General features: G+C 64.8%; 45 protein-coding genes, 1 tRNA gene and 1 pseudogene. 27 read left to right on the top strand and 20 right to left on the bottom strand.

Annotated elements, in window-relative coordinates; genetic code table 11:
- The coding region (locus tag ISS20_RS06555) for an EAL domain-containing protein (protein ID WP_291434904.1) at window positions 1-2,815 on the top strand (2,815 nt) is incomplete at its 5' end.
- 45 nt (window positions 2,816-2,860) lie between these two features.
- Here ISS20_RS06555 and ISS20_RS06550 read toward each other — a convergent pair.
- The 3 genes from ISS20_RS06550 to ISS20_RS06540 form a co-directional block, all read right to left on the bottom strand.
- Window positions 2,861-3,499 (bottom strand): YitT family protein, encoded by a 639-nt coding sequence (locus ISS20_RS06550; RefSeq protein ID WP_291434902.1) that lies wholly within the window; start codon window positions 3,497-3,499, stop codon window positions 2,861-2,863.
- 142 nt (window positions 3,500-3,641) lie between these two features.
- On the bottom strand, window positions 3,642-4,559 hold the full coding sequence (locus ISS20_RS06545; RefSeq protein WP_291434900.1) for a DUF3703 domain-containing protein: 918 nt from the start codon (window positions 4,557-4,559) through the stop codon (window positions 3,642-3,644).
- 9 nt (window positions 4,560-4,568) lie between these two features.
- Window positions 4,569-5,231 (bottom strand): cation diffusion facilitator family transporter, encoded by a 663-nt coding sequence (locus ISS20_RS06540; protein ID WP_291434898.1) that lies wholly within the window; start codon window positions 5,229-5,231, stop codon window positions 4,569-4,571.
- Between the two features lie 73 nt (window positions 5,232-5,304).
- Here ISS20_RS06540 and ISS20_RS06535 point away from each other — a divergent pair, with 73 nt between their 5' ends.
- From ISS20_RS06535 to ISS20_RS06520, 4 genes are all read left to right on the top strand, one after another.
- On the top strand, window positions 5,305-5,769 hold the full coding sequence (locus tag ISS20_RS06535; RefSeq protein ID WP_291434896.1) for a Cd(II)/Pb(II)-responsive transcriptional regulator: 465 nt from the start codon (window positions 5,305-5,307) through the stop codon (window positions 5,767-5,769).
- Between the two features lie 157 nt (window positions 5,770-5,926).
- Entirely contained in the window at window positions 5,927-6,727 is an 801-nt protein-coding gene (locus ISS20_RS06530; protein ID WP_291434894.1) for an ABC transporter permease, read from the top strand.
- Between the two features lie 40 nt (window positions 6,728-6,767).
- Entirely contained in the window at window positions 6,768-7,793 is a 1,026-nt protein-coding gene (locus ISS20_RS06525) for an MlaD family protein (protein ID WP_291434892.1), read from the top strand.
- The gene (locus ISS20_RS06520) at window positions 7,790-8,479 is read left to right on the top strand and encodes a hypothetical protein (RefSeq protein WP_366827746.1); all 690 of its coding nucleotides are present in this window, start codon (window positions 7,790-7,792) and stop codon (window positions 8,477-8,479) included. The genes ISS20_RS06525 and ISS20_RS06520 overlap by 4 nt, the downstream gene beginning before the upstream one ends.
- 137 nt (window positions 8,480-8,616) lie before the next feature.
- Here ISS20_RS06520 and ISS20_RS06515 read toward each other — a convergent pair whose 3' ends face one another.
- The 6 genes from ISS20_RS06515 to ISS20_RS06490 form a co-directional block, all read right to left on the bottom strand.
- Window positions 8,617-8,994, bottom strand: a complete 378-nt coding sequence (locus ISS20_RS06515) for a hypothetical protein (RefSeq protein WP_291434890.1) — start codon at window positions 8,992-8,994, stop codon at window positions 8,617-8,619.
- Between the two features lie 147 nt (window positions 8,995-9,141).
- Window positions 9,142-9,327 carry a hypothetical protein gene (locus ISS20_RS06510; protein WP_056064060.1) on the bottom strand — a complete coding sequence of 62 codons (186 nt, stop codon included), beginning with the start codon at window positions 9,325-9,327 and terminating at the stop codon, window positions 9,142-9,144.
- A 303-nt stretch (window positions 9,328-9,630) separates the two neighbouring features.
- Entirely contained in the window at window positions 9,631-10,410 is a 780-nt protein-coding gene (locus tag ISS20_RS06505) for an alpha/beta hydrolase (RefSeq protein WP_291434887.1), read from the bottom strand.
- A gap of 1,464 nt (window positions 10,411-11,874) precedes the next feature.
- Window positions 11,875-11,964, bottom strand: a tRNA-Ser gene (locus ISS20_RS06500).
- A gap of 85 nt (window positions 11,965-12,049) precedes the next feature.
- A complete protein-coding gene (locus tag ISS20_RS06495) occupies window positions 12,050-12,967 on the bottom strand; it encodes a stomatin-like protein (RefSeq protein WP_291434885.1) in 918 nt (305 codons plus the stop codon).
- A gap of 41 nt (window positions 12,968-13,008) precedes the next feature.
- A complete protein-coding gene (locus ISS20_RS06490) occupies window positions 13,009-13,434 on the bottom strand; it encodes an NfeD family protein (protein WP_291434883.1) in 426 nt (141 codons plus the stop codon).
- A 146-nt stretch (window positions 13,435-13,580) separates the two neighbouring features.
- On the opposite strand from ISS20_RS06490, the gene ISS20_RS06485 reads away from it, so the two are divergent.
- Window positions 13,581-15,947 (top strand): arginine/lysine/ornithine decarboxylase, encoded by a 2,367-nt coding sequence (locus ISS20_RS06485; RefSeq protein ID WP_291434882.1) that lies wholly within the window; start codon window positions 13,581-13,583, stop codon window positions 15,945-15,947.
- A 180-nt stretch (window positions 15,948-16,127) separates the two neighbouring features.
- Complete coding sequence (locus ISS20_RS06480; RefSeq protein WP_291434880.1) at window positions 16,128-16,688, top strand: fasciclin domain-containing protein; 561 nt, start codon at window positions 16,128-16,130, stop codon at window positions 16,686-16,688.
- An 89-nt stretch (window positions 16,689-16,777) separates the two neighbouring features.
- Here the strand turns inward: ISS20_RS06480 and ISS20_RS06475 are convergent, their stop codons facing one another.
- Together ISS20_RS06475 and fabI are read right to left on the bottom strand one after the other, a co-directional pair.
- Entirely contained in the window at window positions 16,778-17,641 is an 864-nt protein-coding gene (locus ISS20_RS06475; protein WP_291434878.1) for a DNA ligase, read from the bottom strand.
- Between the two features lie 102 nt (window positions 17,642-17,743).
- The gene (gene fabI, locus ISS20_RS06470; protein ID WP_056064037.1) at window positions 17,744-18,544 is read right to left on the bottom strand and encodes an enoyl-ACP reductase FabI; all 801 of its coding nucleotides are present in this window, start codon (window positions 18,542-18,544) and stop codon (window positions 17,744-17,746) included.
- A 104-nt stretch (window positions 18,545-18,648) separates the two neighbouring features.
- Between fabI and ISS20_RS06465 the strand changes: the two genes are divergently transcribed.
- From ISS20_RS06465 to ISS20_RS06450, 4 genes are read left to right on the top strand one after another with little or no spacing between them, the layout of a single operon-like run.
- Window positions 18,649-20,475: an extracellular solute-binding protein gene (locus ISS20_RS06465; RefSeq protein ID WP_291434875.1), complete on the top strand. Its 1,827-nt coding sequence runs from the start codon at window positions 18,649-18,651 to the stop codon at window positions 20,473-20,475.
- An 18-nt stretch (window positions 20,476-20,493) separates the two neighbouring features.
- Window positions 20,494-21,525, top strand: coding sequence for an ABC transporter permease subunit (locus tag ISS20_RS06460; protein WP_291434873.1), 1,032 nt, complete (start codon window positions 20,494-20,496; stop codon window positions 21,523-21,525).
- Between the two features lie 22 nt (window positions 21,526-21,547).
- On the top strand, window positions 21,548-22,594 hold the full coding sequence (locus tag ISS20_RS06455) for an ABC transporter permease (protein ID WP_291434871.1): 1,047 nt from the start codon (window positions 21,548-21,550) through the stop codon (window positions 22,592-22,594).
- A 2-nt stretch (window positions 22,595-22,596) separates the two neighbouring features.
- Complete coding sequence (locus tag ISS20_RS06450; RefSeq protein WP_291434869.1) at window positions 22,597-24,231, top strand: ABC transporter ATP-binding protein; 1,635 nt, start codon at window positions 22,597-22,599, stop codon at window positions 24,229-24,231.
- Window positions 24,232-24,361: 130 nt separating this feature from the next.
- Here the strand turns inward: ISS20_RS06450 and ISS20_RS06445 are convergent, their stop codons facing one another.
- Window positions 24,362-24,961 carry a lipocalin family protein gene (locus tag ISS20_RS06445; RefSeq protein WP_291434867.1) on the bottom strand — a complete coding sequence of 200 codons (600 nt, stop codon included), beginning with the start codon at window positions 24,959-24,961 and terminating at the stop codon, window positions 24,362-24,364.
- Window positions 24,962-25,486: 525 nt separating this feature from the next.
- Here ISS20_RS06445 and ISS20_RS06440 point away from each other — a divergent pair.
- The gene (locus ISS20_RS06440) at window positions 25,487-25,912 is read left to right on the top strand and encodes a hypothetical protein (protein WP_291434865.1); all 426 of its coding nucleotides are present in this window, start codon (window positions 25,487-25,489) and stop codon (window positions 25,910-25,912) included.
- 63 nt (window positions 25,913-25,975) lie between these two features.
- Here ISS20_RS06440 and ISS20_RS06435 read toward each other — a convergent pair whose 3' ends face one another.
- The 3 genes and pseudogenes from ISS20_RS06435 to ISS20_RS06425 form a co-directional block, all read right to left on the bottom strand.
- Window positions 25,976-26,326: a FlxA-like family protein gene (locus tag ISS20_RS06435; protein ID WP_291434864.1), complete on the bottom strand. Its 351-nt coding sequence runs from the start codon at window positions 26,324-26,326 to the stop codon at window positions 25,976-25,978.
- A gap of 76 nt (window positions 26,327-26,402) precedes the next feature.
- Window positions 26,403-26,642 (bottom strand): annotated as a pseudogene (locus ISS20_RS06430) (LysR substrate-binding domain-containing protein); the annotation flags it as partial.
- A gap of 106 nt (window positions 26,643-26,748) precedes the next feature.
- Entirely contained in the window at window positions 26,749-27,642 is an 894-nt protein-coding gene (locus tag ISS20_RS06425) for a LysR family transcriptional regulator (protein ID WP_291434862.1), read from the bottom strand.
- Window positions 27,643-27,766: 124 nt separating this feature from the next.
- Here ISS20_RS06425 and ISS20_RS06420 point away from each other — a divergent pair, with 124 nt between their 5' ends.
- From ISS20_RS06420 to ISS20_RS06410, 3 genes are read left to right on the top strand one after another with little or no spacing between them, the layout of a single operon-like run.
- Window positions 27,767-28,633, top strand: coding sequence for an MBL fold metallo-hydrolase (locus ISS20_RS06420; protein WP_291434859.1), 867 nt, complete (start codon window positions 27,767-27,769; stop codon window positions 28,631-28,633).
- Window positions 28,634-28,682: 49 nt separating this feature from the next.
- Window positions 28,683-28,955, top strand: coding sequence for a hypothetical protein (locus tag ISS20_RS06415; protein ID WP_291434858.1), 273 nt, complete (start codon window positions 28,683-28,685; stop codon window positions 28,953-28,955).
- Window positions 28,956-28,958: 3 nt separating this feature from the next.
- Entirely contained in the window at window positions 28,959-29,615 is a 657-nt protein-coding gene (locus tag ISS20_RS06410; protein ID WP_291434857.1) for a DsbA family protein, read from the top strand.
- 64 nt (window positions 29,616-29,679) lie between these two features.
- On the opposite strand, the gene ISS20_RS06405 is transcribed toward ISS20_RS06410, so the two are convergent.
- The 4 genes from ISS20_RS06405 to ISS20_RS06390 form a co-directional block, all read right to left on the bottom strand.
- Window positions 29,680-30,249, bottom strand: a complete 570-nt coding sequence (locus ISS20_RS06405; RefSeq protein ID WP_291434855.1) for an ATP-binding protein — start codon at window positions 30,247-30,249, stop codon at window positions 29,680-29,682.
- 201 nt (window positions 30,250-30,450) lie between these two features.
- Window positions 30,451-30,612, bottom strand: a complete 162-nt coding sequence (locus ISS20_RS06400) for a hypothetical protein (RefSeq protein ID WP_366827738.1) — start codon at window positions 30,610-30,612, stop codon at window positions 30,451-30,453.
- A 134-nt stretch (window positions 30,613-30,746) separates the two neighbouring features.
- The gene (locus tag ISS20_RS06395) at window positions 30,747-31,103 is read right to left on the bottom strand and encodes a hypothetical protein (RefSeq protein WP_291434853.1); all 357 of its coding nucleotides are present in this window, start codon (window positions 31,101-31,103) and stop codon (window positions 30,747-30,749) included.
- Window positions 31,104-31,387: 284 nt separating this feature from the next.
- The gene (locus ISS20_RS06390) at window positions 31,388-32,875 is read right to left on the bottom strand and encodes a PLP-dependent aminotransferase family protein (RefSeq protein WP_291434852.1); all 1,488 of its coding nucleotides are present in this window, start codon (window positions 32,873-32,875) and stop codon (window positions 31,388-31,390) included.
- A 170-nt stretch (window positions 32,876-33,045) separates the two neighbouring features.
- On the opposite strand from ISS20_RS06390, the gene ISS20_RS06385 reads away from it, so the two are divergent.
- The 12 genes from ISS20_RS06385 to ISS20_RS06330 all read left to right on the top strand — a co-directional run bounded on the left by ISS20_RS06385 (window position 33,046) and on the right by ISS20_RS06330 (window position 49,803).
- Entirely contained in the window at window positions 33,046-33,858 is an 813-nt protein-coding gene (locus ISS20_RS06385; RefSeq protein ID WP_291434850.1) for a c-type cytochrome, read from the top strand.
- A 14-nt stretch (window positions 33,859-33,872) separates the two neighbouring features.
- The gene (locus ISS20_RS06380; RefSeq protein ID WP_291434848.1) at window positions 33,873-35,153 is read left to right on the top strand and encodes a cytochrome c; all 1,281 of its coding nucleotides are present in this window, start codon (window positions 33,873-33,875) and stop codon (window positions 35,151-35,153) included.
- A 59-nt stretch (window positions 35,154-35,212) separates the two neighbouring features.
- Complete coding sequence (locus ISS20_RS06375; RefSeq protein ID WP_291434846.1) at window positions 35,213-35,614, top strand: thioredoxin family protein; 402 nt, start codon at window positions 35,213-35,215, stop codon at window positions 35,612-35,614.
- Between the two features lie 201 nt (window positions 35,615-35,815).
- Window positions 35,816-39,181 carry a DEAD/DEAH box helicase gene (locus ISS20_RS06370; RefSeq protein WP_291434908.1) on the top strand — a complete coding sequence of 1,122 codons (3,366 nt, stop codon included), beginning with the start codon at window positions 35,816-35,818 and terminating at the stop codon, window positions 39,179-39,181.
- Between the two features lie 289 nt (window positions 39,182-39,470).
- The gene (rimP, locus tag ISS20_RS06365; protein WP_056063893.1) at window positions 39,471-40,067 is read left to right on the top strand and encodes a ribosome maturation factor RimP; all 597 of its coding nucleotides are present in this window, start codon (window positions 39,471-39,473) and stop codon (window positions 40,065-40,067) included.
- 80 nt (window positions 40,068-40,147) lie between these two features.
- Complete coding sequence (gene nusA, locus ISS20_RS06360) at window positions 40,148-41,632, top strand: transcription termination factor NusA (protein ID WP_056063891.1); 1,485 nt, start codon at window positions 40,148-40,150, stop codon at window positions 41,630-41,632.
- 24 nt (window positions 41,633-41,656) lie between these two features.
- On the top strand, window positions 41,657-44,530 hold the full coding sequence (gene infB, locus ISS20_RS06355) for a translation initiation factor IF-2 (protein WP_291434841.1): 2,874 nt from the start codon (window positions 41,657-41,659) through the stop codon (window positions 44,528-44,530).
- 18 nt (window positions 44,531-44,548) lie between these two features.
- Window positions 44,549-44,920 carry a 30S ribosome-binding factor RbfA gene (gene rbfA, locus ISS20_RS06350; protein WP_008904004.1) on the top strand — a complete coding sequence of 124 codons (372 nt, stop codon included), beginning with the start codon at window positions 44,549-44,551 and terminating at the stop codon, window positions 44,918-44,920.
- Window positions 44,921-44,923: 3 nt separating this feature from the next.
- A complete protein-coding gene (truB, locus tag ISS20_RS06345) occupies window positions 44,924-45,925 on the top strand; it encodes a tRNA pseudouridine(55) synthase TruB (RefSeq protein ID WP_291434833.1) in 1,002 nt (333 codons plus the stop codon).
- Window positions 45,922-47,745 carry a translational GTPase TypA gene (gene typA / locus ISS20_RS06340; RefSeq protein ID WP_291434831.1) on the top strand — a complete coding sequence of 608 codons (1,824 nt, stop codon included), beginning with the start codon at window positions 45,922-45,924 and terminating at the stop codon, window positions 47,743-47,745. The genes truB and typA overlap by 4 nt, the downstream gene beginning before the upstream one ends.
- Before the next feature lie 91 nt (window positions 47,746-47,836).
- On the top strand, window positions 47,837-48,712 hold the full coding sequence (locus tag ISS20_RS06335) for a DMT family transporter (protein ID WP_291434906.1): 876 nt from the start codon (window positions 47,837-47,839) through the stop codon (window positions 48,710-48,712).
- Window positions 48,709-49,803, top strand: coding sequence for an enoyl-CoA hydratase/isomerase family protein (locus ISS20_RS06330; protein WP_291434829.1), 1,095 nt, complete (start codon window positions 48,709-48,711; stop codon window positions 49,801-49,803). Before ISS20_RS06335 ends, ISS20_RS06330 begins: the two co-directional genes overlap by 4 nt.
- A 55-nt stretch (window positions 49,804-49,858) precedes the next feature.
- Here the strand turns inward: ISS20_RS06330 and ISS20_RS06325 are convergent.
- Window positions 49,859-50,564 (bottom strand): anti-sigma factor (locus ISS20_RS06325; protein WP_291434827.1); only part of this gene is annotated, 706 nt, incomplete at its 5' end.

The raw sequence follows: 50,564 nt of genomic DNA, 5'->3' as shown, positions 1-50,564 counted from the left end.
TGGCACCCCTGAGCTGGTGGTGCTCCAGCCACTCATCGAGGCGGGCGGAAAACCCGTGGCCACCATGAGCCTGGCCGTGCCGCTGGACAACTTGTACGCCGCGGCCAATCGCCGCATGTGGACCGAGATGGCGTTCTTGCTGGGTGGCCTGGTGCTGTCCTTTGCCGTGGCGCAGGTGGGGGTGCGACGCGGTGTGATGCGGCCCCTGCGGCGCCTGCTGCACGCCACGGACGAACTGGCCGAGGGGCGCTATGTGTCGCGCGTGCCCGCCACGGGCCTGCAGGAGCTGACCGAGCTGGGCCGCCGCTTTGACCGCATGGCGCTGACCCGCCAGAAAGCCGAGGCCGAACTGCGCCAGAGCGAAGAAAACCTGGCCATCACGCTGCACTCCATCGGCGATGGCGTGATCGCCACCGACGCGCAGGGCCGAATCACCCGCATGAACGCGGTGGCCGAGCGCCTGACGGGCTGGCCCCTGGCGCAGGCCATGGGGCAGCCCTTGCCCGAGGTGTTTCGCATCGTCAACACCGGCACCCGCGAGCCGCAGGTAGACCCGGTGCAGCTGGTGATGGACCGTGGCCAGGTGGTGGCGTTGAGCAACCACACCACCCTGCTGGCCCGGCACGGTGCCGAGTACCACATCGCCGACAGCGCCGCCCCCATTCGCAACGCGCAGGGACAGATCGTGGGCGTGGTACTGGTGTTCAGCGACGTCAGCGAGTCCTACCGGGTGCGTCGCAAGCTGGAGGACAACGAGGCGCGCTTTCGCACCCTCACGGCGCTGTCGTCCGACTGGTACTGGGAGCAGGACGCGCAGTTTCGCCTCACGCATGTCGAGGGTCGGGCCGATGACCGGCTGGTGCAGGAGGCCGCGCTGCACATGGGCAAGACGCGCTGGGAGCTGGCAGCACCGGGCATGAGCGACGCGCTGTGGGAAGAACACCGCGCGCTGCTGGAGCGCCACCAGGAGTTCCGCGACTTCGAGTTCGAGCGCCGCGACCAGCAGGGCTGCTCGTACTGGGTGTCCATCAGCGGCACGCCCGTGTTTGACGACGACGGTGTGTTTTGCGGCTACCGGGGCGTGGGCAAGGACATCTCGGCCCGCAAGCGCGACGAGAACGAGCTGCGCATTGCGGCCATTGCGTTCGAGTCCCAAGAGGGCATGATCGTCACCGACGCGGACACGCTCATCCTGCGCACCAACCGCGCGTTCAGCCGCATCACCGGCTACAGCGCCGATGAGGTGGTGGGCCGCCGCACCAGCCTGCTGGCCTCGGGCCACCACGACAAGGCGTTTTTTGATGCCATGTGGGCCAGCCTGGCCAGCACCGGCGAGTGGAAGGGCGAGCTGTGGAACCGCTGCAAGAGCGGCGAGGTGAACCTGCACTTCATGGCCATCACCGCTGTGACAGACCAGCACGGGGTGCTGACGCACTATGTGGCCACGCTCAGCGACATCACCCAGCGCGCGGCGGCGGCGCGCGAGATCGAGCACCTGGCGTTCTACGACCCGCTCACCCATCTGCCCAACCGCCGCCTGATGATGGACCGGCTGCAACAGGCCTTTGCCACCAGCGCGCGCTCAGGGCTGCAAGGGGCACTGCTTTGCCTGGACCTGGACCACTTCAAGAACCTCAACGATACCCTGGGCCACGACATGGGCGATGTGCTGCTGCAGCAGGTGGCCCAGCGGCTGACAGCCTGCGTGCGTGAAGGCGACACCGTGGCAAGGCTGGGCGGTGACGAGTTTCTGGTGCTGCTGGAAGACCTGGGTGCCCTCGCCACCGACGCGGCCGAGCAGGCGCAGACGGTGGGCGAAAAGATTCTGGCCGCGCTCAACCAGCCCTACCAGCTCGCATCGCACCATGTGCACAGCACCACCAGCGTGGGCGCGGTGTTGTTCAGTGGCCAGAGCCAGACGGTGGAAGACGTGGTCAAGCACGCCGACCTGGCCATGTACGCCGCCAAGACGGCAGGGCGCAACGGCATCCGCTTTTTTGACCCCCGCATGCAGGCCGCATTGACCGCCCGCGCTGCGCTGGAGAACGACCTGCGCGCTGCGCTGGACCAAGGCCAGTTCACACTGCACTACCAGGTGCAGGTGGGCTGCGGCACCCACGTGGTGGGGGCCGAGGTGCTGATCCGCTGGAACCACCCGGCGCGCGGCATGGTGCCACCGTTCGAGTTCATCCCGCTGGCCGAAGAGACCGGACTCATCCTGCCCATTGGCCTGTGGGTGCTGCAGACTGCATGTGCGCAGCTGTGTCGCTGGCAGGAGCACCCCGCTACGGCCGACCTGCAACTGGCGGTGAACGTGAGCGCGCGCCAGTTCCGACAGGCCGACTTCGTGGAGCAGGTGGTGGCCGTGCTGCGCCAGACCGGCGCGCGGCCCGACCGCCTGAAGCTGGAGCTGACCGAGAGCCTGGCGCTGGACAACGTGGACGACACCATCGCCAAGATGAACGCGTTGCGAGCGCTGGGCCTGCGCTTTTCGATGGACGACTTTGGCACCGGCCAGTCGTCGCTGTCGTACCTGACACGGCTGCCGCTGGACCAGCTCAAGATCGACCAGAGCTTTGTGCGCAACATCGGCATTCAGCACACCGATGCGCTCATCGTGCAGACCATCATCGGCATGGCCCAGAGCCTGGGCATCGACGTGATTGCCGAGGGGGTCGAGACCGAGGCGCAGCGCGCGTTTCTGGAGCGCCACGGCTGCACGCTGTGGCAGGGCTACCTGTTCAGCCGCCCGGTGCCCATCGAGGCGCTGGAGCACCGGCTGCACAGCGGGCTGGGCTGGCAGGTTTCCACGTAGACGGGGTGCGTCTCTGCAGGGCGCTCAATCGCCTGCGGCCCGGGACTACACCGCCATGTAGCGGCCTGGCCGGTGGTTCATGGCCAGCACCAGGTTGAGTGCCACGGCGCCAGCAATGGACCAGGCCACGCGCAGGGGCTCCACCGTCCACAGGGCCAGCAGCACGATGCAGCAGTCCACAGCCATCTGCACCTTGCCAGCGCGCCAGCCGTAGCGGTCTTGCAGGTACAGCGCCGCAATGCCCACGCCGCCCAGGCTGCAGCGGTGGCGGAACAGCACCAGAAACCCGGTGCCCGTGATCAGCCCGCCCGCAATGGCGGCATACAGCGGCTGCAACTGCGCAAACTGTAGGAACTGCGACTGCAGCTCGGTCAGCAGCGACAAGAGCAGCACCGCGATGAAGGTCTTGACGGTGAAGGCGCGGCCCAGCTTGCGCAGTGCCAGCCAGTAAAACGGCAGGTTGAGCACAAAGAAAATCTTGCCAAAACCGATGCCCGTGGCGTAGTGCAGCAAGAATGCCAACCCCGCCGTGCCGCCCGTGAGCAACCCCGCGCTGGTGAAAAACGCCACCCCCACCGAGATCAGCAACACCCCGGTGAAGATGGCTACGGCATCTTCCGTCAGGCTGTGGGGCACGGCCAGGGGGGCAGGCGCTGCGGAGGCGGCAGGGGAGCGGGATGACATGGGCAAAGTGCAGGGGAGTGAAGGCTGTGCGTGCGGCCCCCAAAGGGCAACCGGGTGCGCACGAGCGGTGAATTGGACCATGCAAGCCCCATGCCGGGCTTGTCGTGCATCAAATTCCTGGTGGCAGGCGGCCAAGCGCAAGTCAGCCGATTGCTCTTGAATTGATAGCTGCCTGCGCATGTAAATCATGCGCTACCGCCATTTTTTGCCAAATGTTGAGCGGCGGCAGGCTGGCCGCCGCCAGCGCCTCGTTGATCAAGCGCGTGATGTGCGGCTGCGGTGCCATGGGCGCCAGCGCACTCACCCGCGCCCGGCCCGTATTGCCTATGGGCAGCCGTGCCAGCAAGTGCCCCAGCGGCACCAACGCCAGCCGCTGCACCTGCCCGCCGGCCTCGCGCAGGTCGCGCAACTGCAGGGCGTAGCGCAGCATGACCCTGTGTGACCGCCAATGCAGGGACAGCGTGCTCTGCCCCAGCACGTGAGCGGCCTCCAGCCAGCGCCAGCGGGTGGCTGGCGGCGCACCCGCGTCGCGGTCAAACGCGGCTAGCAGGTGGTCGAACGCGCGTTGCTGGCGCAAGGGGTCGGCCATGGGGGCTGCAGCGCGGCGTGCGGCCAGCTGGCACCAGCGCCGTTGCCGGTGCCGGTAGAACACCTGGGCAAACGCCCCGCTCAGGGGCGTCATCAGCCAGGGCAGGTGGCGCGCGACCACGTCGATGTCGTCGGTGTAAAGCGTGTGGCCGTCGGGCAGTGGCTGCAGCGTGATGCGGTGGTCCCAGCGCCGCATCAGCGCGCCCTCGCCGTTGTCGCGCAGCGTGGGCCAGCCACCGGCCTGGGCAGATGGCTCGATGGAGATGCGCACGGTTTGCGAACCCATGGGCAACAGCCCCAGCAGCCGCATCTGCAACTGCAGGTCGCCGGGGGACCAGTGAGCGGGCCACGGTGTGCCACAGGTGGGGCGGAACAGCACCAGCGGCGCCGCAATGTGGCGAAACACCGCTGTGCTTTGAAGCTGTGCGGCCACCCATTCAGGGGGTGCATTCAAAGGGGTGGACAGGCGCACGCGCACGGTTCAGCACCCGTGCGTTGCAGGGGCGACTGCCGTGCTGGCCAGCTCCTGCCGCGCGTGGCGGATCACGCTCCAGCCGCCGCTGATGGCCAGGCCTGCCATGACGGCCGCCACCACCAGGTCGGGCCAGGCCGTGCCCGTGCCCAGCACCCCCAGCGCGGCGGCCATCACGGCCAGATTGCCCAGCGCATCGTTGCGCGTGCACAGCCACACGCCGCGCATGTTGGCATCGCCTTCGCGCCAGGCGTAGAGCAGGGCGGCCACGCCCAGGTTGGCCGCCAGCGCCAGCAGACCCACGCCGCCCATGGTGAAGGGCTCCGGCGGGACCCCTTGCCACACCCCCCAGGCCACCCGGCCGATCACGAACACGCCAAACGCCAGCATGCTGGCGCCCTTGACCAGCGCGGCACGGGCCCGCCAGGTCAGCGCCATGGCCAGCACCCACAGCGACAGGCCGTAGTTGGCGGCGTCACCCAGAAAGTCGATGGCGTCGGCCAGCAGCGATGCCGACCCCGACTGGGTGCCCGCGCCCAGCTCCACCAAAAACATGGCGGCGTTGACGATGAGCGCAATCCACAGGATGCGGCGGTAGCGTGGGTCGGCGCTGGCCGGGGCGTCGTGGCTGTGGCCGGTGGTCCCGTGGTCGTGATGGCAATGGGCAGACATGGTTTCTTCTCCTGGCAGTTTTGGAAAGCGATGGCATCATTGGAAACCTTGAAGTCACTTGAAGGTCAAGCCCGTGGACCAAGACGCTGCACAGTTCCGTATCGGCGAGGCTGCCCAGCAGTCCGGCGTGTCGGCCGCCAACATCCGGTACTACGAAAAAGAGGGGCTGCTGCCGCCTGGTGCGCGCGGCGACAACAGCTATCGCCTGTACAGCAGGGCGGACGTGCACCAGCTGCGGTTTATCCGCCTGTGCCGCGCCATGGACATGTCGCTGGACGAGGTCAGGACCTTGCTGGCGCTGGACTGGGACAGCAAGACGGACTGCCATGCCGCCTGCGACACGCTGGATGCACACCTGGTGCATGTGCGCACCCGTCTGGCCGAGCTGCAGGCGCTGGAGGCCGACCTGCAGGCGCTGCGCAGCCGTTGCGATGGCGCGGACGCCACCTGCCACATCATCGAAGCGCTGCATGCGCGGGCTGACGCGCAGCCCGTGGGCGCTGCTGCCCCTCCCAGCCAGGGCAAGCGCCATGTGTGAGCAGTTGTTGTGCGGTGTGGCTGCGTGTGTGCTGTTCGCTATTTAATTGATAGCTGCTTGGGCATATGCTTGTAGCGCTACCGCCCGAAAATGGCCCAAATATCTCCAGAAGCCTGCCATGGGCTGCCCTGGCGCAGGCCCCCGCTATGATCCGCCCATGATCTCGCGCCTTCCCGGCCTCTCCCTGTCCGAACGTGTGTGGAACACGGCGCGGCGCTGGGCGGTGGCCTGGTGGCGCATCCTGTATCTGGGCGCGGTGGTGCTGGTGCTGGTGTTGTCGCCGTCCAGCTACGGCAGGGGCACCCGCCGCGCCCTGGCCCGGCACCTGTATCTGGACACGGCGCCGGTGCTGCTGGGCTTTACGGTGCTGGCGGCGCTCATCAGCCTGGTGCTCACGCGCATCGTGGTGGTCACGGCGCTGAGCTACGGGCTGTCGCGCTATGCGCTGGAGATGGTGATCCGCGTGCTGGTGCTGGAGCTCATCCCGCTCACGGCCGCCTTGTTTGTGGCCATGCGCTGCACCATTCCTAACGGCTCGCAACTGGCGCACCTGCGGCTCACGGGCCGGTTCGAGGCGCTGCGCCGCCAGGGGGCCGACCCGGTGCGCATCGAACTGCTGCCCCGCGTGATTGCAGGGGTGTTTGCCTGCGTCACGCTGGCAGCGCTGAGCTGTGTGGTGGCGCTGGTGTTGGCATACCTGGGGGTGTATGGCTTCAACATGGCCGGGCTGCCCAGCTACACGCGCATGTTTGGCCAAGTGTTTTCGCCCAGCGTGACCATGGTGTTTGTGCTCAAGACCCTGTTCTTCAGCTTGGCCGTGGCGCTGATTCCCATGGCTGCTGGCCTCTATGACAGCGGTGAGCGCACCCAGCCCGATTCGGAACTGGGCGGCCTGGCCCGCATGTTTGCGGTGCTGCTGCTGATCGAAGTGGCCTCGCTCATGGGCAACTACTACTGACGGCCCGCGCCTGTCGCACCCACCCGCATAAACCCACGACATGAACGACCATCCTCCTCCCCCATCGCATGGCTCCGCTGCGCCCCTCGCCGGGGCGGACACGCCCCCGGTGGAGACACTGCGCCCGGTGGCCTATCTGGAACTCAAGGCTGCGGCGCTGCTGCTGTTCACCCTGGCACTCATCGTGGGTTCGGGCCTGTACCTGCTGTATGCGCGGGGTGCTTTTGAGCCCACGCAGACGCTGGTGCTGACGGCCGATGACTCCGAAGGCGTGGTGGTGGGCATGGACATGACCTTCTCGGGCTTTCCCATTGGCCGCGTGCGGCGCATCGAGCTGGCCGAATCGGGCAATGCCCGCATCCTGGTGGACGTGCCCCGCAAGGACGCGCACTGGCTGCGCGAGTCCAGCGTGTTCACGCTGGTGCGCGGTCTGGTGGGGGGCACCAACATCCGGGCGTACTCCGGCATCCTGACCGACCCTGCACTGCCCGATGGCGCGGTGCGGCCGGTGTTGCGCGGGGATGCCACGGCGGAGATCCCGCAGCTCATGGCCACCGCGCGCGAGCTGCTGACCAACCTGAACGCCCTGACGTCGCCCGACGCCGCGCTGGGCAACACCCTGACCAACGTCAAGGCCCTCACGGAGCGCCTGAACGGGCCGGGCGGCGCCCTGGGCGTGCTGATGGGCAACGAAGCCGATGCGAAGAAAATTGTGGCCACGCTGGAGCGCACCAACGCGCTGCTGGCGCGCCTGGACGGCATGGCCGCCCGCGCCGACAAACAGGTGTTTGGCAGCGCGGGCAACAAGGACGCGCTGGTGCCTGAGGTGCGCGCCACCGTGGCCCAGCTCAATGGTTTGTTGTCCGACACCCGCACCAGCCTCAAGAAGGTGGATGCTGTGCTGGTGGAGGCCCAGGCCATTGGCGCCAATGCCCGCGAAGCTACCACCGATCTGGGCGCGCTGCGCGCCGAGGTGGAAAGCAACCTGCGCAAGGTAGAAAGCCTGGTCAACGAGATCAACCGCAAATGGCCCTTTGCACGTGATACGGAGCTGAAGCTGCCATGAACCCATCTGCTCCCTATCGTTCGCGGGTCATGTTCCGCCTTTTGGCTATCGGCTGTGCCGTTGTGTTGGCTGCGTGCTCCAGCCATCCTCCGGTGCCCGACTGGCAGATGAATGCCCAGGGCGCGTCCCAGAAGGCCATCGATGCCTACCTGTCTGGCAATGCGCGCGTGGAAAAGCTCGAATGGGACCGCGCCCGCGCCGAAGTCGCCCGCACGGGCCGCCCCGATCTGCTGGCGCGCCTGGAACTGATGCGCTGTGCGGCCCAGGTGGCGAGTCTGGTCACCGAGCCGTGTGAACGCTTTGAGGCATTGCGGACCGATGCCGCAGCGCCCGAACAGGCCTATGCCGACTATCTGGCGGGCCGCGTACAAGCCGGACAGGTGGCTCTATTGCCAACGGCGCAGCGTGCGGTCGCCACGGCAGGCAACGCTGCCGCCTTGGCAGGCATTGCCGACCCACTTTCGCGGCTGGTGGCGGCGGGCGTGCTGTTGCAGGCGGGGCGTGCCAGCCCTGCCGTGATCGCCATGGCCACCGATACCGCGTCGGCGCAAGGCTGGCGCAGGCCGCTGATGGCTTGGTTGCTGCTACAGGTGCAAAGGGCAGAGGCTGCTGGGGACACTGCGGCAGCCGATGCGTTGCGCCGTCGCGTGGGGGTGGTGGAGCAGTCGGGGTTTACGTCTCGATAGCGTTGGCCGCCACGCTAGGGAGGAGGCAGGTAACGAGCGGTGGCGGGGGCAAAAAGCTGCCCCAGTTGCTTCAGCAACCGCTGCTCAAGCCATTGACCAGGCCGCCAGAAGCTGCATTGCCGCTGCTGGTGGCGTCGTCAGCGCAGGCGAGCCTGCAACTGGGTCTCGATGTCGTCTCGCTCCATGGCGAACTGCTGGGGGCTGATTTCGTTGGACTCCAGCTTGCGGGCCACAGACAGCAGCAGCACGGTGTTTTCGAGACGTGTGTCTTGTTGCAGCGAGGGGGGCAGGGCGGTCAGGCGGTCAAAGCTTTGCTTGTACAGCTCGCTCCAGCTCATGGCCCCTGCTTGGGCCTGGGCCTTGGCACCGTCGTACCAGCGCGAGAACTCGTCCAGGGCGTTGTCGCGGGGGCTGGAACAGCCCACCACGGTGGCCAGCAACACCATCGAGCCCCAGAATTTTGGGAAGCGAATCAAGGAAAAACGGTTTGCAGAGATGCGAAAACGTGTGGTCACGATCGTCCTCCATTCCAGAATGCCACCGAAAACACCCGGTGTGCAGCGTCGAATGGTACTCCGATGCTATGCTTTTTGCTACTGTGTTGCTGTTTGGACGCACACGCGCAGCAGCTCAGCACCAGCCGCGTCGGCAGTTGTCACGGATCAGTGGTCCAGAAAGCTGGTGGACAAAATCTGGTCGAGCCCGGTAAGCCCGTGCGACATCGAATCCACAGACTGCACGGCCACGTCCGGCATCAGCAAAGACACCGCTGCCAGCACTGCCAGCACCACGGTTCCGATGAACGCTATCAACGCGCGCGCTCCCGGCGGTAAAGAATGGCGTTTCATGGTGAAGTCCTTTTCAGCAAAAAGGGTGAGGGGCCGCAATGACCTCCCAGCGCAACCTCAATGGCTGCTGGCTAGGATTTCAGCAAAGTGCCGCAGTTCCGCGTGTAAGACAAGTGCGATACCAAGGGCCTATGGGTAACTGTTACGGCCTGTTGCCTTTACAAACCTCCCAGAAACATTCCGCTCCTTGCACGCGGTGGGGGCGTTTCAGGGCCTGCAGTTCGAGGCGGATGGAGCGCCAAGCTGACGAGCTGCAGAGGGCTCCTGTGGAGCCTTCAAGCGGTCATCGCGGCAGGGAATGGCTCAGGGCGCGGGCGCCTGAATCCATGCGGTGATCTGGGCAATGGCTTCCTGCTCCATGCCAATGAAGCCGTGCCAGTGCTGTCCTGCGCACTCGTCTCCCACAGGGTGAGAGCCGCCATCCACCACCATCAGTTTTTTGACGGGCGCCCGTGTCAGCCCTCTCAGAATGGCGGGCGTGTCGCTGGCCTGGCAATGTTTGCAGCCGTCCCTGGCATGGTGGTAAACCAGCACCGGGATATGTATGGCCTGCAGGTCTTGAGTGGGCACTGCACCCGGTGTGCTCCTGCGCACCACGCTGGAGGTCAGTACCAGCCCCGCAATCGCCGGGTCTTTGACATGAACGGCCATCGCTGTCGCAGACACTGTCCCGCGGCTGGTGCCCACAACCCATACGGGCAAGTCGCTCAGGCGCTTCAAAAAATCGAGTACCTTGGCGACATCGATCATGTGTGCCTTGCCCGTGCGCTCATTCCAGCCCAGCTCCATGTCGCTGGGCCGCCCGAAGATCGCCACGTTGTAGCCGCGCGCAATGAAATGCGGGGCAGAGCGGACCAGAAAGTTGCCGCCTGTGGGGCTGCCGTCCTCTACCTTTCCGAATCCACCAGCGCCGCCCGGAAAAAGAAGCACAGTGGCCTTGGCATTCGGAGCAGACTCCCAGAACAGGGAGTTGGTCACTCCGTCGCGGGTGGGCACCTTGAACAGCGTCCCTTGAGCCCACGCTGGCGCCATCACAGCCGCGAGGCTCCACAAGATGCCAACGAACTTCCAACGCATCAGCATTCGCAGATCTCCGGGGATTTCACCCATGATGCGCCGAGCGGGGCGCCCAGTCGGCGATGTTCAGCCCAAAGCGCCGTGGCACTGTGTGCATCAAGCCACCTGCCCTGCGAAGGCTGCAAAAAGCTGGTCGCGCTCTTCGTCTGACTGCGGGCGCATGACCGGCTTGCCGCGAAATCTGCCATTGCTCGGGCGGGCGCTTCGAATGTGAGTGTCACAACGAAGCAGGAAGGCGAAGAGGCTAAAGCGGTCGGGAAGTTCTTCGGCGACAACTATGCAGACATACAAAAGTCTGGCTTCACTGCGCAGAACACAGTCAATCGCTACAACCGTCTTTCGCAACTGCTGGACGGGGTGGATAACGAGCGTAGAGCTACCGGACGGACGAATTCTCCAGAATGTTCCCTTGGACATAACGCAGGCGGAGCTGCTAGCCAAACTCAAGGCAAACGGTATCGACATTTCTCGCTTGGCTGGTACGTCTGGGCCCAGCTGGGAACCGCTTTGGCGCACTCATTGGAATATGGGTGAGCCCTACAGCACCGAGGTATCCGGCTACACCCAACGCATTGCCGATGGCTTCAGTTTGACGCGGCAAAGCCAAGAGACTGCCGCTAGCCAACTTTGGCAGGCGAGACTTCGCCATTGGAAAGAGTCGTTTCAAGTGCTCGTTGTCGGTTTGCTGCTCGGCTGGGCTCTCACCGCTCTCATAGGCTGGATTGCCCGTGGCTTTCTGGGCATACCACGCGGCAAAGACCATCGCCCTGCATAGAGCGACCTTCGAAAGGTATTCGACATGATGAGAAAGGCTGCGCTTCTTCTTGCGGCGATGTGCTCGTTGACCGCCTGCGGCTTGGGGGGGAATTACGCGAGCGAGGTCGGTTGGCGTGAGGGTGGCAAGGCGCGTTGGAACATCTCCGGGGACTTCTCGTCCCTCGATGCATGTCGCACCGCCGCTATCTCCGAATACAACAGCATCAATGCTCGAAACCCCGGACAGGCTTTTTCGTGGGCCTGTTTGAAGAAAAATTCAGACGGCAGCTACGAAAGCCGACACCGCTAGGAGTTCAGAAGCCAAACCCGGTGAAATCCCAGCGGGTTGGAGGGTCTTTTACCGGGAGGCCGCAGCGCTGATGTGCACTGGCCGTGCAGGCTGGCAACTTCTGTGGCGCAAAGCTAAGAATCTTCAGATGGATTCGACAGCCTCCGCCGAGTTCTCCTATGGGAGAGGCCAGATTACAGGCCTACACCCATCGTCTAGCCCATCAATCGATTCCCCCGCGCTGCTGGGTGTTTAGGGTGGGGATTTTTTTAGATGACCCGTGCCAACCGGCGACCTGATGCTTTTTAGGGCTGCAGCGTGGATGTTGGCTTCACACCGCTTCAAGAGTTCGCACCTAAACTGAGGGGTTTATTGATGGGTGTGAAAGCAAAACGGGCCCAGAGGGCCCGTATTTACTGTATCAATGGCGGAGAGGGCGGGATTCGAACCCGCGGTGGGGATTAGCCCACACACGCTTTCCAGGCGTGCGACTTAAACCGCTCATCCACCTCTCCGAAGCCCTCGATTATAGCCACAGGATTGGGGGCGTTCTGGCCACAGGTCGGTATCGCCTGAAAATTTCCATCGGCCGACGCGCTGTCAGCCCGCCTTTTGGGATGTCTGCACCATCTTCATCGCCGACCCTATCAGCGCCGACACCTCGGTCATATTGCTGGGCACGATGAGGGTGGTAGTGGAGTCCGACGCCACCTGGCTGTAGGCGTCCACGGCCTTTTCAGCCACCTTGAGCTGCACGGCCTGTTCGCCGCCGGGCTGGCGGATGGCGGCGGCCACGCGTTCGATGGCCTGGGCATTGGCTTCGGCCACGGCCTTGATGGATTCGGCCTCGCCCTGGGCCTTGTTGATCACGGCCTGCTTTTCGCCTTCAGAGCGGGCGATGAAGGCCTCGCGCTCGCCGGTGGCGATGTTGATCTGTTCCTGGCGGCGGCCCTCGGAGGCAGCGATCAGTGCGCGCTTTTCCCGCTCTGCAGTGATCTGGGCCTGCATGGCGTGAAGGATTTCCTTTGGCGGGGTGAGGTCCTTGATTTCATAGCGCAGTACCTTCACTCCCCAGTTCAGTGCGGCTTCGTCGATGGCCTGCACCACCTGCGCATTGATGATGTCGCGCTCTTCAAAGGTCTTGTCGAGTTCGAGCTTGCCGATGACCGAGCGCAGCGAGGTCTGCGCCAGTTGGGTCACGGCCATGATGTAGTTGCTCGACCCATAGCTGGCGCGCATGGGGTCGGTGACCTGAAAGTACAGGATGCCGTCTACTTGCAGCTGGGTGTTGTCGCGGGTGATGCAGACCTGGCTGGGTACATCGAGCGGGATTTCCTTGAGGCTGTGCTTGTAGGCGACCTTGTCCACAAAGGGGATCAGAAAGTTCAGCCCCGGGGTCAGCGTGCCTGCATATTTGCCCAGGCGCTCCTTGACCCAGGCATTTTGCTGGGGCACGACCTTGACCGAGCGGGCGATGAAGATCACGGCAATGATCAGGATGACGATGGCAATTTCCATGGGAAGCCTTTCTTTGGTGATCGACAGGGAGTCTGTGTTGGTTACAGCGGGTCCACCAGCAGGCGGTTGCCCACCAGCTCTGCCACGCGGTGCATGCCGGTAGAGGGGGTGACACCAGGGCGGTGGATGGCCGTCCATTGGGCGCCCCGATACTTCACAGTGGTGGTGCCGTCCGGGTTCCAGCTTTCAATGTGGATGGTTTCGCCCACATCCATGTTCACGCTGCGGTCCGCACGCGCAGACGGGTCGCCAGGGCGCTTTTTTCTCATCAGGTAGCAGGTCACTACCGCGCCGCCGCCCACGATGGCTGCTGACACTATTTGCAGCGCGGATGCCAGTCCCAGGTGGGCCGCCAGGGCGGCAGCCATCAGCCCCAGGGCCACCATCAGCAAGTAGAAAGTGCCGGTGAGCAGTTCTGCCACGACCACGGCCCCTGCCGCCAGCCACCAGATGGTGGATGCCTCCATGGTGAACCTCCTTGTGTGGTTGTATTTAGTGCACCACATTCTGGGTCAAAAGGATGGCAGTTCAAAGGCGCGTCAACGTTATTCCTTACACTTCGCGCCTATTTCGATTTTTGGCCGGGCAGGCCACGGCTCCTTGGAGGCTGCGCATGAAGTTTCGCTTTCCCATCATCATCATCGATGAAGACTATCGTTCCGAGAACACCTCGGGGCTTGGCATTCGTGCGCTCGCGCAGGCCATTGAGGCCGAGGGCTTCGAAGTGGTGGGGGTCACCAGTTATGGTGATCTCTCGCAGTTTGCGCAGCAGCAAAGCCGCGCCAGTGCGTTCATCTTGTCCATCGACGATGAAGAATTCTCCGAGGGCGAGGGGCTCGATCCCATCGTGCTGAGCCTGCGCAACTTCATTGGCGAGGTGCGCCGCAAGAACACCGAAGTGCCCATTTATGTGCACGGCGAGACCAAGACCAGCCGCCACCTGCCCAACGACATCCTGCGCGAGCTGCATGGCTTCATCCACATGTTCGAGGACACCCCCGAATTTGTGGCGCGCCACATCATCCGCGAGGCCAAGAGCTATCTGGAGAGCGTGCAGCCCCCATTCTTCAAGGCCCTGCTGGACTATGCCGAAGACGGCTCGTACAGCTGGCATTGCCCCGGCCACTCCGGCGGCGTGGCGTTCCTGAAGAGCCCTGTGGGCCAGATGTACCACCAGTTTTATGGTGAGAACATGCTGCGCGCCGACGTGTGCAACGCGGTGGAAGAACTGGGCCAGCTGCTGGACCACAACGGTGCCATCGGCGAGAGCGAACGCAACGCCGCGCGCATCTTCAACGCCGACCACTGCTTCTTTGTGACCAACGGCACATCCACATCGAACAAGATGGTGTGGCACCACACCGTGGCCCCTGGCGATGTGGTGGTGGTGGACCGCAACTGCCACAAGTCCATCCTGCACAGCATCATCATGACGGGCGCCATCCCCGTGTTCATGAAGCCCACGCGCAACCACTTTGGCATCATCGGCCCCATCCCGCAAAGCGAGTTTGAGCCCAAGGCCATCGAGGCCAAGATCAAGGCCAACCCGCTGCTCAAGGGCGTGGATGCCAAGAAGGTCAAGCCCCGCGTGCTCACACTCACGCAGTCCACTTACGACGGCGTGCTTTACAACACCGAGACCATCAAGGGCATGCTCGATGGCTATGTGGACAACCTGCACTTTGACGAGGCCTGGCTGCCGCACGCGGCGTTCCACCCGTTCTATGGCAGCTACCACGCCATGGGCAAAAAGCGCACACGCCCCAAGCACTCGGTGACGTACGCCACACAGTCCATCCACAAGCTGCTGGCCGGTATCAGCCAGGCATCGCATGTGCTGGTGCAGGACTCGCAGACCACCAAGCTCGACCGCCACCTGTTCAATGAGGCGTACCTGATGCACACCAGCACCAGCCCTCAGTACAGCATCATCGCCAGCTGCGATGTGGCCGCCGCGATGATGGAGCCGCCCGGTGGCACGGCGTTGGTGGAGGAGAGCATTCTGGAGGCACTGGACTTTCGCCGTGCCATGCGCCAGGTGGAGGAAGAGTTCGGCAAGAACGACTGGTGGTTCAAGGTCTGGGGCCCTGAAAAGCTCACCGACGAGGGCATCGGCCGTGCGGAAGACTGGATCATCCGCAGCGACAGCAAGAGCAAGAAGGGCAGCAAGTGGCACGGCTTCGGCCAGCTGGCCGACGGCTTCAACATGCTGGACCCGATCAAGTCCACCATCGTCACGCCGGGCCTGAGCCTGGACGGCAAGTTCGACAAGACCGGCATCCCCGCGTCGATCGTGACCAAGTACCTCGCCGAGCACGGCGTGGTGGTGGAGAAGACGGGCCTGTACAGCTTCTTCATCATGTTCACCATTGGCATCACCAAGGGTCGCTGGAACACGCTGCTCACCGCGCTGCAACAGTTCAAGGACGATTACGAGAAGAACCAGCCCATGTGGCGCATCCTTCCCGAGTTCTGCCAGCAGCACAAGCGCTACGAGCGCATGGGCCTCAAGGACCTGTGCCAGCACGTGCACGAGATGTACGCCAAGTACGACATCGCACGCCTGACCACCGAGATGTACCTGTCGGACCTCACGCCCGCCATGAAACCCTCGGACGCGTATGCGCACATCGCGCATCGCACCACCGAGCGCGTGGAGATCGACCATCTGGAAGGCCGCATCACCGTGGGCTTGGTCACGCCGTACCCACCGGGCATTCCGCTGCTGATCCCGGGCGAGGTCTTCAACAAGAAGATCGTGGACTACCTCAAGTTCGCCCGCGAATTCGCCAAGCTGTGCCCGGGCTTTGAGACCGATATCCATGGCTTGGTGGAAGTGGAAGACGAGAACGGCCAGGTGCGCTACTACGCCGACTGTGTGGCAGAGCAAGGTAAGCCCGGCAAGAACCCCAAGCCGCTGGCGACTGCCAAGAACCTGGTGCAAGTGGGCGACGACGGACCCTACGGACGCAACGTGTAAACATTGTCTTTGCGCTGGTGTTTGGGTGCACCAGCTCTCCAGAAATCGCTCCCCGGCATGGCTGGCGGAGCGATTTTTTTGTGCATTTGAATCCGCTGTTGTGGTGCTTCCGTATTGACTGTCAGCCGCGTGGTTTTCATGCGGTGACGACTGTCTTCACACACCTCTCAGGAGATTCTCATGACCCTTCGATTCAACGCCCGCCTTGCCACCATCGCCCTCACTGCTGCCATGGCCGCTGCCGCAATGCCTGCCATGGCGCAGGTCATGGTGGGCGGTGCGCCCATGCTGGCCAGCAAGGACATCATCGACAATGCCGTGAACTCCAAGGACCACACCACTTTGGTGGCTGCGGTCAAGGCTGCAGGCCTCGTAGAGACGCTCAAGGGCCCCGGTCCGTTCACCGTGTTTGCGCCCACCAATGCGGCATTTGCCGCCCTGCCAGCAGGCACGGTCGACACGCTGCTCAAGCCTGAGAGCAAGCCCACCCTGACCAAGGTGCTCACCTACCACGTGGTGGCGGGCAAGTACGACGCCGCTGTGTTGTCCAAGATGATTGCAGACGGCAAAGGCATGGCCAGCCTCAAGACGGTGGCGGGCGGCACGCTCACCGCCAAGGCCAGCGGCAATGCCGTCATGGTGACGGACGAAAAGGGCGGTACGGCCACGGTGACGATTGCCGACGTGTACCAGTCCAACGGCGTGATCCACGTGGTGGACAAGGTCCTGTTGCCTAACTGATTGCGCAACTGACGGGAGGGGCTGCCCGCCCGCTGTGCATGGCCACCGCATCGCAGGGCCGGGATCGGCCAGGGGTTGCTGTGGCCCTGTCAGCGGACCGGCGGCATGTCCTCTCGCACCCGCACGAAACTCGCGAAGCGCGGCACTCCGCTGTCGTGGGTGCCCCGAAAGCGGTAGGTCACCCAGCTGCCCACGGGCGGCGGATGGTCGCGCTCGGCGTCGGTCAACCCTGCGCCCAGCCGGAACCGCTGGCCCGAAGGCATCTCCACCACCAGTGCACCCAGCCGCCCGGCGTGGCGGCCTTGGCCGGGCAGATGTGCCACCACGCGAGCTTCGGTGTCTTCGTGGGTCTTGACCTTGATGAGATCGTCGCTGCGTCCTGCGCGGTACATCGATGCGCCACGGTGCAGCATCAGTCCTTCGCCACCCGCACGCACGGTGCGCAGCAGCAACTTCTGGAGTGCGGCGTCACTCGCCACACGCTGTTGTGGCACCGCCTGCACCCACGCCTGGTCCAGCGCCTCGACAAGCTTGTTCAGTGCAGGAAGGCGCTGGTCAAACGTGCCGCCATGGGCGGGCAGGTCAAACACCATGAAGCGCATCTCGCGCCAGGCGGCGTCGTCCGGCTGCTGCTGGCGCACGGTGGACTGGGCGTGGCTGAATCGTCCGCGCCCCGCCCACAACTCACCGTCCATGGGCGTATCGGGCCAGCCAGCGATGAACCACGCCGGGGCGACCACTGTCTCGCCACCCCGCGTGCGCAGGGTGTGGCCGTCCCAATAGCCGCGCACGCCATCGTATTTTTCGCTCACCCAGTAGTCCGCCAGGCGCATGCCGGGGCGGTACACGTTGGCCAGCAACAGGGCGGGTGCGTCGGCGGCCCAGGCCTGGGGCGTGGTCAGTACAGCCAGGGGCGCGAGGCCCATCCAGGCCAGGTAGTGTCTGCGGAGCATGTTGTGGCGTGTGCTATCAAAAAAATAGCTACCAGCGCATGATTTGCTTGCGCTAGAAGCCAATTGAGAGCTTGAGAGCTCGGCGTGTGGCCTGAGCGGGGATTACACCTGGTCGGCGCTCAGGCCCGCAGTCTGGCTGAAGCCGCCGTCCACGTAGGTGATCTCGGCGGTCATGCCCGAGGCCAGGTCGGACAGCAGGAAGGCCGCCACGTTGCCCACGTCTTCAATCGTGACATTGCGGCGCAGGGGCGAGGCATCCGCCACGCGGCTGAGCAGCTTGCCAAAGTCCTTGATACCGCTGGCAGCCAGGGTCTTGATGGGTCCCGCGCTGATGCCGTTGGCGCGGATACTGCGGCCGTCTTCGGTGCGGCCCACAGCCTCGGCCAGATAGCGCACGCTGGCTTCCAGGCTGGCCTTGGCCAGGCCCATGGTGTTGTAGTTGGGGATGGAGCGCAGCGCGCCCAGGTAGCTCAGTGTCAGCAGCGACGACTTGTCGTTCAGGTAGGGCAGGGCCGCCTTGGCCATGGCCGGGAAGCTGTAGGCGCTGATATCGTGCGCAATGCGGAAGCCTTCACGGCTCAGGCCATCCAGGAAGTTCCCGGCAATCGCCTCGCGCGGGGCAAAGCCGATGCTGTGCACAAAGCCGTCGAACTTGGGCCAGGTCTGCGACAAGTCGGCAAACATCCGCGCGATCTGCTCGTCGCTGGCCACGTCACAGTCAAACACCAGCTGGGAGTTGAACTCGGCCGCAAAGTCGGTGATGCGGTCCTTGAAGCGCTCGCCCACGTAGCTGAAAGCCAGCTCGGCACCTTGCTCGTGGCAGGCCTTGGCAATGCCGTAGGCAATGGAGCGGTTGGACAGCACGCCCGTGATGAGCAGCTTCTTGCCGGTCAGAAAACCCATGTGAAATCTCCTTGTGGAATAGCGGAATGCAGGCTTGGCGCCCGGTGCATGTGGATATGCGGCTTTGGCTGCAAGCCCCTGCGAACGTAGTGCAGAATTGTCGCATGCGGTTTTGGCTGGCTTTGTTGCTGATGGGGTGTGCTGTTCCAGCGTGGGCAGCGCATGCGTATGCCTTGTGGGGCGAGCCGCGCTATCCGGCGGGTTTTGCGCATTTCGACTACGTCAACCCTGACGCCCCCAAGGGCGGCGAGTTGCGGCTGGTCAGCAACCTGCGCGTCTCCACCTTCGACAAGTACAACCCGTTCACCATCAAGGGCAACGCACCCGCCTACCTGTCGTCGCTGATGTTCGACTCGCTGCTGGTGGGCTCTATGGACGAGACCGCGACCGGCTATGGCCTGCTGGCCGGGGACGTAGAGGTCGCCCCCGATGGGCTGTCCGCCACCTTCCGGCTGCGGCCCGAGGCGCGCTTTCACAACGGCAAGCCGGTGCTGGCCCAGGACGTGAAGCACAGCTACGAAACGCTGGTGGGCCCCTTCACCTCACCTGCGTACAAGACCTTGCTGATCGAGGTGGCGGGCGTGGATGTGATCAACGACCGCACCGTGCGCTACCGCTTCAAGCAACCCAATCGCGAGCTTCCCATCACCGTGGGGGGCTTGCCGGTGTTCAGCCGCGACTGGGGCGTGGAAAGCGGCAAGGCCAAGCCCTTTGACCAGGTGGTGATGGACATCCCCATCGGCAGTGGCCCCTACAAAATAGGGCCCGTGCGGTTTGGCAAGGACATTACCTATGTGCGCGATCCGCAGTACTGGGCGCGCGATCTCAATGTGCGCAAGGGCACGGCCAACTTCGACCGCATCCTCGTCAAGATTTACAAGGACAACACCGCGCGGCTGGAAGCCTTGAAGGCGGGCGAGTTTGACCTCATGCGGTTCTTCAGCGCGGGCGATTGGGCCCGCCGCGTCACGGGCAAGAAGTTCGACACCGGCGAGCTGGTCAAGGGCGAGTTCAAGCACAAGCTGCCGTCGGGCTTTCAGAGCTACGTGCTCAACACCCGCCGCCCGCTGCTGCAGGATGCGCGCGTGCGCGAGGCCCTGGGTCTGGCGATGGACTATGAGTGGATGAACCGCCAGATGTTCTATGGCGCCTACCAGCGCGTGAACGGCCTGTTTGGCAACACCGCGTGCGAAACCAAAGGCAGCCCGTCACCCGAGGAGCTCGCGCTCATGGAACCGTTTCGCAAAGATATTCCCGCCGCTGCTTTTGGTCCTATGACCGTGCCTCCGCGCACCGACGGCGATTCGTCGCTGCGTGCCAACCTGCGCCGCGCGCAGGCCCTGCTCAAACAGGCGGGCTGGGAGGTGCGCGATGGCGCCCTGCGCAACGCGAAGGGCGAGGCCATGGTGCTGGAATACATGGACAGCAACGAAGGTGGTGTGCGCACCATCACCCCCTGGATGCGCAATCTCGAAAAGATCGGTGTCACGTTGCGCTTCCGCTCCGTGGACTTTGCGCTGTACCAGCAGCGGCTGCAGAAGTTTGACTTCGACATCACTTCGATGGCCTTCCAGGGCACCCACAACCCGGGGCAGGAGTTTGCCGACATGTTCGGCAGCCAGGCGGCCGATGTGGAAGACTCCGGCAATTTTGCGGGCGTGAAGAACCCTGCGGTGGACGCCCTGATCAAGGCCATGACCTCGGCCAAAACTGAGGCCCAGCTGCTGCCCGCCTGCCACGCGCTGGAGCGCATCATTGCGCACAGCCATTACCTCATTCCGCAGTGGACGGCGGCCACACATCGCATGGCCTACAACGCTTGGCGCCTGGCCAAGCCCGCCGCAGTGCCGCCGTACTCCAGTGGCGAGGGGTGGGTGATTGACACCTGGTGGGCGCGCATACCGCCACAGACCGCGCCCGACCAAAAATAACCACCCGCCAGCCCACCCATGTTTGCCTACATCCTCAAACGTGTCTTGCTCATGCTGCCCACGCTGCTGGGCGTGCTCTTGCTGACCTTTGTGGTGATCCAGTTTGTGCCAGGCGGCCCCGTGGAGCAGTACATGGCCGAAGCCAAGGCCGGTGTGGGCGGCGGCGGTGCCGAAGGCGGCGGCCTGAGCTACCGGGGCGCGCAAGGCGTGGACCCCAAGCGGCTGGAGCAGATCAAGGCCCTGTACGGCTTTGACAAGCCTGCACATGAACGTTTTTTTCAGATGCTGGGCCAGTTCGCGCGCTTTGATCTGGGCAAGAGCTTCTTTCAGAACAAGGACGTGTGGCAACTGGTGGTCGAGAAGCTCCCGGTCTCTATCAGCCTCGGCCTGTGGACCTTCTTCATCAGCTACCTCGTCGCCGTGCCCCTGGGCGTGGCCAAGGCGGTGCGGGCCGGGTCGCGGTTTGACCTGGTGACTACGCTGCTTATCCTGCTGGGCTATGCGATTCCGGGCTTTGTGCTGGGTGTGGCGTTGCTGGTCATCTTTGGCGGGCAGCTGCAGTGGTTCCCGCTGCGGGGACTCACGTCGGCCAACTGGGACGAGCTGTCCTGGGGGGCGCGCATCGTGGACTATCTGTGGCACATCACGCTGCCGGTGATCGCCATGGTGCTGGGCAGCTTTGCCGTAACGGCGATGCTGACCAAAAACGCGTTCCTCGAGGAGATCCGCAAGCAGTATGTGCTAACCGCCCGCGCCAAGGGCCTGAGCGAGCGGCAGGTGCTGTGGAAGCATGTGTTCCGCAACGCGCTCATCCCCATCATCACCGGGTTCCCCGCTGCCTTCATCGGTGCGTTCTTTGCGGGGTCATTGCTCATCGAAACCCTTTTCTCGCTCGACGGCCTGGGCCTGCTCAGCTACGAGAGCGTGATCCGCCGCGACTACCCCGTGGTGCTGGGCACGTTGTACCTGTTCACGCTGATCGGGCTGGTCACCAAGCTCATCAGCGACCTTTGTTATGTGTGGGTGGACCCGCGCGTGAAGTTTGACTAGCCCGAACGGACCCATGGCCCTGATGAGTTCTGCTCCCGCATCACCTTCGCTCTCGCCCTCCCGCCGCGCCTGGCTGCGCTTCAAGCGCAATCGCCTGGGGTATTGGAGCCTGCTGATCTTCTGCGCCCTGGTGCTGGTGAGCCTGTGCGCCGAGCTGGTCAGCAACGACAAGCCTCTCGTTGTGCGATACGAGGGACAGACCTACTTCCCCATGCTCAAGGACTACCCCGAAAAGACCTTCGGCGGAGACTTCGAGACACCGACCGACTACCTGGACCCCTTCATCAAGGAGCGCCTCTCCGCAGGCAGCAACTGGGCGCTGTACACCTTGAACCCCTACGGCCCCAACACGCTCAATTACTTTGCCAAGTCGCCCAACCCCTCGGCGCCTACGGCCGACAACTGGCTGGGCACGGACGACCGGGGGCGCGACCTGCTAGCGCAGCTGCTGTACGGATTCCGTGTGAGCGTGCTGTTTGGTCTGGCGCTCACCATCACGGGCGTGCTGCTGGGTATGCTCACCGGTGCCATTCAGGGGTTCTTCGGCGGCAAGACTGACCTGGCGTTCCAGCGCTTCATCGAAATCTGGGGCTCCATGCCCGAGCTGTATCTGCTCATCATCTTCAGCGCGGTGTTTGCGCCCAGCATTGCCCTGCTGCTCATTTTGCTGAGCCTGTTTGGCTGGATGGGGCTGTCGGACTATGTGCGGGCCGAGTTCCTGCGCAACCGCCAGCTTGACTATGTGAAGGCGGCGCGCGCCCTAGGCGTGAGCAACAGCCAGATCATCTGGCGCCACATCCTGCCCAACAGCCTCACGCCCGTGGTCACGTTTTTACCGTTCCGCATGAGCGGCGCGATTCTGGCGCTGACTTCGCTCGATTTTCTGGGCCTGGGGGTACCGCCGGGAACGCCCTCGCTGGGCGAGCTGCTGAGCCAGGGCAAGAACAGCATTGATGCGTGGTGGATCTCGCTGTCCACCTTCGGCGTGCTGGTGGTCACTCTGTTGCTGCTGACCTTCATGGGGGATGCGCTGCGCGATGCGCTGGACCCCAGAAAGGCGGATCTGTGACCATGACGGCATCGGCCATGAAACCCGCGCTGCTCGAAGTCCACGACCTGCATGTGCGTTTTGGCGCCAAAGAGGTGGTGCGCGGCGTCAACTTCTCGTTGGCCGCGGGCGAAAAGCTGGCGCTGGTGGGCGAGTCAGGCTCGGGCAAGACCATCACCGCGCTGAGCCTGCTGCGGTTGGCGGGCAATGCTGCCATCACCGGCCAGGCCCTGCTGCAAGGGCGTGGCGACTTGCTGGCGATGACCGAGCGCGAGATGCGTGGTGTGCGTGGTGGCGACATCGCCATGGTGTTCCAGGAGCCCATGACCGCGCTCAACCCGCTGATGACGATAGGCCAGCAGATCGCCGAAATCCTCCTGCTCAAGAAGGGACTCACCGGCGCCCAGTGCGCGCAAGCCGCCATCGAGCTGCTGGCGCAGACTGGCATCCCCGAGCCCGCGCGCCGCGCCAACAGCTTTCCACACCAGCTCTCGGGCGGCCAGCGCCAGCGCGCCATGATCGCCATGGCCCTGGCCAGCAGCCCCAAGTTGCTACTGGCCGACGAGCCCACCACTGCGCTCGACGTGACCTTGCGCGGCCAGATCCTGGACCTGCTGAGCGACCTGCAACGCCAGACCGGCATGGCAGTGCTGCTGATTACGCACGACCTTAACCTGGTGCGCCGCTTTGCCGATCGCGTGGCTGTGATGGAGCAGGGTGTGCTGGTAGAGCAAGGCCCGGTGGCCGACGTGTTCGGCGCGCCCCAGCATGCCTACACCCGCCGTTTGATCGCCAGCCAGCCGCGCCGTGATGTGGTCGAGGCAGACCCGCCTGCAGGCACTGCGCCGGTGGTGCTGACGCAGGACCTGCGCGTGGTCTACCCCACGCCACTGCCGGGCATCCAGGGCTGGTTCAAGAAAGGCGAGTTTGTGGCCGTGCAGGGCGCCACGCTGCAACTGCTGCCGGGGCAGACGCTGGGGGTGGTGGGCGAATCCGGCTCGGGCAAGTCCACGCTGGCGCAGGCTATCCTGGGACTGCTGCCATACGCGGGGGAGTTGCAGGTGGGAGGGCAGGCGTGGCAACAGCCCGCCACGCGCAACACACCCGCCAACCAGCAGCTGCGCCGCCGGGTGCAGGTGGTGTTTCAAGACCCGTTCTCATCGCTGTCACCGCGCCTTACTGTCGAAGAGATCGTGGGCGAGGGCCTGAAGGTGCACGAGCCCACACTGACCGTGGCCCAGCGCCGCGTGCGCGTCGAGGCCGCGCTGGACGAGGTGGGCCTGGCCGAGACCCAGTACCCGCGCCTTCTTGAGCGCTACCCCCATGAATTTTCGGGCGGCCAGCGCCAGCGCCTGGCCATTGCGCGTGCCCTCATCGTGCAGCCGCAGGTGCTGGTGCTGGACGAGCCCACCAGCGCCCTCGATGTGACCATCCAGCAGCAGGTGCTGGGCCTGCTGCAGCGCCTGCAAAAAGAAAAGGGCCTGAGCTACCTGCTCATCACCCACGACGTGGATGTGATCCGCGCCATGGCGCACGATGTGGTGGTGATGAAGGACGGCGCAGTGCTAGAAAGTGGCAGCGTGGCCGATGTGCTGGATGCCCCTCAGCACCCGTACACCCAGCGTCTGGTAGCTGCCGCCACAGTGCCTGGTGGGTGAGTTTCAGGCCAAATCTGCCGCAGGCGCTAGTGCAACATGCGCTGGCTGCTATCAATTTTGATTGTCTGGTGCCGTCGGCGCCGAGCTGTTCACTGGGCGCCGCAAGCCTTCAGGCCCCGCTGCGCTGTCATCAGGTCCTGACCGCCACCCGGCGCGCATGTTTCTCTGCACCGGGCTGCGCCCAGACGATCTTGCTCACATCCACTCCCAGGGCCTTCGCGCGCTCCATCAGGTGTTCGCGCACATGCCAGGGCAGGGTGGGGGTGCGTGACAGTACCCACAGGTAGTCGGTGCTGGAGCCCACCACCATCGCCCACTGGTAGTTTTCGTCCAGCGCCACAACGTTGTAGCCGCCATAGAACGGTCCGAAGAACGACACCTTGAGTGCGGCCCGGTCGGGGCTGCCCACAAACTCCGCCCGGCCTTCGGCCTCTCTCCACTGCTTGCGCACCGGGTCGTACCCTCGGTTCACCACCTTGATGGTGTTGTCCGCATTGCGGCTATACGTGGCGCTGGCCTGGGTCAGTCCCCGCTCAAACGAGTTTTCAATGCGCGCCAGCTCGTGCCAGTGCCCTGCATACCGGTCCACGTCAAAGCCCGTGACGGGTTGCACGCCATCTGGCGTGCGTGGCGTTGAGCACGCCGACAGCACCAGCACGCCCATCAACGCAGCCGCGCCCACGATGAGCGGCCAGGGGGAGCGGCGGGGCGCGGTGCGGATGACTTGCATGGCGGGTTCTCCTGTGTGTGGGTTCTGGTGTTGGGGCCAGCGCGCTGGCTGTGCCCTTCTCCTCGTAACCGACTGTAGGGACCGTGGAATGCGCCCGGTGTAGGAAGGCGCTGGCGCCCGGTGTCGGCGGTGTGGCGGGTCTGGTGTCCCTGGCCGGTCGTTGTTGCCGTAGCGTGGGCATTGAGCAGCCCGCGTGCCGCATGTCCTGTGCGTTGTCACCCATGTGTGCATGCAGCCTGCCCCGTGCGGGGTTAGAGTGCTGCAGGGCAACGGCAGTGGGGCCTCTCCACCATCCCGCTTTTGGCTGCTCTGTCATCAAGGAGGTCCCGTGAACCAGCCCAGTTCTCCATCCTTTTCTTCACTCCCAGCAGCCTTGGCACAGGCGCAGCAACACAGTCTTGCTGCCGACGACCCGGCCACACGCAGCTACCAGCAGGCGCGGCGCAACGGCCCGCCGGGTGCGTGGAGCTGTGGCTTGCACCTGGGCCTCGCCAGGTGCTCTGGGCTGCTGGGGTAGATACCCCCATGCCTTCTGTGCGGCTGAGTCTGCCGCTGGGTGGCGAGCGCATTGCACGCCAGTTTTTCCGCCATGCCGTGCCCACTCCTCTGGAGCTGGAAAACGCCATTGCGGTGGTGGAGGATGAAGTCCATGTGGCCCACCAGCAACTGCAAGGCTTGCTGCCGGGCGGGCAGGTGTGGACCCCATGGTCTGCAGATGCGGCGTTGCATGACCTGGCCACCTTGGCGGGCGTGCCGCCGGGGGCCCAGCGCGTGCTGACGCTGGAGGCCATGGAGCGTCTCTTCAACCGCCTGGCCGCTGTGGCCGAGGGGCGCCCCGCAGCACACGAAGGCCTGCCGGAGGATCCTGTCTTTGCGGGCACGCTGCTGGTGTTGCGCGAGCTGATGCACCACCTGCCGTTTGCCACGCTGACCTTGGTGAACAGGCCCTAGTCGCTATCCAGAACTGCGTGAGGCTGCATGCTCCGTGGCATGTCCTCGCGCAGTGCCACAGCACTAAGCAAAGGTATCGACCGACTCTCCCAACCCAGGCAGGCTCTGCGGCTTGTTCACCGGGGTGGATCGTGGCTGCTGGCTGGCCTTGGCCTGTTGCTGTGCCTGGGCCCGGTCCATCTGCTCTTGCTGCATCTGGCGCTGGATGGCGGCTATCTGTTGCTGCACCATCTGGATCTGGGCCTGCAGCAGTTTGACCTTCTCCTGCTTGGCCTTTGCCTCCATGTCCTGTCCCGCAACGTTGCGCAGTTCGTCTGTCAGTTCGCGCATCCGTTTTTGCAGCTTGTTGATGTTGCTGGCTGCACTGGCGCTGGACGCTGTGCCCGTCGATGGGGTTGCACTTGAGATCTGCATGTCGGGTTATCGGCACATCCGCAGAAATCTCAAGCCGTGGCTCCAGTCCGCGCGATGTCTTCCGGCCTGCTGGCCTTCATGCACGCGGCAGTGCTGAGAACCACTCCCGCAGGAAGTCCGTCAGCGCGCGCATCTTGGCCGACAGATCGCTGCGTGTGGGGTAGACCAGCGTCACGTCGGCCGCCGGCAGCGACCATGTTGGTAGCACGCGCAGCAAGCGGCCTGCGGAAAGGTGGACCGCCACGTCCCATTCGGATCGCATCAGCACGCCGTGGCCCTCCAGCGCTCAGGTGGTGGCGCCGGGCATTGCACCCTCTCCTGCAAAGGTGAGGGTCTTTTCTAACCAAAGTGGCCGGATGCGCTAGAGGAATATGCCTGAGTAGCTATCAAAAGCGTAGCGATTTCTGGCTGTCCAGCCACCCTCACCACGGCACCCCTGCAAACCGTTCCACCAAAAAATCCAGCAGCGCTCGCACTGCAGGTGACAAGTGCCTGCGTGACGGGTACAGCGCGTAGATCGTCATTGCCGGCAAGTCCCAGCCCGGCAGCACGGCCTGCAACTCGCCGCAGTGCAGATACGGGTTGACCAGATAGGTCGGTTGCATCGCAATGCCACCGCCCGCCAGCGCGGCGCGCATCAGCGTGGTGGCCTCGTTGGCGCTGAAATGGCCGCTCACGCCCACACGCTCCACCACATCGCCCTGCGTCAGCTGCCATACGCTTTTGCCAAAGTTGGCATAGCTCAGGCACCGGTGCTGCGCCAGGTCGGCAGGTTGCTGCGGCACGCCGTGCGCGGCCAGGTAGGCGGGGGAGGCCACCAGGGCCGAATCGCAGCGGGCCAGCGGCCGGCCGATGAGCAGCGGGTCGGGCTCGGCGCTGATGCGGATGGCCAGGTCGATGCGCTTTTCGACCAGGTTCAGCGATCCCTCGCTCGCGTCCAGGTCGATTTTGAGTTGCGGGTGTTGCGCCAGAAAGTCGGCAATCGCCGCACCCATCTGCGCAAACGCAAACGACACGCTGCAGGTCAGCCGCAGCTGCCCGCGCAGCGCGCCCTCGGTGGTGGTGGCGGTTTCTTCTTCCAGGTCTTGCGACAGCGCCAGCATCTGCTGGCAGCGGCGCAGCGCGTGTTCGCCCGCGTCGGTCAACGTCACGCTGCGGGTGGTGCGCTGCAGCAGGCGGGCCTGCAGCCACTGCTCCATCTCGCCCACATAGCGCGTGACCATGGCGCGTGACATGTCCAGCTTGTCGGCCGTGGCGCTGAAGCTGCCGCTGGTGGCGACTTCGGCAAACACATGCATGGCGGTCAGGCGGTCCATAGGGGGTTATTTGATCGATTTATGAAACAAATATGCGCGAATTATCGGGTTTATTGGATCGATTGGCGCAAATAAACTTCATTCCGTCATCTATCCAACCTCTCAAAACCCTGGAGAAACCACCATGTTCCGCACCACCCTCATCGCCGCCACCTTCGCCGTTGCCTTCACCGGCGCCCAGGCCGCCCAGCCGCTGCAGGTCAAGGTCTACAACGCCGATGGCAACAGCTTCAACGTCAACTCCACGCTGGTCTATGGCGACAAAGAAGCCATGGTCATCGACGCTGGCTTTACCCGTGCCGACGCGCTGCGCATTGCAGCCAACGTGCTCGACACCGGCAAAGAGCTGAAGACCATCTACGTGAGCCAGGCCGACCCCGACTATTACTTTGGCGTGGAAACGCTGAAAGAAATCTTCCCCAAGGCCGACATGGTGACCACGCCCGCCGTGCTGGAGAAGATCAACGCCAAGCTCGCCACCAAGCTCTCGTTCTGGGGCCCCAAGATGGGCGCCAATGCACCGCGCACGCCCGTGCTGCCCAAGGCCATCGCCGGCAACACGCTGAGCGTGGACGGTCAGACAGTCGAGATCCGTGGCACCACCGGCCTGCTGGCGCACCGCCCGTATGCGTGGATCCCGTCCATCAAGGCCGTGGTCGGCACCATCGGCGTGTTTGGCACCAACACCCATGTGTGGACGGCCGACACGCAAACCGTGGCCGAGCGCAGCGCCTGGGTGGCCCAGCTCGACGAAATGGCCGCGTTGCAGCCCACGGTGGTGGTGCCCGGCCACATGCCCGCCGGTGGCGCGCTGGACGCTGCCAACATCAGCTACACCAAGGGCTACCTGCAAGCGTTTGAGAAGAACGCCGCCGCCACCCAAACCAGCGCCGAACTCATCGACGCGATGAAAAAGGCCTACCCCGCAGCGCCCATGGGCCTGTCGCTGGACATCGGCGCCAAGGTCAACAAGGGCGAGATGAAGTGGTGAGATGACGTGCTGAAAGCTGTCAAAGCAAGTTGTTGAAAGGAACCAGATCGTGACCACGCACCCGCTCCAACAAGTCCTGCAGCATCTGCACGCCGGGCGCTGGAACGCGGCGCACGATCTGGTGCAGCACGACGGCTCCATGCTCGCAGCGTGGCTGCACGGCATCCTGCACCTGCAGGAGGGCGACCTGGAAGACGCCGAAAACTGGTACGACCGCGCTGCCCGCCACTTCCGCAGCCGGGGCACGCTGGCCCAGGAGATTGCCGCCTTTGAAGCTGCGCTGGCAGCCGCCACATCCTCAGACTCTGAAGAAAGACCCTGACCCATGCCCTCCATGCAACCCACCACGGTCACCTACCTGTTCGACCCCCTGTGCGGCTGGTGCTATGCCGCCGCCCCGGTGCTGGCCCGCCTGCAAGCCACGCCCGGCGTACAGGTAGCGCTGGCGCCCACCGGCCTGTTTGCGGGTGCAGGCGCACGGCCCATGGACGCGCAATTTGCGGCCTACGCCTGGTCGAACGATCAGCGCATCGCGCAGCTCACCGGCCAGCCGTTCAGTCCGGCCTACCGCGACCAGGTGCTGGGCCAGCCGACCGGGCGTTTTGACTCGGGCCCCGCCACGCTGGCCCTCACCGCAGTGGCGCAGACCGAGCCCGCGCGCGAGCTGGAGGCACTGCACGCCTTTCAGCACGCACGGTATGTGGACGGGCTCGACACCACGGTGACCACGGTGCTGGCCGATGTGCTGGGCACCCTGGGCCTGCACGGCGCTGCAACCCTGGTGCGCGAGCCCACCGATGCCCTGCGCGCTGCCATGCTGCAGCGCGTGGCCGCCGCCCGCGCCGACATGCAAGACCTGGGTGCGCAGGGCGTTCCGCAACTGGCGGTGGGCGACGCCTCCACCGGCCGCCGCCGCGTGCTGGGCAGCCAGGCCCTGCACGGCAACTTCGACGCGCTGCTGCAGCAGGTGGCGCAGGCCTGAGCGGCGCGGCTCGGGCTGCGCTGTTGCCCACACTGCAATTTGCAGCAAGGCCTGCGCCATGTCTTCAAGCCCTGTGGTCTGCCACGGGCACCCACACCACGGTGTGGTCCGCGCACTCCACATCGCCAGGCGGCTGCCACAAGTCACTGGCCAGCTCAAAGATGTGCGGCGGCACCACCATCGAAAACGTCTCCCCTTGCTCGGCATTGCGCCGCAACACACGCTCGCGCCGCACCTCGCGCGGCGCGTCCAGCACATACACCACCGTGGCATCGGCCCATGCCCCCATGCGGGCGTAGAAGGCATCGCGCTGTTGCTGCTGGATCAGGCCCACCTCCAGCACCACATCGCCACCCGCGTTCAGCACGGCCTCGGCCGTTTTCCAGATCTGCGCCAGGCAGCGCAGCGTGCGGGGCACGTACCAGGCCATCCCATCGGCGTTGGGCTGGTCGGGCCGGTCGGGCGAAAACAGCGTGGCCATCCAGTCGTCCAGGTTCAGCGGAACGGTGCGGTGCTGCTGCACCAGCTGGCGTACAAAGGTGGACTTGCCCGCACCCACTGGCCCAATGACCAGGTGGACGCGGGGGGCGGGGGCAACTGCTGCGGCGGCCGTGTGGGCGGAAGTGGTGTGCATCAAAAAGGACTCCAGAAATGCAAAAAGCCCTCTCTGCAAGCAGGGAGAGCTTTCAATGCGGCGGACAAAAAAGAAAAGCCCTCAACGGCGGTGGAGGGCTTTGCGGTTCGCTCTGACTCCAAGGCCAGATGCGCCTGGGCAGTGTAGGCGGCGGGTACGGGCTGCGTCAATCTGTCGCCCGTCCTTTGCCTTTCACGCTTTTCAGGTACCAAACACCAGCGCCTGGTGCGCCCCCACGCCCGCCAGCACTCCTTCTGCAGATGCCAGCGTGGCGTTGTGCCGCATCTGCGTCGGGTCGCCAGCGGCATACACGCCGGGCACGGTGGTGATCTTGTTCGCGTCGGTGCGGACATAGGGGCCCATGGGGCTATCGTCTATCAAGCAGCACAGTGGCTCGGCCAGCGGGCTGGCGGTTCGATGGTGTGGACCCCGGCCAGCCCATGCTTCATCTCGCGGCGCAGCGGATGCAGGGCGCGGGCGTGCCGGGCGACAGTCGGTCAGGGGTAGCCGTCGGCCAGCTGAAACCGCTGGTCAAAGTTCATCTTGCCCAGCACGCGCAGCGCCGCGTTGCGTGTGGCGTTGTCCACCTTGCTGATGTCCAGGCTATAGCGCTTGGCGGTGGACACCACGTCCACACATTTGTGGCCCCACTGCACCGCCACCAGCAGTGCGGGGCGCTGGCCAGCCTCGGCACCTACCGAGACGCCGCGTTGCTCGGGCCGCAGCATGAATTCGAGGTGGGGGGTGCGCACGAGGGTGAGGCGGTCGGCCCCTCGGGGGCCCAGCGCGAACGAGACAACCCAGTCGTCTTCGTCTTCCACCATCACAAACGGAACATGCTGGGGTGCGGCCATGGTGCTGGGCGTTGGGGTTGGAGGGCTGGGCGGGTGGTCCGCCGTGGAGCACTGCCCGGGGAACGGGCGGGCGCCAGTATGCCGCCGCAAGCGCTGCTCCTGCTGCGGGAGAACCCGAGGTTGGGCTTTTCCAACGCGGTGCGTGGGGTGTCAGCCTGATGCAAGGCTGGCGCAGTGCGTGGCGGGTGGCGCAAAGCGGTGGGGTTTTGCCAGGGGCTGTGCGCCGGTTTTTGGTGTCGGGGTTTTGATGAAAATCGGTCTATGCGCCAGACCGGTATGTCTGTTTAGCTATTGTTTTGATAGTTCTTTGGCAGTGCCGGGCTTTCCGTCGCGGCGGTCGCCAAGCTCTTGGCCAGTTGGCCCACGGTGCGCAGCGCTGGTTCCAGCCGCCCCTGCGCCGGATGCCCGTAGTTGATGCGCACGCAGTGCGCAAACCGCTGGTCGGCCGAGAAGATCTGCCCGGGCGCGAGGCTGATGCCCTGCTGCAGCGCCAGGCGGTGCAACTCCAGTGCGTTCACTTCAGGCGGTAGCTCCACCCACAAGAAGTACCCACCCTCAGGCCGCGATACGCGGGTGCCGGGTGGGAAGTGCTGGGCCACGGCTGCCAGGGCCATCGCCTGCTGCTCGGCCAGGCTGCGGCGCAGCTGGCGCAGGTGCCGGTCATAGCCGCCCTGGGCCAGGTATTCGGACAGCGCCTGCTGCGATGGCGTGGCGGCCGAGAGCGTGGTCATGAGCTTGAGCCGCTGCACCGCCGTGGCAAATCGGCCCGCCGCCACCCAGCCCACGCGGTAGCCGGGCGCCAGGCTTTTGCTGAACGAGCTGCAGTGCATCACCAGCCCTTCGGTATCAAACGCCTTGGCTGGGGGCGGGCGCTGGGGGCCAAAGTGCAGCTCGCCATACACGTCGTCTTCGATCAGCGGCACACCGTGGCGCGCCAGCAGGGCGACCAGCTCGCGCTTCTTGTCCTCGGGCATCAGGCTGCCCAGCGGGTTCTGAAAACTGGGCATGAGCCAGCAGGCCTTGATGGGTTGGCGGGGTGTTTGCCGCTCCAGTGCTTGCGCCAACGCCGCCAGGTCGATGCCATCGCGCGGGTGGGTGGCGATTTCCAGCGCCTGCAGGTTCAACCGCTCCAGGGCCTGCAGCGCGGCGTAGAAGGTGGGCGATTCGACCACCACCACGTCGCCCGGCTGGGTGACGGCCTCCAGGCAGAGGTTGAGCGCCTCCATGGCGCCGTTAGTGATGATGATTTCTTCCACATCCACCGCCATGCCGTGCACGCCGTAGCGCAGGGCGATCTGCTGGCGCAGGCGTTCGTCGCCGGGCGGCAGGCTTTGCACGATGGTCCAAGGGTCGAGCTTGCGCATGCCGCTGCCCAGGCAGCGCGCCAGGCGCTCCAGTGGAAACAGCTCCAGCCCCGGAAAGGCCGAGCCCAGCGGCACCAGGTCGCGGTCGCGCGCCAGGCCCAGCACCTCGAACACCAGGTCGCTGATGGCCACGCCTGTGGAGGTGGCGGCGGGCTGCGAGGGCTGGGGCTCCGCGGGTCGAACCTCGGCCGTACCTGGTAGCCGGGCGCTGACGTAGTAGCCCGAGCGCGGGCGCGCATGGATCAGACCCTGGGCCTCCAGCAGGTAATACGCCTCGAACACGGTGGACGGGCTGATGCCCCGTGTGCGGCTGGCCTCACGTACCGAGGGCACGCGGTCGCCAGGGCGCAGCGCGCCGCTGTGGATGAGCTGGGCAATGGCGTCGGCGTGGCGTTCGTAGCGCTTCATGGGCAGGGCAAGGTTGATGCAGGGCGAACTGATCTGTATTTTTAACTCGAAACTGAATCTGTACTGTTTTTGAGGGCGGGCGTAGAGTGGCGGACTGTGTGGGCGCACGCCTTGCGTGTTTGGCCGCTGTGGGCCACCCAACCGTTTCTTTCCCGGACAAAAAGATCCCCATGACCGATTGCTTGCGCAACTTGCTGCGCCCCGTTCTCAGCCTGCCTGCGGCCACTGCCCTGTTGGCGGTGGCCTTGAGCGCTGGCGCTGTGGCCCAGACGGTGCCTGCCAGCACCACCCCTGCAACCCCGGTTGCCACCGCATCCGCTGCGGCCACGGTGCCCGCGTCGTCCATGTCTTCACGCGTGCTGGCCTGCACCGCGTGCCACGGCAAAGAGGGCCGGGCCACGCCCGACGGCTACTTTCCGCGCATTGCGGGCAAGCCGGCAGGCTATCTGGCCAACCAGTTGCTCAACTTTCGGGACGGGCGGCGCAGCTACCCGCAGATGGGCTACCTCATCGAGCACCTGACGGACGATTACCTGCGCGAGATGGCCGAGCACTTTGCCGCGCTCGACTTGCCGTACCCACCGCCGCCCGCACCACAAGCGCCCGCCGCCGCGCTGGAGCAGGGCCGCCAGCTGGTGCAGCAGGGCGACGCGGCGCGCCGCATTCCCGCCTGTGTGGCCTGCCACGGCGCGGCCATGACGGGCGTGGCACCGTCCATCCCCGGCCTGCTGGGCCTGCCGCGTGACTACCTCAACAGCCAGCTCGGCGCCTGGAAGACCGGCCAGCGCCGCGCGCACGTGCCCGACTGCATGGCCGATATTGCCCGCCAGCTCACGCCCGATGACGTGAGCGCTGTCTCGGCCTGGCTGGCCGCCCAGCCCGTGGCTGCGGGTGGCAAGCCTGCCCGCACGTTACCTGCCGCCATGCCTGCGCGCTGCGGCGGTGTGGCCGAGGTTCCCGTGGCCGCATCGGCTGCACGCTGAAAAGGGATGCACCGATGAAACGCATCCTCTGGACCCTCTCTTCCGTGCTGGCGGCGCTCGGCATTGCCGCAGCGGTGCTGATCACCCTGAACCTGCGTGGCGAAGAGCCGCTGCCCGCCGCCGAGACGCTGCAATCCACGCCTGAGCTGGTGCAGCGCGGCGAATACCTGGCCCGCGTCGGCAACTGCATGGCCTGCCACACCACCCAGGGCGGCGCGCCGTTTGCAGGCGGGCGCGGCATCGAGACGCCGTTTGGCGTGGTGCACAGCTCCAACCTCACGCCCGACAGGTTGCAAGGCATTGGCAGCTGGACCTCGGCCGAGTTCTGGCGCGCCATGCACCATGGCCGCAGCAAGGACGGGCGGCTGCTGTACCCGGCCTTCCCGTACCCCAACTACACGCAAGTGGCGCGGGAGGATTCGGACGCCATCTTTGCCTATCTGCAAAGCGTGCCCGCCTCTGCACAAGCCAACCGCGACCACGCGCTGCGCTTTCCGTACAACACGCAGGCGGCGCTGGGTGTGTGGCGGGCGCTGTTCTTTACCCCGGGGGCGCCCCAACCCCCACCGACGCAAACGGCCGAGTACAACCGTGGCGCCTATTTGGTCAATGGCCTGGGTCACTGCACGGCCTGCCACACGCCGCGTAACGCGCTGGGCGCCACGACCGACGCCAAGGCCTTTACCGGCGGGCTGATCCCCGTGCAGAACTGGTACGCCCCCGCGCTCAATGCGGCGGCCGAGGCGGGCGTGAAGGAGTGGGCGACCGACGACGTGGTGGCGCTGCTCAAGACCGGCGTGGCCCCGCACGGCTCGGTGCTGGGCCCCATGGCCGAGGTGGTGTTCCGCAGCACGCAGTACCTCACCGATGCCGATGCGCGCGCAATGGCCGTGTACCTGCAGGCGCTGCCGCAGCAAGACCGCAAGGCGCCTGCCACCGTGGCCGCACCCCCGGCCAGCGCGATGGCGCGGGGCGGCAAGGTGTACGAGCAGCAGTGCGCACAGTGCCACGGCGATCGGGGGCAGGGCGAGCCCGGCGCGTTTCCGGCACTGGCGGGCAACCGCGCTGTCACGCTGGCCGACCCGACCAACCTGGTGCGTGTGGTGTTGCAGGGAGGTTATCTGCCCGCCACCGCAGGCAACCCGCGCCCGCATGGCATGCCGCCGTTTCAGCAGATGCTGTCGGACGATGAGGTGGCGGCGGTGACCACCTTTGTGCGCAACAGCTGGGGCAACCAGGCGCCGGGTGTGGGTACCATCGAGGTCTATCGCGCTCGCGAGCGGCGCGGCATGTAGCGCCGGGCCATGGGCCAGCGCCAGCCGCTCCGTAGCGCTGCCCTTCAGGAGCCCTTTTGATGTCCAGTCCCGCCGCACTGCCCGAACCCACCCCCACGAGCCCTGCGACCGCCACGCCCGGCGGCTGGTGGGCCGTGTGCCTGTGCGCAGGCTGGTGCGGCACCTGCCGCGACTACCGTCCGCTGTTTGACGAATTGGCGCGCGCGCACCCCGGGGTGCGCTTTGAGTGGGTGGACATCGAGGACGAATCCGAGCTGGCGGGCGACCTGGATGTGGAGACCTTCCCCACCTTGCTGATTGCTGATGGCAAGCGGGCTCTGTTCCTGGGCCCGCTGTTGCCGCAGGCACCGGTGCTTACGCGGTTGTTGACCAGCCTGCAGGCGTCGGCGCCCGGTGGTGCCGGGGCGGGGAGCGAAGCGCAGGGCGTTTTCGACCGGGTGCGCGCAGCACGCGGCGCCTAGCGGGCGGTCTCGCGGGCTGGCAGTGGTGGTTGCCGTGCCACCGCCCATATCTGGACTGCTCTTTTTTTGATAGCTGATAGCGCATGATCTTCTAGCGCTACAGCCACTTTTTGCTCGAAATCTGTGTCCACACCCCATCCACCCTGGTTCCCGCTCAATTCGCTGCAGGCCCAGTGCGACAAGGGCGCCTGGGAGCGGGGCATGGAGCTGTACCGCCAGGCGGACGTGGTGCGTGTGGGCATTGCACCGCAGGCCGGGGGGCGCTGGGTCTTGGCGGGTGAGGTGCAGGGCAGCCTGCCCGACCCGTATGAGGTGTCCGTGCAACTGGTTCTCGCGCCCAACGGGCAGGTCAAGCACTGGTCGGGCGACTGCAATTGCCCCGTGGGAGCGGATTGCAAACACGCCGTGGCCTTGACCCTGGAGGCTGCGCACCAGGACCCTGCGCTCAGCCCCTCGTCCGCACGGGCTGCAGACGCGCGCAAGAGCCAGCAGGACCGCAAGGAGGCCCTGGCGCGCGCCGAGGCCGAGGCGCGGCTGCTGCATTGGTTGCAGGACTGGGACCGGGCCCTCGGCAGTGTTGCCGCTGCACCCCAGGCCCTGGGCGGGCGGCCAGAGCGGCTTGAGCGGCCCGAGTGCTATCTCTATCTGGTCTCCACCGTAGGGCGGCCGCGCACCACCGTGCCGCAGCTGCAGCTGGAGGCCGTGGTCTCTTACCCCAAGGTTACTGGCGGCTGGGCCAAGCCCCAGCAGATCCGCACGCAGCCAGCACCGGGCCAGGCGGTGTACGACCGCGCCAGCGATGCCGACCGCCAGGTGCTGCAACTGCTACGCGCCATGCCACGCAGCGTGGGGTACTACTCGGCGTACAGCGTCGCGCCCATCGGGGTGCTGGAGGGCGCGGTGGGCTTGCTGGCGCTGGAGCAGGCGGCCGCCACGGGCCGCCTGTTTGTGGATGCCGGCGGGTCCACGGTGGGCACCCCCCTGCATTGGGGTGATCCGCTGCCCATCGCGTGGGGCTGGAAGGCGTCTGTGCCTGCCCAGGGTGGCGAGAGTGTCTGGGGGCTGCAGGCCACGCTGCCTGGCGGCACCGCCATCCTGTGCGACAACCAGCCGCCCTTGTACCTGGACGCCGCCCACGGGGTCTGCGGCCCGGTGCACGCCGAGGGCCTGAGCCCTGCGCAGGTGGCCATGCTGCTCAAGGCGCCCGCGCTCAGTGCTGCGGCGCTGCAAAAACACCATGCCGATGTGGTCCGCCGCATTGGCGGGGTGTTGCCGTTGCCGCCGGCGCTGGGTCCGCTCACACAGGTGCGGGGGGTGAAACCCGTAGCGCGCCTGCATTTGGCCTCGACACCTGCTGACAAGGTGGTCGAAATGGGGCTCATCACCGCCCAATTGCGATTTGACTACCAGGGCCGTGTGGGCTGGTGGGCAGGGCAGGAGCTGGCGGTGCTGGTGCCCGGTGCTGACGGGGACCAGGTGCTGCTGCAGCGCGATGCGGTGGCTGAACGCAGTGCTGTCGAACGCCTGGAGGGTTTGGGCCTCCTGGCCACCGACGACGGCCTGTTCGGCATCCCTGGCGAGCGTCCGCAGGACGACTGGATGCACTGGGCGGACGACGGCTTTGCAGCGCTGCGCGACGCGGGGTTTGATGTCACTTTGGATGCTCCGTTGCATGGTTGGGTTCAGCATGCCGACCGGCTGGATGTGGCGCTGCAGCCAGAGGGTGACGACGCGACTACATCGCCCTGGTTTGCGCTGTCACTGGGCATGGAGATCAGTGGTGTGCGCCACAACATCCTGCCCTGGCTACCCGACCTGATTGCCGCCGCAGCGGCCCAGCCGCAGGACCCTGCGACGGGCCTGCCCCAGCTGCCTGCGCATGTCTACATGCCCTCATTGACCGGCGCCGGGTTTGTGCGCCTGCCCACCGACACCTTGCGGCTCTGGATGGCGGCGCTGCTGGATTTGGTGGGTGATCGCGCGCGTGACTTCAACGCCGACAGCCTGAAGCTCTCGCGCCTGGACGCCCTGCGTACCAGCGCAGCGCTGGGTGAGGGCGCGGTGTGGCAGGGCGCTGGTGCCTTGCGCGACATGGTGGCGCAGTTGCAGGGCGCTAGCGCCTTGCCCGAGGTGCCGCTGCCTGCCAGCGTGCGGGCCACGCTGCGGCCCTACCAGCAACAAGGTCTGAACTGGCTGCAGTTTCTGCGCGCCCACGGCCTGGCCGGGGTGCTGGCCGACGACATGGGCCTGGGCAAGACCCTGCAGACGCTGGCGCACATCCAGGTCGAAAAAGATGCGGGGCGGCTGACAGACCCTGCACTGGTCATTGCGCCCGTGAGCCTGATGGGCAACTGGCAGCGCGAGGCCGCGCGCTTTTGCCCAGGCCTGCGATGCTTGGTGCTGCATGGCGCGGGTCGCCATGCAGTGGCCGATGAAGTCACCGAACACGATCTGGTCATCGCTCCGTATTCGTTGCTGCAGCGCGACCGTGAGCGCTGGCTGGCACACCAGTGGCACCTGGTCGTGCTGGACGAAGCCCAGAACATCAAGAACGCCAGCAGCCAGGCTGCGCAGGTGGTGGGCGAGCTGCAGGCGCGCCACCGTTTGTGCCTGTCGGGTACGCCCATGGAAAACCACCTGGGCGAGGTCTGGAGCCTGTTCCACTTTTTGATGCCGGGTTTTCTGGGCAGCCAGCAGCGCTTCAAGGAGGTGTTTCGCACGCCCATCGAAAAGCAGGGCGACGGCGCGCGGATGGCCCAGTTGCGCGCGCGCATCACGCCCTTCATGCTCCGGCGGACCAAGGCGCTGGTGGCGGATGAGCTGCCGCCCAAGGTCGAATCGGTCATGCCCGTGGAGCTGACCGGCGCACAGGCCGACCTGTACGAAACCATCCGCCTGGGGATGGAAAAAACCGTGCGTGAGGCCCTGCAGTCCAAGGGGCTGGCCTCATCGCAGATCACCATCCTGGATGCGCTGCTCAAGCTGCGGCAGGTGTGCTGCCACCCGCAGCTGGTGCCGCTGGAAGCAGCCAAGGCCGTGGAGACCTCGGCCAAACTGGACCATTTGATGACGCTGCTGCCCGAAATGTTGGCCGAGGGGCGGCGCATTTTGCTGTTCTCGCAGTTCACCAGCATGCTCAGGCTGATCGAGACCGAGCTGAAAAAGCGCGACCTGCCCTGGGTCAAGCTCACGGGGCAGAGTCAAAAGCGCGACGCGATCATCGAGCAGTTCGCCAGCGGCCAAGTGCCTTTGTTTCTCATCAGCCTCAAGGCGGGCGGGGTGGGGCTGAATCTGCCGCAGGCCGATACGGTGATCCATTTCGACCCTTGGTGGAACCCGGCAGTAGAGAACCAGGCCACCGACCGGGCCCACCGCATTGGCCAGATGCAAAGCGTGTGGGTGATCAAGCTGGTGGCCCAGGGCACGATTGAAGAGAAGATTCTGGCGCTGCAGGAGCGCAAGGCCCAGCTGGCAAGTAGCCTCTACAGTGGTGCGGCCGCCCGCAAGGAGCCGCTGTTCACCGAAAGCGATCTGGCAGAACTGCTGCAGCCGCTATCACTGTCATAGCTGCTGGCGCAGGTTGCACAAGCGTGTGGTGCCATTGAGGCATGACACCGCCCGGCAGGCTGCATGGACACTGGCTTGAGCGCCCTGCCTGAGCGTGTTGACAACAGTTTTCCCTGCCTGCGCCTTTGCACATCAACACTTTGCACGCTACAATACGAATCTCACGACCAAACGGGCGGGTACCAACCGCCCGTTTTTTTTGGTCGAACGCTTTTGGAGCTCGAAGCTGTCGGGGAAGAGTCTCCGGGGGTTATCGGGTTTTTTGTTTTTCCGGGATTGAACTGAACACGTGGCATTGCAGCAAGTCGTTGAACAAATTGTGACGGGCCTGGGGTATGACCTGGTGGAGATCGAGCGCTCTGCCGGCGGCCTGTTGCGCGTCACCATCGACTTGCCCTGGGTGCAGCCGGCCGCTGACGCGCCCCAGCCCGTGATCGAACAGTTCGTGACGGTCGAGGATTGCGAGAAGGTCACCCGCCAGTTGCAGTTTGCGCTGGAGGTCGATGGCGTCGAGTACAAGCGCCTCGAAGTGTCGTCCCCCGGTATTGACCGGCCCCTGCGCCACGAGCAAGATTTTGTGCGCTTCGAAGGCTCGGTCATCGATATCACCCTGAAGGCGCCCATCGGCGCCGCAGCAGCGGGAGGGCAGGTCAACGCCACCCGCAAGAAATTTCGCGGCACGCTGGAGCGGGCCGAGGCCGGAGGCTGGCAGATCGTCTGGAGCGACGAGCCGCCGGTCAAGCCAGGTCAAAGAGTCAGCAAGAAACGCGTGCCCGCCCCATTGCAGGCGATGGGCTTCACCTTGGACGAATGCCGGGATGTGCGCCTTGCGCCCATCGTGGACTTCAAGGGGCGCGCAGGCAAGGCCGGGGCTGCGCCTGCCTGATTTGCTGCTGAAAAATGTGGGGTGGGTGGCCGCAGCGCGCAGCCCCCGCCCTCGGGTGATTGAAACAGGAGAGTCGTCGCATGAATCGCGAATTGTTGATGTTGGTTGAGGCCATTTCGCGCGAAAAGAACGTGGAGCGTGATGTGGTCTTGGGTGCCGTGGAGTCGGCCCTGGCCCAGGCTACCAAGAAGCTGTACCAGGGCGAGGTGGACATTCGCGTGTCCGTGGATCGCGACAGCGGCAACTATGAGACTTTCCGTCGCTGGCTGGTGGTGCCCGACGACGCTGGCCTGCAGAATCCTGAAGCTGAAGAGCTGCTGATGGATGCCAAGGATCGCATTCCGGACATCGAAGTGGGTGAGTACATCGAAGAGGGTGTCGAGTCCGTGCCCATCGGCCGTATTGGCGCCATGGCTGCCAAGCAGGTCATTCTGCAGAAGATTCGCGACGCCGAGCGCGAAATGCTGCTTAACGACTTCATGTCGCGCGGCGAAAAGATCTTCACCGGTACCGTCAAGCGCATGGACAAGGGCGACATCATTGTCGAGTCCGGCCGCGTGGAAGGCCGCCTGCGTCGCAGCGAAATGATCCCCAAGGAAAACCTGCGCAGTGGCGACCGCGTGCGGGCCATGATCATGGAAGTGGATCTGACGCTGCGCGGCGCTCCCATCATCCTGTCGCGTTCGGCCCCCGAGTTCATGATTGAGCTCTTCCGCCAGGAAGTGCCCGAGATCGAGCAAGGCCTGCTGGAGATCAAGTCCTGCGCTCGTGACCCCGGCTCGCGCGCCAAGATCGCCGTGCTGTCCCATGACAAGCGCGTGGACCCCATCGGCACCTGCGTCGGCGTGCGTGGCACCCGTGTGAATGCGGTGACCAACGAACTCGCTGGCGAGCGTGTGGACATTGTGCTGTGGTCCGAAGACCCCGCACAGTTCGTGATTGGCGCACTGGCTCCGGCCAACGTGTCCTCCATCGTGGTCGATGAAGAAAAGCACGCCATGGATGTGGTCGTGGACGAGGAAAACCTCGCCATCGCCATCGGCCGTGGTGGTCAGAACGTGCGCTTGGCGTCCGACCTGACTGGCTGGAAGATCAACATCATGGACGCCGCCGAAAGCGCGCAAAAGCAGGCCAACGAGACCGACACGGCCCGCAAGCTGTTCATGGAAAAGCTCGATGTGGACGAGGAAATCGCCGACATCCTGATCTCCGAAGGCTTTAACAGCCTCGAAGAAGTGGCTTACGTACCCCTGCAGGAAATGCTGGAGATCGAAAGCTTCGACGAAGACACCGTCAACGAGTTGCGTGCCCGTGCCAAGGATGCGCTGCTCACGATGGAAATCGCCCGTGAGGAAAGCGTGGAAGAGGTCTCCCAGGACCTGCGCGACCTCGAAGGCCTCACCCCCGAGCTGATTGCCAAATTGGCAGAAGGTGGTGTGCACACACGTGACGACCTGGCCGATCTGGCCATTGATGAACTGACCGACCTGACCGGACAGTCTGAAGAGGAAGCCAAAGCCTTGATCATGAAGGCGCGCGAACATTGGTTCGCGGGGCAAGAGTAAAGGTCAGGGAGGCACGAACCACATATGTCCAGTAACACTGTCGCCGAGTTCGCTACCGAACTCAAAAAATCGCCTGAAACCCTGCTCGACCAGCTCAAGGCTGCGGGCGTGGGCAAGGCTGCCCCCTCTGACGCGTTGACCGAGTCGGACAAGCAAAAACTGCTTGCTTACCTGCAGGCCAGCCATGGCACGGCCTCGGCCGATCGCAAGAAGATCACGCTGGTCAAGAAGTCCACCAGCGAAATCAAGCAGGCGGACGCTACAGGCAAGGCCCGTACGATCCAGGTGGAAGTTCGCAAGAAGCGCACTTTCATTCAGCGCGACGAAGGTGCAGAGGCCACTGCAGAGTCGCACGCACCAGCGGCGGTGGAAGAACCCGCTGTGTCGAGTGAAGACCTCGAACTGTCCCGCCGCGAGGAAGAAGCCCGCCGCCAGGCCGAGCTGATCCGCCGCCAGGAGGCGGAACTGGCCGAAAAACGTGCCGAGCGCGAAGCCCGCGAAAAGCGCGAGCGCGAAGCCGAAGAGCGCGCTGCCGCCTACGCTGCTCAGGAAGCTGAGAAGAAGGCTCAGGCCTCTGCGGTCAAGCAGGAAGCCACCCGCGAACAGGCTGCCGAAGCCGCTGCGCGCACGGCAGCACAGAACGAAGCCCGCGAAAAGGCTGCTGCCGAATCCAAGGCACGCTCTGATGAAGAAGCCGCCCGTGCGGCCGACCTGGATGCACGCCGCCGCAAGGCCGAGGCCGAAGCTGCTGCTATCCGCTCCATGATGGCCACGCCCAAGAAGGCGGTCATGGTGGCCAAGAAGCCCGAGGAACCCAAGCCAGTGGCCAAGCCTGCTGCTGTGGGCGACGCCAAGAAGGGCACCCTGCACAAGCCGGCAGTGGGCACTGGCGTGGCGCGCGCAGGCGCTCCCGCCGCTGCCGGAGCAGGCGCAGGTACGCCTGGCGCTGGCAAGGAAGTGAAGTCGGCCAAGCTGTCCTCCAGCTGGGCCAACGACACCGCCAAGAAGAAAGAAATCAAGACCCGTGGCGACAGCAGCGGCGGTGTCGGTCGCAACAACTGGCGTGGTGGTCCGCGTGGCCGCCGTGGCGACAACCGCGACCACCGTGATGATCACCAGCAGGCCGCACCGGTCGAGGCGCGCATCATCGAAGTGCATGTGCCCGAGACCATTACCGTGGCCGAACTGGCGCACAAGATGTCGATCAAGGCCAACGAGGTCATCAAGGCGCTGATGAAGATGGGCCAGATGGTCACCATCAACCAGCCGCTGGACCAGGACACGGCCATGATCGTGGTGGAAGAGCTGGGCCACAAGGCCGTGGTGGCTGCGCTGGACGATCCAGAAGCCTTCACCGACGAAGATGCAGGCCAGCAAACCGCAGAACTGCTGCCGCGCGCTCCGGTCGTGACCGTGATGGGTCACGTGGACCACGGCAAGACCTCGCTGCTGGACTACATCCGCCGCGCCAAAGTGGCAGCGGGCGAAGCCGGTGGCATTACCCAGCACATTGGTGCCTACCACGTGGAAACGCCACGCGGCATGGTGTCGTTCCTCGACACCCCGGGTCACGAGGCCTTCACGGCCATGCGTGCCCGTGGTGCTCAGGCCACGGACATCGTGATTCTGGTGGTGGCAGCCGACGACGGCGTCATGCCCCAGACCAAGGAAGCCATCAAGCACGCCAAGGCAGCTGGTGTTCCGATCGTGGTGGCCATTACAAAGGCCGACAAGCCCGATGCCAACTTCGAACGCGTCAAGCAGGAGCTGGTCGTGGAGCAGGTCGTGCCCGAAGAGTACGGCGGTGATTCGCCATTCGTACCGGTGTCTTCCAAGACCGGCATGGGCATTGACACTCTGCTGGAGCAAGTACTCCTGCAAGCTGAAGTGCTGGAGCTTCGCGCTCCGGTGGAATCACTGGCCAAGGGCCTTGTGATTGAAGCCCAGCTCGACAAGGGCCGCGGCCCGGTCGCGACGGTGCTGGTTCAATCGGGTACCCTGAAGGTCGGCGACATCGTGCTGGCAGGCCAGACCTATGGCCGCGTGCGTGCCATGCTGGATGAAAACGGCAAGGCTGCCAAGACGGCAGGCCCATCGATCCCTGTCGAAATCCAAGGTCTGACGGAAGTGCCACAGGCCGGTGACGAGTTCATGGTGCTGACGGACGAACGCCGTGCCCGCGAAATCGCGACGTACCGTGCTGGCAAGTTCCGCAACACCAAGCTGGCCAAGCAGCAGGCTGCCAAGCTGGAAAACATGTTCGCTGACATGACGGCGGGCGAGGTCAAGACCCTGCCCATCATCGTCAAGGCCGACGTGCAAGGCTCGCAAGAAGCGCTGGCTCAGTCGCTGCTCAAGCTCTCGACCGACGAGGTCAAGGTGCAACTGGTGTATGCCGCTGTGGGCGCCATCAGCGAGTCCGACATCAACCTGGCGATTGCCTCCAAGGCCATCGTGATCGGCTTCAATGTGCGCGCCGATGCCGGTGCCCGCAAACTCGCCGAAGGCAATGGTGTGGACCTGCACTACTACAGCATCATCTATGACGCCGTGGACGAGCTCAAGGTCGCAATGTCCGGCATGCTGGCCCCCGAGCAGCGCGAGGAAATCATCGGCACGGCCGAGATCCGCACCGTGTTTGTTGCTACCAAGATCGGTACTGTGGCGGGTTCGTACGTCACGTCCGGCATGGTCCATCGCAACGCCAAGTTCCGCCTGTTGCGCGACAACGTGGTGGTCTACACCGGCGAAGTCGACTCGATCAAGCGCCTCAAGGACGATGTCAAGGATGTCAAGGAAGGCTTTGAGTGCGGTATCAAGCTCAAGAACTACAACGACATCAAGGAAGGCGATCAACTCGAGTTCTTTGACATCAAGGAAATCGCCCGGACGCTGTAAAGCCACGGTGACGACGATATGGCTGCGAAGAAATCTTCCACCCCCAACCGCGCCTTCAAGGTGGCCGACCAGATCCAGCGTGATCTGACGGAGCTGATCGCGCGCGAGTTGAAAGACCCGCGCGTGGGCATGGTGACGCTGCAGGGCGTGGAGGTGACTCCCGACTATGCCCATGCCAAGGTGTTCTTCAGCCTGTTGACGGGCGACCCTGTGGAAACCCAGGCGGCGCTCAACCAGGCGGCTGGATTCCTGCGCAACGGCTTGTTCAAGCGCCTGCACATCCACACCGTGCCCACGCTGCACTTCGTGTTCGACCGCACCTCCGAGCGTGCAGCCGACATGAACGCCTTGATCGCCAAGGCGGTGTCTTCGCGCGCCAAAGAGGATTAGTCCATGCACGCGCCACGCACCAGGGTGCAGCGGCGCCCTGTGCATGGGGTGTTGCTGCTCGACAAACCGCTCGGCCTTTCGAGCAATGACGCCTTGCAAAAGGCGAAATGGCTGCTGCGCGCCGAGAAAGCGGGCCATACGGGCACGCTGGATCCGCTCGCCACGGGCGTGTTGCCTCTGTGTTTCGGCGCCGCCACCAAGTTCAGCCAGCTGCAGCTGGATGCCGCCAAGACCTACGAGGCGATTGCGCTGCTCGGCGCCACCACGACCACCGGCGATGCCGAGGGGGACGTGGTGCAACGCTGCGATGTAGATGCTGCCCAACTCACGCCAGAGCGCCTGGCGGCTGTGCAGCAACAGTTCACGGGTCCCATCCGCCAGGTGCCGCCGATGCACAGCGCGCTCAAGAAGGACGGCAAGGCGCTGTACGAATATGCACGCGCCGGTGTCACGGTGGAGCGCGAAGCACGGGACGTGATCATTCATGCCCTCAAGCTGACGCTGGTGCATACGGATCAAGCGCAGCCAGCTATTAAAATGATAGTGACCTGCAGCAAAGGCACCTACATCCGTACGTTGGGTGAAGACATTGGTGCGGCATTGGGCTGCGGGGCTCACCTGACCTTCTTGCGCCGCATCGACACTGGGGGCATTGGTGTGGAGCGCTGTGTCACGCTGGCCCAGCTGGAGGCCATGCCCGAGGCAGAACGCCTGGCCAGTCTGGAAGCGCCCGAGTCACTGCTGACACAACACATGCGTGTCACGCTGGACGGTGAGAATGCAGCCCGATTCCTGTCGGGCGTGCGTCGCCGTGGCAACTGGCCCGATGCCAGTGCCGTGGCGGTGTTTGGCGAGAATCCCCCGGCGCTGCTGGGGGTGGGCCACATCGTGGGCGGGGAGCTGGTGCCGGACAGGCTCCTGAGTCCGCTGGAAATTCAACAAATTTTGGAAAGCACGCCGCATTCCGCGTCCATGGCGCACAGCGGCATATTGGAAAAACTATGACTAAACAAATCCGCAATATCGCCATCATTGCCCACGTTGACCATGGCAAAACCACCATGGTGGACCAGCTGCTGCGCCAGTCCGGCACCTTCGCCGACCATGAAAAGGTCGTCGATACCGTGATGGACAACAACGCGATCGAAAAGGAACGCGGCATCACCATCCTGGCCAAGAACTGCGCCGTGAGCTGGAAGGGCACGCACATCAACATCGTGGACACCCCCGGCCACGCGGACTTCGGCGGTGAAGTGGAGCGTGCGCTGTCTATGGTGGACAGCGTGGTGCTGCTGATCGACGCGCAAGAAGGCCCCATGCCCCAGACGCGTTTCGTGACCAAGAAGGCCCTGGCGCTGGGCCTGCGCCCCATCCTGGTGGTGAACAAGGTGGACAAGCCCGGTGCCAACCCCGACAAGGTGGTGAACGCCGCGTTCGACCTGTTCGACAAGCTCGGTGCCACCGACGAACAACTCGACTTCCCCGTGGTGTACGCCTCGGGCATCAACGGCTGGTCGTCGCTGGAAGAAGGCGCACCTGGTGAGCAGTGGGGCCCCGACATGTCGGCCCTGTTCGACACTATCCTCTCGCACGTTCCCCCCAACACGGGCGATGCCAACGCGCCGCTGCAGTTGCAGATCTCTGCGCTGGACTTCTCCAGCTTCGTGGGCCGCATCGGCGTGGGCCGCATCAGCCAGGGCACTTTGAAGCCCATGCAGGACGTGGTCGTCATGGAAGGCCCTGATGGCAAGGCCGTGAAGGGCCGTGTGAACCAGGTGCTGACATTCCAGGGCCTGGATCGCATGCAGACCCCCTTGGCTGGCCCCGGCGACATCGTTCTGATCAACGGCATCGAAGACATCGGTATCGGCGTGACTGTGACCGACCCCGCCAACCCCGCGCCGCTGCCCATGCTGAAGGTGGACGAGCCCACGCTGACCATGAACTTCTGCGTGAACACCAGCCCGCTGGCCGGCCGCGAAGGCAAGTTCGTGACCAGCCGCCAGATCTGGGACCGCCTGCAAAAGGAACTGCAGCACAACGTGGCCCTGCGCGTGAACGAAACCGACGAAGAAGGCATCTTCGAAGTGATGGGCCGTGGTGAACTGCACCTGACCATCCTGCTGGAAAACATGCGCCGCGAAGGTTACGAGCTGGCCGTTTCCAAGCCCCGCGTGGTGTTCAAGGACATCGACGGCGTCAAGCACGAGCCTATCGAACTGGTGACGGCCGACATCGAAGAAGGCCACCAGGGCGGCGTGATGCAGGCCCTGGGCGAGCGCAAGGGCGAGCTGGTGAACATGGAGTCCGACGGCCGTGGCCGCGTTCGCCTGGAGTACCGCATTCCGGCCCGTGGCCTGATCGGTTTCACCAACGAATTCCTGAACCTGACGCGCGGCTCCGGCCTCATCAGCAACATCTTCGACAGCTATGAACCGCACAAGGGTGACATCGGCGGCCGCAAGAACGGCGTGCTGATCTCCATGGACGACGGTGAAATCTTCACCTACGCCCTGGGCAAGCTGGACGACCGTGGCCGCATGTTCGTGAAGGCCAACGACCCCGTGTACGAAGGCATGATCGTCGGCATCCACAGCCGCGACAACGACCTGGTGGTGAATGCCACGCGCACCAAGCAGCTGACCAACTTCCGTGTTTCTGGCAAGGAAGACGCGATCAAGATCACGCCCCCGATCGACCTCACGCTCGAATATGGCGTGGAATTCATCGAGGACGACGAGCTGGTCGAAATCACGCCCAAGTCCGTGCGCCTGCGCAAGCGCCACCTGACCGAAAACGAGCGCAAGCGCGCCTCCCGGTCCTGATCGGCGGAGCGTTCAGAGTAACGCTCAGAGCACGTTCAAAAAGGGGCCACTGCGACGCAGTGGCCTTTTTGCCGTCTGAATCCTGGAGCCTCTGTTGAAGTTGACACATTCCCGTGCTGTGGTGGTGATGGTGGCGGTGACCCTGATGTGGTCCATCGCCGGCGTAGTCACGCGCCACCTGGAACATGCTGCGAGCTTTGAGGTGACCTTCTGGCGCAGCTTTTTCACGCTGCTGTCGCTGCTGGTCATCCTGCCCGCGCTGCAGGGCAGGGCGGTGTTTGCCTCCATGCGCCACAGTGGCCGTGCGTTGTGGATCTCTGGCGTGTGCTGGAGCGTGATGTTCACGGCGTTCATGGTGGCCTTGGTGCTGATGCCGGTGGCCAATGTGCTGGTCACGATGGCAGTGGGGCCACTGCTCACCGCGCTGTTTGCCAGGGTGTTCATTGGCCACCACATCGCCCCGCGCACCTGGGCTGCGATTGCCGTGGCGGGACTGGGCATTGCGTGGATGTATGGTTCGCAAATGGCGGGCCTCCCTCTGGCGGGCACGCTGGTGGCGCTGTGTGTGCCGGTGGCCGCCGCCATCAACTGGACGGTGGTACAACATTCGCAGCGCCATGGTCATGCGGTGGACCTCGTGCCTGCGGTGCTGGTCGGCGCAGTGATTTCGGTGGTGGCCACACTGCCGCTGGCGCTGCCTTTTCAGGCGTCGGCCCACGACCTGGGCCTGCTGGGGTTGCTGGGCGTGGTGCAATTGGCCATCCCTTGTGTGCTGGCTGTGCGCTGCGGGCGCGTGCTCAAGGCGCCCGAGATGGCGCTGCTAGGTCTGCTTGAAGTGATCTTTGGCATCTTGCTGGCATGGCTGGGCGCGGGCGAAAAGCCCGGCACGGCGGTGCTGACTGGGGGCGCACTGGTGATCGGTGCGCTGGTTTTCAATGAACTGTTGGGTTGGAAGGAACAAAAATGACGGAGACGGTTGTGTCTGAAGTGTTGAGCGAAGTGCGTGGCCAGGTGGGCTTCATTACCCTGAACCGCCCGCGTGCGCTCAATGCCTTGTCGCTGGGTATGGTGCGTGACCTGATGGGCATCCTGCTGGCATGGCAGAACGATGCGCGGGTGCTGGCCGTGGCCATTCGTGGCAGCAACAAGGAAGGCCCGTTTGGTGCCTTTTGCGCAGGTGGCGACATCCGCTTTCTGCACCAGGCGGGCAGCCAGGGCAACCCGCTGATCGAAGATTTCTTCACCGAGGAATACGCGCTCAACCACCTCATCCACAACTACGCCAAGCCCTACATCGCCTTCATGGATGGCATCGTGATGGGGGGCGGCATGGGCATCAGCCAGGGCGCCGCCCTGCGCGTGGTGACCGAGCGCACCAAGATGGCCATGCCCGAGACGGCGATTGGCCTGTTCCCGGACGTGGGCGGGGGTTACTTCTTGAGCCGCTGCCCGGGCCGCGTGGGCGAGTGGCTGGCCCTGACGGGTGACACCATCGGCGCGGGAGATGCCATTGCCTACCAGCTGGCCGATGGCTGTCTGCCCTCAGACCGGCAGGCAGCGGTGTGGGATGCGCTGGCTACCCAAAGCTTTGCAGATGGCGCGGCCATCAAGGCCTATGTTGCTTCTCAATTTGTAGCATCTCAGGCAAGCGGTACTAGCGCTCTGGCCGATATTGACCAATATTTTGCGCTGCCAACCGTCGGCGAGATCGTACGGGCACTCGAGGCCGCCGACAGCGACTGGGCACGCACCACGGCCGCCACGCTGCGCAAGCGTTCGCCACTGATGCTGCATGTGGTGCTGGAGCAGATTCGCCGCGCCCGTGCGATGGGCCTGGCCGACGACCTGCGCATGGAGCGCGATATGGTGCGCCACTGCTTTTTCCTGCGCCCAGGACAGAGTGAGACCGTGGAAGGCATCCGTGCCCTGGCCGTGGACAAGGACCATGCGCCTCAGTGGAATCCGGACCGCATTGAAGATGTGACGCCGGAGATGGTGGCACCGTTCTTTGCCAGCCCCTGGCCCGCACACGCCCATCCGCTGGCCCATTTGTCCTGACCGGCGAAGGTCGTAGTTGTCGGGCACGCCGGTACGACGGCCCCCTGATGGCGCGTCAGGGGTTCAGCTGCTGGTACACCGCTGTGGCCAGGCTCAACAACTCGGGGCGTGACAACTGCCCGCTCAGAGCGTAACCAAAGCCTGCATCCGTCCAGTAAAAGCCCGGCACCGGGCCTTCGTGGGTGAACTGGAACGCGGTGGTGGGCGCTGCCGCAATTGCTTCCACGCGCGCCCTGGTGTCTTCGCCCCTGTTGTCGCTGGCGGGGCGGGGCATGGTGGGCGCTAGAGCACCCAGGTACAGCGTGATCCGCTGGCCTGCACTGTTCTGGTACATGAACTGCGCGCGCACGCCGGAATCGCCGGGCAACAACCGGCCTCCCACCAGTTCATAGCCCTGGGCGCTCAGCACAGGGACTTTCAGCGGTCGGTCCAGCCGTTTGGACAGCCATTGCACCAGGTGGTCTTGCTGGGCAGCCGTGACCTCTACGGGGTGACGCACTTCGGGTTGGTACACCGCATGGGCCACCGAGGCCTGCTGTGCGAAGCGCTGTGCGGGTTCGGCTACCACCAGCGCGGCTCCTTGGCCAGTCGCCAGCGTTTTGCCGGGTAGCCCTGCGGGCCACTGGCTGCGGCCCGTCCAACCCAGCACAAAAGCCAGCAGGACCGATGCAGCCATGCCACCCCAACGCCACCACTGCGCCTGTTGCTCCCGGCGGTCTGTGGCGCGCAATGCTGCGGCCAGCAAGGCATCGGGAACGGGG

The organism is Acidovorax sp. (assembly GCF_016783915.1).
Classification (GTDB): Bacteria; Pseudomonadota; Gammaproteobacteria; order Burkholderiales; family Burkholderiaceae_C; genus Acidovorax.
Note: the sequence above shows the minus strand (reverse complement) of the source record. Positions and strands in the feature narration are given on the sequence as shown.

Bases quoted from the DNA above. Each gene is read 5' to 3' on its own strand.
- ISS20_RS06550 (WP_291434902.1), bottom strand. From the start codon at position 3,499: ATGTCATCCCGCTCCCCTGCCGCCTCCGCAGCGCCTGCCCCCCTGGCC.
- ISS20_RS06540 (WP_291434898.1), bottom strand. From the start codon at position 5,231: ATGTCTGCCCATTGCCATCACGACCACGGGACCACCGGCCACAGCCAC.
- ISS20_RS06530 (WP_291434894.1), top strand. From the start codon at position 5,927: ATGATCTCGCGCCTTCCCGGCCTCTCCCTGTCCGAACGTGTGTGGAAC.
- ISS20_RS06525 (WP_291434892.1), top strand. From the start codon at position 6,768: ATGAACGACCATCCTCCTCCCCCATCGCATGGCTCCGCTGCGCCCCTC.
- ISS20_RS06520 (WP_366827746.1), top strand. From the start codon at position 7,790: ATGAACCCATCTGCTCCCTATCGTTCGCGGGTCATGTTCCGCCTTTTG.
- ISS20_RS06510 (WP_056064060.1), bottom strand. From the start codon at position 9,327: ATGAAACGCCATTCTTTACCGCCGGGAGCGCGCGCGTTGATAGCGTTC.
- ISS20_RS06505 (WP_291434887.1), bottom strand. From the start codon at position 10,410: ATGCTGATGCGTTGGAAGTTCGTTGGCATCTTGTGGAGCCTCGCGGCT.
- ISS20_RS06495 (WP_291434885.1), bottom strand. From the start codon at position 12,967: ATGGAAATTGCCATCGTCATCCTGATCATTGCCGTGATCTTCATCGCC.
- ISS20_RS06490 (WP_291434883.1), bottom strand. From the start codon at position 13,434: ATGGAGGCATCCACCATCTGGTGGCTGGCGGCAGGGGCCGTGGTCGTG.
- ISS20_RS06485 (WP_291434882.1), top strand. From the start codon at position 13,581: ATGAAGTTTCGCTTTCCCATCATCATCATCGATGAAGACTATCGTTCC.
- ISS20_RS06480 (WP_291434880.1), top strand. From the start codon at position 16,128: ATGACCCTTCGATTCAACGCCCGCCTTGCCACCATCGCCCTCACTGCT.
- ISS20_RS06475 (WP_291434878.1), bottom strand. From the start codon at position 17,641: ATGCTCCGCAGACACTACCTGGCCTGGATGGGCCTCGCGCCCCTGGCT.
- fabI (WP_056064037.1), bottom strand. From the start codon at position 18,544: ATGGGTTTTCTGACCGGCAAGAAGCTGCTCATCACGGGCGTGCTGTCC.
- ISS20_RS06465 (WP_291434875.1), top strand. From the start codon at position 18,649: ATGCGGTTTTGGCTGGCTTTGTTGCTGATGGGGTGTGCTGTTCCAGCG.
- ISS20_RS06460 (WP_291434873.1), top strand. From the start codon at position 20,494: ATGTTTGCCTACATCCTCAAACGTGTCTTGCTCATGCTGCCCACGCTG.
- ISS20_RS06455 (WP_291434871.1), top strand. From the start codon at position 21,548: ATGAGTTCTGCTCCCGCATCACCTTCGCTCTCGCCCTCCCGCCGCGCC.
- ISS20_RS06450 (WP_291434869.1), top strand. From the start codon at position 22,597: ATGACGGCATCGGCCATGAAACCCGCGCTGCTCGAAGTCCACGACCTG.
- ISS20_RS06445 (WP_291434867.1), bottom strand. From the start codon at position 24,961: ATGCAAGTCATCCGCACCGCGCCCCGCCGCTCCCCCTGGCCGCTCATC.
- ISS20_RS06440 (WP_291434865.1), top strand. From the start codon at position 25,487: ATGCCTTCTGTGCGGCTGAGTCTGCCGCTGGGTGGCGAGCGCATTGCA.
- ISS20_RS06435 (WP_291434864.1), bottom strand. From the start codon at position 26,326: ATGCAGATCTCAAGTGCAACCCCATCGACGGGCACAGCGTCCAGCGCC.
- ISS20_RS06425 (WP_291434862.1), bottom strand. From the start codon at position 27,642: ATGGACCGCCTGACCGCCATGCATGTGTTTGCCGAAGTCGCCACCAGC.
- ISS20_RS06420 (WP_291434859.1), top strand. From the start codon at position 27,767: ATGTTCCGCACCACCCTCATCGCCGCCACCTTCGCCGTTGCCTTCACC.
- ISS20_RS06410 (WP_291434857.1), top strand. From the start codon at position 28,959: ATGCCCTCCATGCAACCCACCACGGTCACCTACCTGTTCGACCCCCTG.
- ISS20_RS06405 (WP_291434855.1), bottom strand. From the start codon at position 30,249: ATGCACACCACTTCCGCCCACACGGCCGCCGCAGCAGTTGCCCCCGCC.
- ISS20_RS06400 (WP_366827738.1), bottom strand. From the start codon at position 30,612: ATGGGCCCCTATGTCCGCACCGACGCGAACAAGATCACCACCGTGCCC.
- ISS20_RS06395 (WP_291434853.1), bottom strand. From the start codon at position 31,103: ATGGCCGCACCCCAGCATGTTCCGTTTGTGATGGTGGAAGACGAAGAC.
- ISS20_RS06390 (WP_291434852.1), bottom strand. From the start codon at position 32,875: ATGAAGCGCTACGAACGCCACGCCGACGCCATTGCCCAGCTCATCCAC.
- ISS20_RS06385 (WP_291434850.1), top strand. From the start codon at position 33,046: ATGACCGATTGCTTGCGCAACTTGCTGCGCCCCGTTCTCAGCCTGCCT.
- ISS20_RS06380 (WP_291434848.1), top strand. From the start codon at position 33,873: ATGAAACGCATCCTCTGGACCCTCTCTTCCGTGCTGGCGGCGCTCGGC.
- ISS20_RS06375 (WP_291434846.1), top strand. From the start codon at position 35,213: ATGTCCAGTCCCGCCGCACTGCCCGAACCCACCCCCACGAGCCCTGCG.
- ISS20_RS06370 (WP_291434908.1), top strand. From the start codon at position 35,816: ATGGAGCTGTACCGCCAGGCGGACGTGGTGCGTGTGGGCATTGCACCG.
- nusA (WP_056063891.1), top strand. From the start codon at position 40,148: ATGAATCGCGAATTGTTGATGTTGGTTGAGGCCATTTCGCGCGAAAAG.
- infB (WP_291434841.1), top strand. From the start codon at position 41,657: ATGTCCAGTAACACTGTCGCCGAGTTCGCTACCGAACTCAAAAAATCG.
- rbfA (WP_008904004.1), top strand. From the start codon at position 44,549: ATGGCTGCGAAGAAATCTTCCACCCCCAACCGCGCCTTCAAGGTGGCC.
- truB (WP_291434833.1), top strand. From the start codon at position 44,924: ATGCACGCGCCACGCACCAGGGTGCAGCGGCGCCCTGTGCATGGGGTG.
- typA (WP_291434831.1), top strand. From the start codon at position 45,922: ATGACTAAACAAATCCGCAATATCGCCATCATTGCCCACGTTGACCAT.
- ISS20_RS06330 (WP_291434829.1), top strand. From the start codon at position 48,709: ATGACGGAGACGGTTGTGTCTGAAGTGTTGAGCGAAGTGCGTGGCCAG.